This window comes from Pseudomonas anuradhapurensis (assembly GCF_014269225.2).
Lineage (GTDB): Bacteria > Pseudomonadota > Gammaproteobacteria > Pseudomonadales > Pseudomonadaceae > Aquipseudomonas > Aquipseudomonas anuradhapurensis.
Map to the genome: position 1 here is coordinate 4,613,553 of NZ_CP077097.1, position 56,205 is coordinate 4,669,757.

Annotated in this window: 51 protein-coding genes and 1 other RNA gene (1 of these 52 cut by a window edge); 24 read left to right on the plus strand and 28 right to left on the minus strand. The window is 63.7% G+C overall.

Features of this window, described 5'->3' with window-relative positions; genetic code table 11:
- Positions 1-89 precede the first annotated feature (89 nt).
- The 4 genes from dapB to grpE all read right to left on the minus strand — a co-directional run bounded on the left by dapB (position 90) and on the right by grpE (position 4,816).
- A complete protein-coding gene (gene dapB, locus HU763_RS21140; protein ID WP_170032760.1) occupies positions 90-896 on the minus strand; it encodes a 4-hydroxy-tetrahydrodipicolinate reductase in 807 nt (268 codons plus the stop codon).
- Between the two features lie 13 nt (positions 897-909).
- Complete coding sequence (gene dnaJ, locus HU763_RS21145; protein ID WP_170032762.1) at positions 910-2,034, minus strand: molecular chaperone DnaJ; 1,125 nt, start codon at positions 2,032-2,034, stop codon at positions 910-912.
- Positions 2,035-2,231: 197 nt separating this feature from the next.
- The gene (gene dnaK, locus HU763_RS21150) at positions 2,232-4,157 is read right to left on the minus strand and encodes a molecular chaperone DnaK (protein ID WP_170032764.1); all 1,926 of its coding nucleotides are present in this window, start codon (positions 4,155-4,157) and stop codon (positions 2,232-2,234) included.
- A gap of 101 nt (positions 4,158-4,258) precedes the next feature.
- Complete coding sequence (grpE, locus tag HU763_RS21155; RefSeq protein ID WP_170032766.1) at positions 4,259-4,816, minus strand: nucleotide exchange factor GrpE; 558 nt, start codon at positions 4,814-4,816, stop codon at positions 4,259-4,261.
- A 193-nt stretch (positions 4,817-5,009) separates the two neighbouring features.
- Here grpE and recN point away from each other — a divergent pair, with 193 nt between their 5' ends.
- Positions 5,010-6,683 (plus strand): DNA repair protein RecN, encoded by a 1,674-nt coding sequence (gene recN / locus HU763_RS21160; RefSeq protein ID WP_186686694.1) that lies wholly within the window; start codon positions 5,010-5,012, stop codon positions 6,681-6,683.
- A gap of 208 nt (positions 6,684-6,891) precedes the next feature.
- On the opposite strand, the gene fur is transcribed toward recN, so the two are convergent.
- Positions 6,892-7,296, minus strand: a complete 405-nt coding sequence (gene fur / locus HU763_RS21165) for a ferric iron uptake transcriptional regulator (RefSeq protein ID WP_012274258.1) — start codon at positions 7,294-7,296, stop codon at positions 6,892-6,894.
- 97 nt (positions 7,297-7,393) lie between these two features.
- On the opposite strand from fur, the gene HU763_RS21170 reads away from it, so the two are divergent.
- Entirely contained in the window at positions 7,394-7,927 is a 534-nt protein-coding gene (locus tag HU763_RS21170; protein ID WP_186686691.1) for an outer membrane protein assembly factor BamE, read from the plus strand.
- Positions 7,928-7,989: 62 nt separating this feature from the next.
- On the opposite strand, the gene HU763_RS21175 is transcribed toward HU763_RS21170, so the two are convergent.
- Complete coding sequence (locus HU763_RS21175; protein ID WP_170032772.1) at positions 7,990-8,424, minus strand: type II toxin-antitoxin system RatA family toxin; 435 nt, start codon at positions 8,422-8,424, stop codon at positions 7,990-7,992.
- Positions 8,425-8,587: 163 nt separating this feature from the next.
- On the opposite strand from HU763_RS21175, the gene smpB reads away from it, so the two are divergent.
- Complete coding sequence (smpB, locus tag HU763_RS21180; RefSeq protein ID WP_186686688.1) at positions 8,588-9,070, plus strand: SsrA-binding protein SmpB; 483 nt, start codon at positions 8,588-8,590, stop codon at positions 9,068-9,070.
- A gap of 159 nt (positions 9,071-9,229) precedes the next feature.
- Here smpB and HU763_RS21185 read toward each other — a convergent pair whose 3' ends face one another.
- Positions 9,230-9,997 carry an FCD domain-containing protein gene (locus tag HU763_RS21185; protein WP_170032774.1) on the minus strand — a complete coding sequence of 256 codons (768 nt, stop codon included), beginning with the start codon at positions 9,995-9,997 and terminating at the stop codon, positions 9,230-9,232.
- Between the two features lie 256 nt (positions 9,998-10,253).
- Between HU763_RS21185 and HU763_RS21190 the strand changes: the two genes are divergently transcribed.
- The 7 genes from HU763_RS21190 to HU763_RS21220 all read left to right on the plus strand — a co-directional run bounded on the left by HU763_RS21190 (position 10,254) and on the right by HU763_RS21220 (position 17,927).
- Positions 10,254-11,924, plus strand: coding sequence for a lactate permease LctP family transporter (locus HU763_RS21190; RefSeq protein WP_186686679.1), 1,671 nt, complete (start codon positions 10,254-10,256; stop codon positions 11,922-11,924).
- Positions 11,925-11,987: 63 nt separating this feature from the next.
- Positions 11,988-13,133: an FMN-dependent L-lactate dehydrogenase LldD gene (lldD, locus tag HU763_RS21195; RefSeq protein ID WP_186686674.1), complete on the plus strand. Its 1,146-nt coding sequence runs from the start codon at positions 11,988-11,990 to the stop codon at positions 13,131-13,133.
- Between the two features lie 74 nt (positions 13,134-13,207).
- Entirely contained in the window at positions 13,208-16,018 is a 2,811-nt protein-coding gene (locus tag HU763_RS21200; protein ID WP_186686669.1) for an FAD-binding and (Fe-S)-binding domain-containing protein, read from the plus strand.
- Between the two features lie 251 nt (positions 16,019-16,269).
- On the plus strand, positions 16,270-16,557 hold the full coding sequence (locus tag HU763_RS21205; protein WP_186686668.1) for a hypothetical protein: 288 nt from the start codon (positions 16,270-16,272) through the stop codon (positions 16,555-16,557).
- A 99-nt stretch (positions 16,558-16,656) separates the two neighbouring features.
- Positions 16,657-17,048: a transfer-messenger RNA gene (gene ssrA / locus HU763_RS21210) on the plus strand.
- A gap of 350 nt (positions 17,049-17,398) precedes the next feature.
- Positions 17,399-17,641 carry a hypothetical protein gene (locus HU763_RS21215; protein WP_186686666.1) on the plus strand — a complete coding sequence of 81 codons (243 nt, stop codon included), beginning with the start codon at positions 17,399-17,401 and terminating at the stop codon, positions 17,639-17,641.
- A gap of 22 nt (positions 17,642-17,663) precedes the next feature.
- Complete coding sequence (locus HU763_RS21220) at positions 17,664-17,927, plus strand: DUF3077 domain-containing protein (RefSeq protein WP_186686664.1); 264 nt, start codon at positions 17,664-17,666, stop codon at positions 17,925-17,927.
- 66 nt (positions 17,928-17,993) lie between these two features.
- Here HU763_RS21220 and HU763_RS21225 read toward each other — a convergent pair whose 3' ends face one another.
- The 5 genes from HU763_RS21225 to HU763_RS21245 form a co-directional block, all read right to left on the minus strand.
- Positions 17,994-18,554: a hypothetical protein gene (locus tag HU763_RS21225; RefSeq protein ID WP_186686662.1), complete on the minus strand. Its 561-nt coding sequence runs from the start codon at positions 18,552-18,554 to the stop codon at positions 17,994-17,996.
- A 186-nt stretch (positions 18,555-18,740) separates the two neighbouring features.
- Complete coding sequence (locus tag HU763_RS21230; RefSeq protein WP_186686659.1) at positions 18,741-21,134, minus strand: TonB-dependent siderophore receptor; 2,394 nt, start codon at positions 21,132-21,134, stop codon at positions 18,741-18,743.
- 196 nt (positions 21,135-21,330) lie between these two features.
- Entirely contained in the window at positions 21,331-22,722 is a 1,392-nt protein-coding gene (gene gabP / locus HU763_RS21235; protein ID WP_186686656.1) for a GABA permease, read from the minus strand.
- A 486-nt stretch (positions 22,723-23,208) separates the two neighbouring features.
- Positions 23,209-24,564 carry a glucarate dehydratase gene (gene gudD / locus HU763_RS21240; RefSeq protein WP_186686653.1) on the minus strand — a complete coding sequence of 452 codons (1,356 nt, stop codon included), beginning with the start codon at positions 24,562-24,564 and terminating at the stop codon, positions 23,209-23,211.
- A gap of 19 nt (positions 24,565-24,583) precedes the next feature.
- Entirely contained in the window at positions 24,584-25,936 is a 1,353-nt protein-coding gene (locus tag HU763_RS21245) for an MFS transporter (protein WP_186686650.1), read from the minus strand.
- A gap of 261 nt (positions 25,937-26,197) precedes the next feature.
- Between HU763_RS21245 and HU763_RS21250 the strand changes: the two genes are divergently transcribed.
- Positions 26,198-26,905 (plus strand): FadR/GntR family transcriptional regulator, encoded by a 708-nt coding sequence (locus HU763_RS21250; protein WP_186686647.1) that lies wholly within the window; start codon positions 26,198-26,200, stop codon positions 26,903-26,905.
- Between the two features lie 145 nt (positions 26,906-27,050).
- Here HU763_RS21250 and HU763_RS21255 read toward each other — a convergent pair whose 3' ends face one another.
- From HU763_RS21255 to HU763_RS21270, 4 genes are all read right to left on the minus strand, one after another.
- Entirely contained in the window at positions 27,051-28,061 is a 1,011-nt protein-coding gene (locus HU763_RS21255) for a zinc-dependent alcohol dehydrogenase family protein (RefSeq protein WP_186686645.1), read from the minus strand.
- Positions 28,062-28,226: 165 nt separating this feature from the next.
- The gene (locus HU763_RS21260) at positions 28,227-28,817 is read right to left on the minus strand and encodes an HAD family hydrolase (protein ID WP_186686643.1); all 591 of its coding nucleotides are present in this window, start codon (positions 28,815-28,817) and stop codon (positions 28,227-28,229) included.
- Positions 28,814-29,683 carry an acyl-CoA thioesterase II gene (gene tesB / locus HU763_RS21265; RefSeq protein ID WP_170032802.1) on the minus strand — a complete coding sequence of 290 codons (870 nt, stop codon included), beginning with the start codon at positions 29,681-29,683 and terminating at the stop codon, positions 28,814-28,816. The genes HU763_RS21260 and tesB overlap by 4 nt, the downstream gene beginning before the upstream one ends.
- Positions 29,684-29,778: 95 nt before the next feature.
- On the minus strand, positions 29,779-30,348 hold the full coding sequence (locus HU763_RS21270; protein WP_186686641.1) for a GNAT family N-acetyltransferase: 570 nt from the start codon (positions 30,346-30,348) through the stop codon (positions 29,779-29,781).
- 180 nt (positions 30,349-30,528) lie between these two features.
- Here HU763_RS21270 and pmrG point away from each other — a divergent pair, with 180 nt between their 5' ends.
- The 3 genes from pmrG (at position 30,529) to HU763_RS21285 (ending at position 33,804) form a co-directional block, all read left to right on the plus strand.
- Positions 30,529-31,215, plus strand: a complete 687-nt coding sequence (gene pmrG, locus HU763_RS21275) for a lipopolysaccharide core heptose(II)-phosphate phosphatase PmrG (RefSeq protein ID WP_186686639.1) — start codon at positions 30,529-30,531, stop codon at positions 31,213-31,215.
- A gap of 284 nt (positions 31,216-31,499) precedes the next feature.
- The gene (locus tag HU763_RS21280; protein ID WP_186686637.1) at positions 31,500-32,414 is read left to right on the plus strand and encodes a histone deacetylase family protein; all 915 of its coding nucleotides are present in this window, start codon (positions 31,500-31,502) and stop codon (positions 32,412-32,414) included.
- A gap of 148 nt (positions 32,415-32,562) precedes the next feature.
- Complete coding sequence (locus HU763_RS21285) at positions 32,563-33,804, plus strand: TIGR03862 family flavoprotein (RefSeq protein ID WP_186686635.1); 1,242 nt, start codon at positions 32,563-32,565, stop codon at positions 33,802-33,804.
- 136 nt (positions 33,805-33,940) lie between these two features.
- Here the strand turns inward: HU763_RS21285 and HU763_RS21290 are convergent, their stop codons facing one another.
- Positions 33,941-35,272, minus strand: a complete 1,332-nt coding sequence (locus tag HU763_RS21290; RefSeq protein ID WP_186686632.1) for an RNA helicase RhlE1 — start codon at positions 35,270-35,272, stop codon at positions 33,941-33,943.
- Positions 35,273-35,327: 55 nt separating this feature from the next.
- On the minus strand, positions 35,328-36,248 hold the full coding sequence (yedA, locus tag HU763_RS21295) for a drug/metabolite exporter YedA (protein ID WP_186686629.1): 921 nt from the start codon (positions 36,246-36,248) through the stop codon (positions 35,328-35,330).
- Positions 36,249-36,402: 154 nt separating this feature from the next.
- Between yedA and HU763_RS21300 the strand changes: the two genes are divergently transcribed.
- The gene (locus HU763_RS21300) at positions 36,403-36,852 is read left to right on the plus strand and encodes an Lrp/AsnC family transcriptional regulator (protein WP_015271918.1); all 450 of its coding nucleotides are present in this window, start codon (positions 36,403-36,405) and stop codon (positions 36,850-36,852) included.
- Here HU763_RS21300 and HU763_RS21305 read toward each other — a convergent pair.
- The 3 genes from HU763_RS21305 to HU763_RS21315 all read right to left on the minus strand — a co-directional run bounded on the left by HU763_RS21305 (position 36,849) and on the right by HU763_RS21315 (position 38,858).
- The gene (locus HU763_RS21305; RefSeq protein ID WP_186686626.1) at positions 36,849-37,454 is read right to left on the minus strand and encodes a 3'-5' exonuclease; all 606 of its coding nucleotides are present in this window, start codon (positions 37,452-37,454) and stop codon (positions 36,849-36,851) included. The two genes, HU763_RS21300 and HU763_RS21305, sit on opposite strands and share 4 nt — an antisense overlap.
- A gap of 9 nt (positions 37,455-37,463) precedes the next feature.
- Positions 37,464-37,943, minus strand: a complete 480-nt coding sequence (locus tag HU763_RS21310) for a LabA-like NYN domain-containing protein (RefSeq protein WP_186686623.1) — start codon at positions 37,941-37,943, stop codon at positions 37,464-37,466.
- Between the two features lie 159 nt (positions 37,944-38,102).
- On the minus strand, positions 38,103-38,858 hold the full coding sequence (locus tag HU763_RS21315; protein ID WP_186686621.1) for a DUF2076 domain-containing protein: 756 nt from the start codon (positions 38,856-38,858) through the stop codon (positions 38,103-38,105).
- Between the two features lie 167 nt (positions 38,859-39,025).
- Here HU763_RS21315 and HU763_RS21320 point away from each other — a divergent pair, with 167 nt between their 5' ends.
- On the plus strand, positions 39,026-39,682 hold the full coding sequence (locus tag HU763_RS21320) for a YciC family protein (RefSeq protein WP_186686619.1): 657 nt from the start codon (positions 39,026-39,028) through the stop codon (positions 39,680-39,682).
- Positions 39,683-39,694: 12 nt separating this feature from the next.
- Here HU763_RS21320 and HU763_RS21325 read toward each other — a convergent pair whose 3' ends face one another.
- Positions 39,695-40,240 (minus strand): hypothetical protein, encoded by a 546-nt coding sequence (locus HU763_RS21325; protein WP_186686617.1) that lies wholly within the window; start codon positions 40,238-40,240, stop codon positions 39,695-39,697.
- A 489-nt stretch (positions 40,241-40,729) separates the two neighbouring features.
- Here HU763_RS21325 and HU763_RS21330 point away from each other — a divergent pair, with 489 nt between their 5' ends.
- Positions 40,730-41,224 (plus strand): hypothetical protein, encoded by a 495-nt coding sequence (locus tag HU763_RS21330; protein WP_186686615.1) that lies wholly within the window; start codon positions 40,730-40,732, stop codon positions 41,222-41,224.
- A 14-nt stretch (positions 41,225-41,238) separates the two neighbouring features.
- Here HU763_RS21330 and hrpB read toward each other — a convergent pair whose 3' ends face one another.
- Complete coding sequence (hrpB, locus tag HU763_RS21335; protein WP_186686613.1) at positions 41,239-43,767, minus strand: ATP-dependent helicase HrpB; 2,529 nt, start codon at positions 43,765-43,767, stop codon at positions 41,239-41,241.
- 116 nt (positions 43,768-43,883) lie between these two features.
- On the opposite strand from hrpB, the gene HU763_RS21340 reads away from it, so the two are divergent.
- Both HU763_RS21340 and HU763_RS21345 read left to right on the plus strand, forming a co-directional pair.
- On the plus strand, positions 43,884-44,303 hold the full coding sequence (locus HU763_RS21340) for a polyribonucleotide nucleotidyltransferase (protein ID WP_170032831.1): 420 nt from the start codon (positions 43,884-43,886) through the stop codon (positions 44,301-44,303).
- A 22-nt stretch (positions 44,304-44,325) separates the two neighbouring features.
- Positions 44,326-45,198: a cation diffusion facilitator family transporter gene (locus tag HU763_RS21345; RefSeq protein ID WP_170032833.1), complete on the plus strand. Its 873-nt coding sequence runs from the start codon at positions 44,326-44,328 to the stop codon at positions 45,196-45,198.
- Positions 45,199-45,239: 41 nt separating this feature from the next.
- On the opposite strand, the gene HU763_RS21350 is transcribed toward HU763_RS21345, so the two are convergent.
- A complete protein-coding gene (locus HU763_RS21350; RefSeq protein WP_186686611.1) occupies positions 45,240-46,022 on the minus strand; it encodes a DUF6515 family protein in 783 nt (260 codons plus the stop codon).
- Positions 46,023-46,420: 398 nt separating this feature from the next.
- Here HU763_RS21350 and HU763_RS21355 point away from each other — a divergent pair, with 398 nt between their 5' ends.
- Both HU763_RS21355 and HU763_RS21360 read left to right on the plus strand, forming a co-directional pair.
- The gene (locus HU763_RS21355) at positions 46,421-46,897 is read left to right on the plus strand and encodes an Lrp/AsnC family transcriptional regulator (protein WP_003249795.1); all 477 of its coding nucleotides are present in this window, start codon (positions 46,421-46,423) and stop codon (positions 46,895-46,897) included.
- A 54-nt stretch (positions 46,898-46,951) separates the two neighbouring features.
- The gene (locus tag HU763_RS21360) at positions 46,952-47,155 is read left to right on the plus strand and encodes a DUF2788 domain-containing protein (RefSeq protein WP_003249787.1); all 204 of its coding nucleotides are present in this window, start codon (positions 46,952-46,954) and stop codon (positions 47,153-47,155) included.
- A 136-nt stretch (positions 47,156-47,291) separates the two neighbouring features.
- Here HU763_RS21360 and HU763_RS21365 read toward each other — a convergent pair whose 3' ends face one another.
- From HU763_RS21365 to HU763_RS21380, 4 genes are all read right to left on the minus strand, one after another.
- Entirely contained in the window at positions 47,292-47,930 is a 639-nt protein-coding gene (locus HU763_RS21365) for a pseudouridine synthase (protein WP_225931902.1), read from the minus strand.
- 6 nt (positions 47,931-47,936) lie between these two features.
- Positions 47,937-49,400 carry an AMP nucleosidase gene (gene amn, locus HU763_RS21370; RefSeq protein WP_170032837.1) on the minus strand — a complete coding sequence of 488 codons (1,464 nt, stop codon included), beginning with the start codon at positions 49,398-49,400 and terminating at the stop codon, positions 47,937-47,939.
- A gap of 273 nt (positions 49,401-49,673) precedes the next feature.
- A complete protein-coding gene (locus HU763_RS21375; protein WP_186686608.1) occupies positions 49,674-51,326 on the minus strand; it encodes an acyl-CoA dehydrogenase family protein in 1,653 nt (550 codons plus the stop codon).
- A gap of 202 nt (positions 51,327-51,528) precedes the next feature.
- Positions 51,529-53,517 carry a sensor histidine kinase gene (locus HU763_RS21380; protein ID WP_186686605.1) on the minus strand — a complete coding sequence of 663 codons (1,989 nt, stop codon included), beginning with the start codon at positions 53,515-53,517 and terminating at the stop codon, positions 51,529-51,531.
- Positions 53,518-53,782: 265 nt separating this feature from the next.
- Between HU763_RS21380 and HU763_RS21385 the strand changes: the two genes are divergently transcribed.
- The 3 genes in view from HU763_RS21385 to hemL are tightly spaced (at most 16 nt apart) and all read left to right on the plus strand, a layout consistent with a single transcriptional unit that may run on beyond the window.
- On the plus strand, positions 53,783-54,580 hold the full coding sequence (locus HU763_RS21385) for a hydroxymethylpyrimidine/phosphomethylpyrimidine kinase (protein WP_186686602.1): 798 nt from the start codon (positions 53,783-53,785) through the stop codon (positions 54,578-54,580).
- 13 nt (positions 54,581-54,593) lie between these two features.
- On the plus strand, positions 54,594-55,217 hold the full coding sequence (thiE, locus tag HU763_RS21390; RefSeq protein ID WP_170032850.1) for a thiamine phosphate synthase: 624 nt from the start codon (positions 54,594-54,596) through the stop codon (positions 55,215-55,217).
- A gap of 16 nt (positions 55,218-55,233) precedes the next feature.
- Positions 55,234-56,205: the 5' portion of a glutamate-1-semialdehyde 2,1-aminomutase gene (gene hemL, locus HU763_RS21395; RefSeq protein ID WP_170032852.1), read on the plus strand. The gene runs 312 nt beyond the window's last position; the window shows 972 of its 1,284 coding nt (coding positions 1-972); the start codon lies at positions 55,234-55,236; the stop codon falls past the right edge of the window.

A 56,205-nucleotide genomic window follows, 5' to 3' on the forward strand; every position in this document is an offset into this window, starting at 1 on the left:
TCTTCGCGGGCTTGCCCGCTCCCACAGGAGCTTCACAATCCGTGTGGGAGCGGGCAAGCCCGCGAAGAAGCCAGCACCGCTCGAACTGCTTAACGCAGCTCGAGCACATCCTGCATGTCGTACAGGCCAGGCTCGCGCCCGTCCAGCCACAGCGCCGCACGCACGGCACCCTTGGCGAAGGTCATGCGGCTGGAGGCCTTGTGGGTGATCTCCACCCGCTCACCTTCGGCGGCGAACAGCACGGTGTGGTCACCCACCACGTCACCGGCACGCACGGTAGCGAAGCCGATGGTCTGGCGCTCACGCGCACCGGTCTGCCCTTCACGACCGTACACGGCCACTTCCTGGAGGTTACGGCCCAGCGCCTGGGCAACCACTTCACCCATGCGCAGCGCAGTACCCGACGGTGCATCGACCTTGTGCCGGTGATGCGCCTCGAGGATTTCGATATCCACATCGTCACCCAGCACGCGCGCCGCGGTATCCAGCAGCTTCAGGCACAGGTTGACGCCAACGCTGAAGTTGGCCGCGAAGACGATCGGGATTTCCTTGCCGGCGTCGACCAGTTGCTGCTTCTCTTCCGGCGTGAAGCCCGTGGTACCGATGACCATGGCCTTGCCCGCCTTGCGGCAGAACGCCAGGTTTTTCAGGGTGACCGAGGGGTGGGTGAAGTCGATCAGCACGTCGAACTCGTCGACCACCTTGGCCAGGTCGTCGGAAATTGGCACGCCGATACGACCCAGGGCCGCCAGCTCACCGGCATCAGCCCCCACCAGCGTACTGTCCGGGCGATCGATCGCCGCGGTCAGGCCAGCCTGTGGCGCCTGTTGCTGCACGGCCTCGACGAGGGTCTTGCCCATTCGCCCTGCCGCGCCCATCACTGCAATACGTCGCATAGCCATTTCCTTGTCAGAGGTCGCCGAAGAAGCGCTTCACGCCATCGAACCAGCCACTGGCCTTGGGCGAGTGGGAGCTGTCGCCTTCCAGTGAATCACGCAGCTCTTCCAGCAGCTCGCGCTGGCGGCGGCTGAGGTTGACCGGGGTTTCCACCGCCACCCGGCACAGCAGGTCACCGGCACCACCACCGCGCACCGGGGCAACGCCCTTGCCGCGCAGGCGGAACTGTTTGCCGGTCTGGGTGCCTTCGGGGATCTTCAGCTTCACCCGGCCATCGAGGGTGGGCACTTCCAGCTCGCCACCCAGGGCGGCATCAGTGAAGCTGATCGGCACTTCGCAGTACAGGTGCTTGCCATCACGCTGGAAGATCTCGTGCTCACGCACGTTGATCACCACGTACAGGTCGCCGGTCGGGCCACCATGGGTACCCGCTTCGCCCTCGCCCGACAGGCGGATACGGTCGCCGGTATCGACACCGGCCGGCACCTTGACCGACAGTGTCTTGTATTCCTCGACACGCCCTTCGCCGTGGCACGAGGTGCACGGGTCGGTGATGATCTTGCCTTGGCCATGGCAGCGCGGGCAGGTCTGCTGCACCGAGAAGAAGCCCTGCTGCATGCGTACCTGGCCGATACCGCCACAGGTCGGGCAGGTCGACGGCGTGGAGCCCTTCTTGGCACCGGAGCCATCGCAAGGCTGGCAGTTGACCAGGGTGGGCACACGGATACTGACCGTGGTGCCACGCACCGCTTCTTCCAGGTTCAGTTCCAGGGTGTAGCGCAGGTCACTGCCACGCTGGGCACCGCCACGTCCACCACCGCGGCCACCGCCGAAGAAGTCGCTGAACACATCGCCAAAGATGTCGGAGAAATTGGCACCGCCGAAACCGGCACCACCGCCACCCATGCTCGGGTCCACGCCAGCATGACCATACTGGTCGAACGCCGCGCGCTTGCTCGCGTCAGACAGTACTTCGTAGGCCTCGTTGGCCTCCTTGAACTTGTCTTCCGACTCTTTGTCGCCGGGGTTGCGGTCAGGGTGGTACTTCATCGCCAGACGGCGATAAGCCTTCTTGAGGTCAGCTTCGCTGGCGCCGCGCTCGACACCCAGGACCTCATAATAATCACGCTTGGACATAGGTCATTTGCACCTTGTTGGGCGTCTGGCATCTGCGCCACGCCATCAGCACCTGCCGTTTGCCCACGGGGGCCGCTGACAGATGCTGTAAAGATTCTCGAATTCCAGATACGCCAACGCGGGAGCAAGCCCCCGCGCGGCGACATCCTACCAGCTCACCGGCAAACGACGGTGAACTGGCCGACAACATGCAGGGATTACTGCTTGTTGTTGTCTTTCACTTCTTCGAACTCGGCGTCAACCACGTCATCGTGCTTGGCTTCCGGCTCGGCGTGCTGCGCGCCACCCTGAGGCTGTTCGGCCGACTGCTCGGCGTACATCTTCTGGGCAACCGGTGCCGAAACCTTGGACAGCTCTTCGACCTTGGCGTCGATGGCAGCCTTGTCGTCGCCTTTGACAGCGGCTTCCAGGGCAACCACGGCAGCCTCGATGGCGGTTTTTTCTTCGGCGGTAACCTTGTCACCAGCGTCAGCGACCATCTTGCGGGTCGAGTGAACCAGCGCGTCACCCTGGTTACGGGCAGCGGCCAGCTCTTCGAACTTGCGGTCTTCCTCGGCGTTGGCCTCGGCGTCACGCACCATGCGCTCGATTTCTTCGTCCGACAGGCCGGAGTTGGCCTTGATCACGATCGACTGCGACTTGCCGGTGGCCTTGTCTTTCGCGCTGACGTGCAGGATGCCGTTGGCGTCGATGTCGAAGGTCACTTCGATCTGTGGTACGCCACGCGGAGCCGGCGGGATGTCAGCCAGGTCGAACTTGCCCAGCGACTTGTTCTGCGCAGCCTGCTTGCGCTCACCTTGCAGCACGTGAATGGTCACGGCAGCCTGGTTGTCGTCGGCAGTCGAGAACACCTGCGACTTCTTGGTCGGAATGGTGGTGTTCTTCTCGATCAGCGAAGTCATCACCCCACCCATGGTTTCGATACCCAGGGTCAGCGGGCTGACGTCCAGCAGCAGTACGTCCTTGACGTCACCGGCCAGTACGGCGCCCTGGATGGCAGCACCCATGGCCACGGCTTCGTCCGGGTTGACGTCCTTGCGAGCTTCCTTGCCGAAGAAGTCGGCAACGGCCTTCTGCACCATCGGCATACGGGTCTGGCCGCCGACCAGGATCACGTCGTCGATCTTGGCGACGTCGATACCAGCGTCTTTCAGGGCGATGCGGCACGGCTCGATGGTGCGCTGAACCAGGTCTTCGACCAGCGATTCCAGCTTGGCGCGGGAGATCTTCACGTTCAGGTGCTTCGGACCGGTAGCATCAGCAGTGATGTACGGCAGGTTGACGTCGGTCGACTGCGAGGACGACAGCTCGATCTTGGCCTTCTCGGCAGCTTCCTTCAGGCGCTGCAGAGCCAGCGGATCGTTCTTCAGGTCCATGCCGGACTCTTTCTTGAACTCGTCGACGAGGTAGTCGATCAGGCGCATGTCGAAGTCTTCACCACCGAGGAAGGTGTCACCGTTGGTGGCCAGTACTTCGAACTGGTGCTCACCGTCGACTTCGGCGATTTCGATGACCGATACGTCGAAGGTACCACCACCCAGGTCATAGACGATGACGGTGTGGTCGCCCTTGGCCTTGTCCATGCCATAGGCCAGCGCAGCGGCGGTCGGTTCGTTGATGATGCGCTTCACGTCCAGGCCGGCGATGCGACCGGCGTCCTTGGTGGCCTGGCGCTGGCTGTCGTTGAAGTAGGCCGGAACGGTGATGACCGCTTCGGTGACGGGCTCGCCGAGGTAGTCTTCGGCGGTTTTCTTCATCTTCTTCAGCACTTCGGCGCTGATCTGCGGCGGTGCCATGTCCTTGCCACTGGCCTGTACCCAGGCGTCGCCGTTGCTAGCCTTGACGATCTTGTACGGCACCAGCTTGATATCTTTCTGCACGACGTCTTCTTCGAAGCGGCGGCCGATCAGGCGCTTCACTGCGAACAGGGTGTTGTGCGGGTTGGTCACAGCCTGGCGCTTGGCCGACTGACCTACCAGGATTTCGCCGTCGTTGGCGTAGGCCACGATCGAAGGGGTGGTACGCGCGCCTTCGGCGTTTTCGATGACCTTGACGTTACCGTTTTCCAGAACGGAGACGCACGAGTTGGTGGTCCCCAGGTCGATACCGATGATTTTGCCCATGTTAACTCTCCCGAAACTTGAATTTGGTAGCAGCGACTACTTTGGCCAACTGCGGTAATACTTGAAGGCTTGACACCTAGATGGGGATGCCCGGAAGGATTTCAAGCCTTTTCATCGATAGAGGGTTGCGGCGCGCTCGGCGCCTTGCTGACCACCACCATGGCGGGGCGCAGCAGACGGCCATTGAGCAGGTAACCCTTCTGGAACACGTTGAGCACGCTGTTCGGCTCGACCTCGGCGTTTTCCTGCATGGCCATGGCCTGGTGATGCTCAGGGTTGAACGGCTGGCCGTGCGGGTCGATGGCTTCGAGGTTGTAGCGCTTGAGGGTGTCCTGGAACATCTTCAGGGTCAGCTCCACACCTTCGCGGATCTGCTTGACGTTCTCGTCATCGGCACTGGAGTGGGCCAGGGCCAGTTCCAGGCTGTCGATCACCGGCAGCAGGTCGCCGGAGAACTTCTCCAGGGCGAACTTGTGGGCCTTCTCGACATCCTGCTCGGCACGGCGACGCGCATTCTGCACGTCGGCAACGGCGCGCAGCGCCTGATCCTTGGCTGCGGCCAGCTGTTCCTCGAGTTCCAGAACACGGGCGTCAGCAGCATTGCCTGCACCGGCTTCTTCCACGTTAAGGTCTTTCTCGTTCAGCTGCTCATCAGCCATGGGGTCTCTCCTGCGCAAATTTGTGGACTGCGAGCCACGCTCGCCTTGGATGACGGCTATATGGGGCCGGAAAAACCAGCTTCAAGGGGGCAAGGTGGTTTTCCGCCCGGCAACACAATCCGGCAAAGGGCATTGGCAGGCCTGAAAAAAGTACTGTATAAATAACCAGATCTGACTTTCGGGAGCTGCCCTCATGCTGGTGCACCTGTCCATTCACAACTACGCCATCGTCGAACACCTCGACCTCGAAATCGCCCGCGGCATGTCCGTCATCACCGGCGAAACCGGCGCCGGCAAATCGATCATGCTCGATGCCCTCGGCCTGGCCCTGGGCGACCGGGCCGACAGCGGCGTGGTGCGCCCCGGCACGGACAAGGCAGACATCCTCGCCACCTTCGACCTGGTGGACATCCCCGAGGCCCATGCCTGGCTGGTCGAGCGCGACCTGGACAACGACGGCCTGTGCATCCTGCGCCGGGTGATCACCGCCGAAGGCCGCAGCCGCGGCTACATCAACGGCACGCCCTGCCCGCTCGGCGACCTCAAGGCGCTGGGCGAGCTGCTGATCGACATCCACAGCCAGCATGAGCACCAGTCGCTGCTGAAGACCGACACCCACCGTCGCCTGCTCGACGAGTACGCCGGCGCCGTCGACCTGGCCCGCCAGGTGCAGCTGGCCGCCAAGCGCTGGAACCAGACCCGCCTGGAGCTGGAGCGCCTGTCCAATTCCGGCGATGAGCAACGCGCCCGCCACCAGTTGCTCAGCTACCAGCGGGAAGAGCTGGACAACCTCGGCCTGGGCGAGCACGAACTGGAGCAACTGGAGCAGGAACACAAGCAACTGACCAGCGCCGAAGCACTGTTCGGCATCTGCCGCCAGGTCATCGACCAATGCAGCGAAAGCGATTCGGGCAACGTGCTCAGCGCCCTCACCGCCAGCCTCAACCGGCTGGGTGCCGCCACCCACGCGCCCAAGGCACTGAGCGAGGCGGCCAACCTGATCGCCAGCGCACAGATCCAGGTCGAGGAAGCCGTCGGCGAGCTCAACCGCTTCCTCGACAACTTCGACGCCGACCCCATGCGCCTGCAGGCCCTGGAAGAACGCCTCGACACCATCTATACGCTGGCGCGCAAGCACCGCGTGCACCCCACCGAACTGCCCCACCTGCAGCAGCAGCTGATGGAAGAGCTGGAAAGCCTGAACGCCAGTGACGAATCGATCGAGCGGCTGGGTGAGGAGCTGGCTGCCTTCGCCCAGCACTATAAAGAAAAGGCCCGCGAGCTCAGCGCCCTGCGCCAGCAGGCCGCGCAGCAGCTGGCGGTAGCTGTAGAGCAGGAGATCCAGCGCCTGGGCATGCCCGGCGGGCGCTTCTGCATCGCCCTGACGCCAAACGAGGGCAGCGACCTGTCACCGCATGGCCTGGAGCAGATCGAACTGCTGGTCAGCGCCAACCCCGGGCAGCCGCTGAAGGGCCTGGCCAAGGTCGCGTCAGGTGGTGAGCTGTCGCGCATCAGCCTGGCGATCCAGGTCATCACCGCGCAGACCTCGCGCATTCCCACGCTGGTGTTCGACGAAGTCGACGTCGGGATCGGTGGGCCGACTGCGGAAATCGTCGGCCAGCTGTTGCGCCGCCTGGGCGAACGCGGCCAGGTGCTGACCGTGACTCACCTGCCGCAGGTTGCCGCACAAGGGCATCATCACCTGTTCGTGCACAAGGTGCGTAACAGCGACACTACCCACACTGCCGTGACCAGCCTGGGCAAGCGCGAGCGAGTCGAGGAAGTGGCACGGATGCTCGGTGGCATCGACCTGACCAAGGAATCGCTGGCGCATGCGCGCAAGATGGTGGTAAGCGGCAAGGCCTGATAGCGCGCTTCGTGTAGGAGCGGCCTTGCGTCGCGATAGAGCCGCAACGCGGCCCCAGGATTTCGGTATCGATGCATCGATTGCCGGGGCTGCTCTGCAGCCCTTCGCGACACAAGGCCGCTCCTACAGAAGCCCGCAACACTTCAAGAACGCAGAAAGCACAAAGGCGACCCGAAGGTCGCCTTTGCTATCCATAACGATTAAATCGTTACTTCTTCTTACGCACGTAAAGGACCAGGTTGTGGTCCACCAGCTCATAGCCATGCTCGGCCACGATTTCGCGCTGACGCTTCTCGATCTCGGCATCCATGAACTCGATGACTTCGCTGGTATCCACGTTGACCATATGGTCGTGGTGGCCACCGTCAGCCAGTTCAAATACTGCGTGACCGCCGTCGAAGTTGTGGCGAACCACCAGACCCGCCGCTTCGAACTGGGTCAGTACGCGATAGACGGTGGCCAGGCCCACGTCTTCGCCAGCCTCCATCAGCGCCTTGTAGACATCCTCGGCGCTCATGTGACGCTGCTCGGTCGAGTCGAGCATCTGTAGGATCTTGACTCGAGGCAGGGTCACCTTGAGACCGGCTTTGCGCAATTCGCTATTTTCAACCATGGTCAGCTTTCTCGCCGATGCTGCTTCGCAGCTTCTCTTAATACGGGTATGATCGGGGTTTACGTTGTCCAGCCAAGATAGTGGAAGTCGCCCACCGATGCAAAACACCAAGCTCTTGCTAACCAGCCTCACCCTAGTGGGACTGCTCGCACTCGCCGGTTGCTCGTTTCCCGGGGTTTACAAAATCGACATCCAGCAGGGCAATGTCGTTACGCAAGACATGATAGACCAATTGCGCCCCGGAATGACCCGTCGGCAAGTAAGGTTTATCATGGGTAACCCGCTGATCCAGGACACCTTCCACACCAATCGCTGGGATTACCTGTACAGCATCCAGCCAGGCGGCGGCAAACGTCAGCAGGAACGCATGAGCGTGTTCTTCAACGAAAGCGACCAGCTGGTGAGCCTGTCCGGCGACTTCATGCCAGGCGTCAGCCGCGACCAGGAAATCCTCGGTGGCAGCGGCGACACCACGGTCAGCCCGGCCACTCAACCAGGGCAGCCTAACGCGCAGCCAGAAGAGAAACCGGCCAAGCCAGGTTCGGTGGAAGAGTCCATCCAGCGCGAGATCGACACCATCGAGACCACCCCGGTGCCAACCCCCGCACCGCTGGAAACCTCGCCTCAGTAGGCGGCGAGCAGGTACAAAAAAGCCCGGACCAGTTCCGGGCTTTTTTATTGCCGCTTTTGCAGTCAGCTGTTCAGTTGCTTGGCACGCTGGCAGAACGCATCGACCAGTGTGTTGGCCGCCTGGTTGAACAGCGGGCCCAGCGTGGCGCGCACGATCGGCCCGGCGTAATCAAAGGACAGGTCGAGGCTGATCTTGCAGGCCTTTTCCCCCAGCGGCTTGAACACCCACAGGCCATGCAGCTGGGTGAATGGCCCTTCCTCGAGATTCATCTCGATGGACTGCCCCGGCACCAGCACGTTACGCGTAACGAACTGCTGGCTCATGCCACCCTTGGCCACTTCAAGCTTGGCGCGCATTTGCGTGTCGCTGGCTTCGAGCACCGTGGAGTCAGAGCACCAAGGCAAGAATTCCGGGTAGCTGGCGACATCGTTGACCAGGTCGTAGAGCGCCTTGGCGGGGTATGGCAGCAGGGCGGAGCGTTGAATATGGGTAGTCATCCAGGCGTCACTTCCAGGGCTGGGTGGCGGTGCTTCGCAGCGTGCCGAAAACAGTTTGTGTAGCTATGACAGCGTCCGTATTGTCCGGTATTCATTCCGGTGGCTCAAGCACACCGAAATCCCATAGCGGACGACGCTCCGACTTGCCTATAATGCCGCCCCTATGGCTAAGCAAAAAAAACATCCGACCGGGACCATCGCGCAAAACAAGAAGGCGCGACACGATTACTTCATCGAACACAAGTTCGAGGCCGGGCTGGTCCTGTCCGGCTGGGAAGTAAAAAGCCTGCGAGCCGGCAAGGCCCACCTGACTGACAGCTACGTACTGCTGAAGGATGGTGAAGCCTGGCTGTTCGGCAGCCACATCACCCCGCTGACCACGGCCAGCACCCACGTCATCGCCGACCCCATCCGTACGCGCAAGCTGCTGCTGAACAAGCGTGAGCTCGAACGCCTGGAAGCGGCCGTGGCGCAAAAAGGCTACACCTGCGTGGCCTTGGCGCTGTACTGGAGCAAGCACCTGATCAAGTGCGAAATCGCACTGGGCAAGGGCAAGAAGGAATTCGACAAGCGCGACACCATGCGCGAGCGCGATTCCAACCGCGAGCTGCAGCGGGCCGTGCGCAACAAGGGCAAGGGAGACTGACCTCTCCACCCGGCGACACGGTCAGTGTAGGAGCGGCCTTGCGTCGCGATGGGGTGCGAAGCAGCCCCAAGGCATCGGTCATCGGCCGAAATAGCTGGGGCTGCTTTGCAGCCCATCGCGACGCAAGGCCGCTCCTACACCAAGCCTGAAGAAACTGCATCAGCGCCCGCTCCGCCGCTCCGCCCGCGCAACCCGTTGCGCTTCCTCCTGCGCTTCTTCCAGCACCTCCTGCACATACAGAATGTGCCGGCTGGACACCTCCCGCGCGTCGTCCGCCCTGCCCTCGACAATGGCCAGGTACAGCTCCCGATGCTGGCTGATCAGCATGTCGCGGGTCTCGGCACGCTGCTGGTACATGCCACCGATGTTGGTCACCACGTTACGCTTGAGCAGGTCGAACAAACCCCGGATGGTATGCAGCAGCACGGCGTTATGGCTGGCCTCGGCAATCGCCAGGTGAAAGCGCGCATCGGCTGCGCCCTCTTCCACGCGGGTCACCTCATCGGCCCGGGCATAACAGTCCTGCAATGCATCGAAGGCCGCCTTCAGCCGCGCCCGGTCTGGCTCGGTGGCACGCTGGGCGGCGTAATAGGCGCAGGAAGCTTCCAGGGTATGGCGAAACTCAAGCAGGTCACGTTGCGCCTCGGCGCTGTGTTCGAGCAACTGCAACAATGGGTCGCTGAAGGTCGAGCCCAGCGACTCGGCAACGAAATTGCCCCCGCCCTGACGGCTGACCAATAGTCCCTTGGCCACCAGCTTCTGGATCGCCTCACGCAGTGACGGGCGGGACACGCCGAACTGTTCGGCCAGGACGCGCTCGGCCGGCAGCCGCTGCCCGGAGGTCAGCGTGCCTTCCAGAATCATCCCTTCCAACCGATCGACGATGTCATCGGACAGGCGCCGTTGGCGGACCTGATCAAAAACCATCACATGCTCTCCACAAACCCCCGGCAGATTTCCGGGGGTGCCTATTCTCGCCGATCCAGGGCTGTGCAAACACCATCAGGTGACGTTTTTCCCTGCCCATCAGGCGCCCACTCATCGGCACACGACCAAAGTTTTGCACGGGACAAATTGACACACCCACGACAGCGCTTTTAACCTAGCGACCAGTCATTGTAAATTGGTCTTACCAATTATCCAATGCCAGTGCCTGACCAACAACAATTAGGGGCCACCCCATATGCAAACCTGGCAACAATTCTATAGCCCGCTTGGTAGTCTCGGCCTGTCCGCACTGGCGGCGGTCATCCCCATCGTGTTCTTCTTCCTTGCCCTGGCCGTGTTCCGCCTCAAAGGCCACGTGGCCGGCAGCATCACCCTGGCGTTGTCGATCCTGGTGGCAATCTTTGCCTTCCAGATGCCTGTCGACATGGCGTTCGCCGCCGCAGGGTACGGCTTCCTCTATGGCCTCTGGCCAATCGCCTGGATCATCGTTGCCGCGGTGTTCCTGTACAAACTCACGGTCAAGAGCGGCCAGTTCGAAGTGATCCGCAGCTCGGTGCTGTCGATTACCGACGACCAGCGCCTGCAAGTGCTGCTGATCGGCTTCTGCTTCGGTGCCTTCCTGGAAGGTGCGGCGGGCTTTGGCGCACCGGTGGCAATCACTGCCGCGCTGCTGGTGGGCCTGGGCTTCAACCCGCTGTATGCCGCCGGCCTGTGCCTGATCGCCAACACCGCGCCAGTGGCCTTCGGCGCGCTGGGCATCCCGATCATCGTGGCCGGCCAGGTCACTGGCATCGACGCCTTCCACATCGGCGCCATGACCGGTCGCCAGTTGCCGCTGCTGTCGCTGTTCGTGCCGTTCTGGCTGGTATTCATGATGGACGGCCTGCGCGGCGTGAAGGAAACCTGGCCTGCCGCCCTGGTTGCCGGCCTGAGCTTCGCCGTTACCCAGTACTTCACCTCGAACTTCATCGGCCCGGAGCTGCCGGACATCACCTCGGCCCTGGCCAGCCTGATCGCCCTGACCCTGTTCCTGAAAGTCTGGCAGCCCAAGCGCTCGTTCGCCGAAGCCAAAGGCAGCGTGGGCGCCGCCGTGGTGCAGCCAAGTGGCAGCCAGCCAAGCCCCTACAGCCTTGGCCAGATCTTCAAGGCCTGGTCGCCGTTCCTGATCCTCACCGTACTGGTCACCATCTGGACCCTGAAGCCGTTCAAGGCGGCCTTCGCGGCAGGCGGCTCGATGTACAACTTCGTGTTCAACTTCGCCATCCCGCACCTCGACCAGCTGGTGATCAAGGCCGCACCGATCGTGGCTGCGCCAACCGCCATGCCTGCGGTGTTCAAGCTTGACCCGATCTCTGCCACCGGCACCGCGATCTTCCTCTCGGCGCTGATTTCCATGGCGGTGCTGAAGATCAACTTCCAAACTGGTCTGACCACTTTCAAGGAAACCTTCTGGGAACTGCGCTGGCCGATCCTGTCGATCGGCATGGTGCTGGCGTTCGCCTTCGTCACCAACTACTCGGGCATGTCCTCGACCATGGCCCTGGTGCTGGCCGGTACCGGCGCGGCGTTCCCGTTCTTCTCGCCGTTCCTCGGCTGGCTGGGGGTGTTCCTGACCGGCTCGGACACCTCGTCCAACGCCTTGTTCAGCTCGCTGCAGGCCACCACCGCGCACCAGATCGGGGTCAACGACACCTTGCTGGTTGCAGCCAACACCAGCGGCGGGGTAACCGGCAAGATGATCTCGCCGCAATCGATCGCCGTGGCCTGCGCCGCCACCGGCCTGGTCGGCAAGGAATCCGACCTGTTCCGCTTCACCGTCAAGCACAGCCTGTTCTTCGCCACCATCGTCGGCCTGATCACCCTGATCCAGGCCTACTGGCTGACCGGCATGCTGGTCCATCACTAAAGTGAAAGGGGCCGGGCGCCCTGGTGCGCCCGGCAATCCCCACAAGCAACGCTGCGAGAATCCATGATCATTTCCGCCTCTACCGACTATCGCGCCGCGGCCCAACGCAAGCTGCCTCCTTTCCTGTTCCACTATGCCGACGGCGGTGCCTACGCCGAGCACACCCTGCGCCACAATGTCTCCGACCTGGCCGGCATCGCCCTGCGCCAGCGCGTGCTGAAGAACATGTCCGAGCTCAGCCTCGAGACCCGCCTGTTCGACGAAACCCTGAGCATGCCGGTGGCCCTGGCCCCGGTCGGCCTCACCGGCATGTACGCCCGCCGTGGCGAAGTGCAGGCGGCGCGCGCGGCGGCGGCGCATGGCATTCCGTTCACCATGTCCACGGTGTCGGTGTGCCCGATCGAAGAAGTAGCGCCGGCCATCGACCGGCCGATGTGGTTCCAGCTGTACGTGCTCAAGGACCGCGGCTTCATGCGCAACGCCCTGGAGCGGGCCAAGGCTGCCGGGGTCAAGACCCTGGTGTTCACCGTCGACATGCCCACCCCCGGCGCCCGCTACCGCGACGCGCATTCCGGCATGAGCGGCAAGCACGGCCCACTGCGCCGCGTGCTGCAGGCCATGATCCACCCCGAGTGGGCGTGGGATGTCGGCGTGATGGGCCGCCCGCACGACCTGGGCAATATTTCCGCCTACCGTGGCAACCCTACCGGCCTGGCCGACTACATCGGCTGGCTGGCCAACAACTTCGACCCGTCGATTTCGTGGAAAGACCTGGAATGGATCCGCGACTTCTGGGACGGCCCGATGATCATCAAGGGCATCCTCGATGCCGATGATGCCCGCGATGCGGTCAGGTTCGGTGCCGACGGTATTGTCGTGTCCAACCATGGCGGCCGTCAGCTCGACGGCGTGCTGTCCAGCGCCCGTGCCCTGCCGGCGATAGCCGACGCCGTCAAAGGTGAGCTGAAGATTCTCGCCGACTCCGGCATCCGCAGCGGCCTCGACGTGGTGCGCATGATCGCCCTGGGTGCCGACACCGTGCTGATCGGCCGCGCCTTCCTCTACGCCTTGGCCGTACACGGCCAGGCCGGGGTGAAGAACCTGCTGGAGCTGTTCGAGAAGGAAATGCGCGTGGCCATGGTGCTGACCGGTGCCAAGTCGATCAGCGAAATCACCCGCGACTCGCTGGTACGCGAACTGGGCGCCTGACGCCTGCAAGAACGACCGCCTGATTGACCCGGGGCATGTGGCGCACAGACGCCACAGCCCCGCGAGGAGACTGCATGAGCCTGCCTGCCGCGTTCCTGCGTGATGCCGAGCGCCTGATCCCCGCCGAACGCCGTTTCGACGACCCCACCGCCACTCTGGCCTTCGGCACTGACGCCAGCTTCTACCGGCTGATCCCCAAGCTGGTGGTACGCGTCGAGACCGAGGACGAAGTGGTCGGCCTGATCAAACTGGCCCAGCGCGAGCGGGTACCGGTCACCTTCCGCGCCGCCGGCACCAGCCTGTCCGGCCAAGCCATCAGCGACTCGGTGCTGATCGTGCTCGGTGACAACTGGAACGGCCGCGAAATCCGCGGCCAGGGCGAGCAGATCCGCCTGCAGCCAGGGGTCATCGGCGCCCAGGCCAACGCCTGGCTGGCCCCGTTCGGGCGCAAGATCGGCCCCGACCCGGCCTCGATCAACGCCTGCAAGATCGGCGGCATCGTCGCCAACAATGCCAGTGGCATGTGCTGCGGCACCGCGCAGAACAGCTACCACACCCTGGCCGGCCTGCGCCTGGTGCTGGCAGACGGCACGCGCCTGGACAGCGAAGACCCGGCCAGTGTCGCCGCCTTCGAAGCCAGCCACGCCGAGCTGCTGGAAGCGCTGGCCCGCCTGGGCCGCGAAACCCGTGCCAACACCGCATTGGCCGAGCGCATCCGGCACAAGTACCGGCTGAAAAACACCACCGGCCTGTCGCTGAATGCGCTGGTCGACTACGACCAGCCGCTGGACATCCTGCAGCACCTGCTGGTCGGCTCCGAAGGCACCCTCGGTTTCATCAGTGCAGTCACCTACAACACCGTGCCCGACCACCCGCACAAGGCCAGCGCCCTGCTGGTGTTCCCCAGCGTCGAAAGCTGCTGCCGCGCGGTGACCGTGCTCAAGCAGCAACCGGTTTCGGCGGTAGAGCTGCTCGACCGCCGCAGCCTGCGCTCGGTGCAGAACATGCCCGGCATGCCGCTGTGGGTAAAAGGCCTGTCGGGCAACGCCTGCGCCCTGCTGATCGAATCCCGCGCCGCCAGCCAGAGCCTGCTGCACGAACAGCTGCAACAGGTAATGGCCGCGATCGCCGATTTCCCGCTGGAACAGCAGGTCGACTTCAGCGAAGACCCGGCCGTGTACAACCAGTTGTGGAAAATCCGCAAGGACACCTTCCCCGCTGTCGGCGCCGTGCGCCAGACCGGCACCACGGTGATCATCGAAGACGTCACCTTCCCGGTCGAGCAACTGGCCGAAGGCGTCAACCGCCTGATCCAGCTGTTCGACAAGCACCGCTATGACGAAGCGATCATTTTCGGCCACGCGCTGGAAGGCAACCTGCACTTCGTTTTCACCCAAGGCTTCAACAGCGCCGAGGAAGTCGCCCGTTACCAGGCGTTCATGGACGACGTGGCACAGCTGGTGGCGGTGGAGTTCGGTGGTTCGCTCAAGGCCGAGCATGGCACCGGGCGCAACATGGCGCCGTTCGTCGAGCTGGAATGGGGCAGCGACGCCTACCAGCTGATGTGGAAACTCAAGCGCCTGCTCGACCCCAACGGCATCCTCAACCCCGACGTGGTGCTGAGCGAAGACCCGGACATCCACCTGAAGAACCTCAAGCCGCTGCCCGCCGCCGACGAGATCGTCGACAAGTGCATCGAGTGCGGTTTCTGCGAGCCGGTGTGCCCCTCCAAGGGCCTGACGCTCAGCCCGCGCCAACGCATCGTCATGTGGCGTGACATCCAGGCCAAGCAACGCGCCGGCATCGACACCCGGGAGCTGCGCCAGGCCTACCAGTACCAGGGCATCGACACCTGCGCCGCCACCGGCCTGTGCGCCCAGCGCTGCCCGGTGGGCATCAACACCGGCGAACTGGTGAAGAAACTGCGCAGCCAGGCCGCTGACCACACCAAGACCGCCGACTGGCTGGCCGACAACTTCCACACCGCCCTTGGCGGCGCACGCCTGACCCTGAGCGCTGCCAACACCGCGCGCAAACTGCTGGGGGCCCCGCGCCTGGGCCGCCTGAGCGCCACGTTGAGCAAGGCCAGCAAGGGCCGCCTGCCACAGTGGACCCCGGCCATGCCGCAACCTCTGCGCCCGCTGCCCGTCGGCCCGGCCAGTCACGACGCCCGCCCGCGCGTGGTGTACCTGGCGGCGTGCGTTTCACGGGTGATGGGCCCGGCCTATGCCGACCGCGAGCAAAGTTCGCTGCTGGACAAGACCCGCGCGCTGCTGGAAAAGGCCGGCTACCAGGTGGTGTTTCCCGACAACGCCGACAGTCTGTGCTGCGGCCAGCCGTTCGCCTCCAAGGGCTACCCCGAGCAGGCCGAACACAAGCGCCAGGAGCTGATCAATGCCCTGTTGCACGCCAGCCGCGGAGGCCTCGACCCAATCTACTGCGATACCAGCCCGTGCACCCTGCGCCTGGTCCAGGACCTGGGTGAAAGCCGGCTGGACCTGTACGACCCGGTGCGTTTCATCCGCACCCACCTGCTCGACCGCCTGGAGTTTACCCCTCAGGACGAGCCCGTGGCCGTGCACGTGACCTGCAGTACCCAGCACCTGGGGGAAAGCCAGGCGTTGATCGACCTGGCGCGACGTTGCAGCAAGCAGGTGGTGATCCCCGAAGGCATTCATTGCTGCGGCTTTGCCGGCGACAAAGGCTTCACCACCCCCGAGCTAAACGCCCACTCGCTGCGCAGCCTCAAGGACGCGGTGCAGTATTGCAGCGAAGGCATCTCCACCAGCCGCACCTGCGAGATCGGGCTGTCCAGCCATAGCGGCATCGACTACCACGGCCTGGTCTACCTGGTAGACCGCGTCACCCGCCCCCGCAGTATCTGACGGCTGACACGATCCCCTGTAGGAGCGGCCTTGCGTCGCGAAAGGGCCGCAAAGCGGCCCCAGGCTTGGTGCGGCGGAGCTGAAATCCCGGGGCCGCTGCGCGGCCCTTTCGCGACGCAAGGCCGCTCCTACAGGACGGCGTAGACCCGCGCCTGGCGCCAGATCCTCCACCGTCATCCGATTGAACCCCCGCCAATCCCCCGCAGTCCACCTTACAGGCCCACCTTCCAGAGGCCCCAGAGGAGACTCCCATGAAAGGTACCGCGCTTTCGGCCCTGTTCGCGGCCGCCACCCTGCTGGCTTCACCGGTGTTCGCCGCCGAAGACCTCTGCGCCACCAACCTGCAGAAGATCGACGACAACATGGCCACCCTCGGCGCCACCTCCGAAGGCCTGGACAAGGCCATCACCGAGCACGTCGACAAGGCCAAGGCCGCCCAGGCCGCAGGCGAAACCAAGGAATGCATCGCCATCACCAGCAAGGTGCTGGAGCGCCTGGACAAGACCGAAAAAGGCAGCGACAGCAACAGCGGCTCGTGACCCCAGGCGCGGGCGACGGGCCCTGCTGTCGACGTCGCCCGCACAATGGCGTATACTCCGCCTCACGTACCGTAAGGTGCGTTAGCTTAGAGCTAGTGTGGGGCCGATTAGGATTCGACGCCGGTAGCGAAACTCTAGGTGCATGCCGAGTTGGTAACAGAACTCGTAAATCCACTGTTGCAACTTTCTATAGTTGCCAATGACGAAAACTACGAGGGTTACGCTCTCGCTGCGTAAGCAGCTGAGCCCGCTCTCCTGGTAGCTTCGGCTCCAGCAATCATTAGGGGATGCCTGTAAACCCGAAATGATTGTCATACAGAACAGGATCGTCGTGTAGCACGTTGGGGGCAAAGCGACTAAAACTTACCCAACTCGTCCAAAGCACCCTGCCCGTCGGGCGGCTGCGGATTAACTCAGTAGACACGGCTAAGCATGTAGTACCGACAGCGGAGTACTGGCGGACGGGGGTTCAAATCCCCCCGGCTCCACCAAATTCCAGAAGAAAGACGCCCTCGGGCGTCTTTTTTTGTGCCTGGGTTTCAGATGTGCCCGCCGAAAATTCGGATTTATCCCCTTCCTTGTAAGCCGTTTCCCAAAGATACTCCCAGCGCCTGTTTTCCGTTGCGGTCGTTATTTCAGGGTTTTAGGCTCGGTGGGTCGTTGCACATCAACGACCAGCTTTGACAGGCTGATAACGACCAAACACACGGTTTTGCCTATGGCAGCTGTGTGTGGGGCACCTCGTGTGCGCCGGTTTGGTCTTCACCGGTCTGTCAACCCATACACGGCTGCCACCACTTGTTTGACAGCAAGCGCTGGTCGCTCCACTGAGGACCAAATAATGCTGAAGATCGTCCCCGATCCGCCCCACCACCTCCACTCGCTGGAGGACACCCTCATGCTCGACTCGGACTACGCGCTCTGTGCAGAAGCCGTAGCCCAGCAAGCGATGCTGATGCAGCCACGATCACCCGTTTCGCTATTGATGATGGCATCGATGCACGAGCTTGAAGCCCTGCGCAAACTGCTTGAATCAGCACTCGCGCCAATACACAGGCCAGCGGATCCGCAAGCACTGCACTGACGCTTACCGGGGAGATTGAACAATGGCTACCGAAGACGACAAATGCACTGTCGGTAAAACCATCTTCTACCAAGGTGAAAACCAGACCCACCCACTGTTCCGCATCGAGCCCGGCATCCCTTGCCAGAACGCCCGCGAGCAAGCCTCGGAACTGATGGGCTATGCGCGGGACCTGACAATCGAGGGTTTGATGGAAGACAAACCGAAGCTGATCTGGGCCGCACATTACCTGTGCGCCTTGGGCAAGGCGCTGCTGGATGATGCCGAACTGGGCATGATGCGCTGAACACCGCACGGCCCTGCTCGGTGCAGGGCCGGTCTCGCACACGGACTCGACTGAGTCGGTCCGCCACTATGAAGCGCTAGTCTCCAGCGTACCGGCGCTGCTGGCGACCAGCAGCGCGACGATACAAGCCAGCAAAGCGAAGGCCGTGAACACCGCCATCACATGCATGCAGGGCATGACATGGTTCCACGCTCGAGCTACCCCCAGGAAAGCGGCAAACAGCCAACCACTCATGGAGAATGCGCCCAGGAGTGCCAGGCGGCCGCGGTCAGAACGCGGCAACAGGACGAAAGGTGCTTTTTGCAACAACGGGAAGCCGATGCGATGCAACAGGCCACCGTTCAGCGTCAGCAGCGTGACGACGGCAACCTTGGCCCAGAGTTTCTGGTTGAGCAAGTAGGCCGAGCCCTCAAGAAGATACCCCTGGAGTATCAGCAACAGACCACTGCCCCAAAGAGCGAGTAACGCGAGGGTGGCAATTTTCCTGGTTTCTTCCAGGTACTCATGCTTTGCCTGGTCCAGCGCTTCTTTGCGCCAGCCCCAAAGCTTGTGATCGGCAAGCAATACCCTGCCCAGGGCGATACAGGTGGCGATCAGGTGGACGTACACGAGGAGCATCTTCAGCATTCTTTTTCGACCTTATTCTTATAGGGACAATGTGCTCCTTGCGCTATGAATGTTAATGATAGTTATTAACGGTTGCAACATTATGTTGCAAAGTCATCCCCTCGCTCACCCTCGCTGCAATATTCCGAATTTCATTGGCGGACGCCCGGTATCCCGGCGTTGGGCCGGGATACGGCGCCCTCAGTCTTACCAGCTATAACTCAGCTTCGCCGTTACCTCCCGCCCCGGGTTGTAGTAGTTCGCTGTCCCTGAGCCCACCACATGCTGCTCGTCAAACAGGTTGCTGACGTTAAGCGCCAGGTCGGTCCCCTTGGCGATCTGGTAATTCAGCGCAGCGTCGAACAACGTAGTGCCATCGCTCTTCTTGGTATTGGCCGCATCCATGTAATAAGCCCCCACATAGCGCGCTCCGAGGCCAACGCTCACGTCGGTGCCCGGAATGCTGTAGTAGCCCCACAGGGAACCCGAGTGCTTCGGCGCCGTGGCGAATTCATTGCCCTTGAGCGAAGAGCCGTCGTACAACGCCCCGCGCAGCACCTCGGACTGCATGTACGAATAGGCGCCAATCACGCTGAAGTCCTGGGTAATCTGCGCCTTGGCTTCCAGGTCCAGGCCGCGCACGCGCAACTCGCCCACCGTCTGTTGCTCGATGATGCCGCTGGGCAGTACCACGGCGATGGTGACGTTCTCCTGGGTGAGGTCATACACCGCCGCCGAGAACAACGCGTCCATCCCCATCGGCGAATACTTCACGCCCACTTCGTACTGCTTGCCCGTTTGAGGTGTAACGCCAACCTGGGGCGGCGATACGGATTCCACCATGCTCACATAGGTGGAAACCTCGTCGTTGACGATGTAGGTCAACGCAGCCCGGTAGGAGGTTTCCGAGAAGTTGTCCTTCTCTTCCTGGACACCGCCGACGTATTCCTTGCTCGACAGGTCCATCGAGTCATTGCGCACGCCGGCAGTGGCGATCACGCGGTCGTAGAACGACAGGTTCTGCTGCAGGAAAACCGCCTTGGTAGTGGCGTCGTTCTTCTGCCGGGTATAGGGCGTGAGGCCGCCCGGTACGCCGGTGAATACCGGGTTGGCAATGTCGATGGAAGGCGCCAGGCCGTAGATCGAGCTTTGTCTGGTTGTCGAATCGAGGTACTCCACACCGACCAGGGTGCTGCTGTCGACATGCTCGAACTGCGCATCGTATTGCAGCATCAGGTTACCGTTGAGCTGGTCGGCATCGCTGTCGGTGCCGAACACGTAACGCGGGATGACGGTGCCGACCCGCGCCGGGCTGTCGCTCAGGTAGGCGTAGCCGAAGTCATCGCTCAACTCGCTGTAGCGCAGGTTGCTGCGCAGCACAAAGCCATTGTCGAAGTCGTGGGTGATGTTGCCGCTGAGGCTGGTGCGCTCCACGTCATGGAAGTTGTAGCCTGGCTCACCATAGAAATCGCTACGGTCGTATTCCTTGTCCAGCGGATAGCCACCGCTGTTCGGCGAACTGTTGGTTTTCAGGTAGTCCACGATCATCGTGGCAGAGGTGTAGTCGGTAGGCGCCCAGGTCAGCCCGCCCATCACGAAGCGGTTGTCGTCCTGGGAGTGGTCGTACTCACGGTCACTGTTCTGCATCTTGGCGGTGAAGCGGCCAGCCAAGGTCTTTTCCTCGTTCAGCGCATCGCCGACATCGATGCCGGTTTCGGCATGGTCGAACGAGCCGTACGTCACGTAGCCCTGGCCAAACTGCTCGAAGCGCGGCTGCTTGCTGACGAAGTTGACCGAGCCGCCCGGGTCTGCCGGGCCAAACAGGGTGGAGTTGGCGCCGCGCAATACCTCGATGCGCTCGTAGGCGTATGGGTCTTCCCGCACACCCCGCATCGAGCTCAAGGTCAGGCCGTCACGGTAGGTGGTGGCCTGGAAGCCACGGATCAGAAAGTAGTCGTTGCGGTCGTCCGAACCGTAGTAGTCGCTGACCACCCCCGGCGTATATTGCAGCGCTTCTTCCGTGGTGCTGACGCTGCGCTGTTGCATTTCCTTGCTGGTCACCACAGACACGGAAGCGGGCGTATTGAGGAGGCTGGTGGCCACCTTGCCGCCCACCCACAGCTCCTTGGCGACCACCGAGTTGCTGTCATCGTCGGCGCTGGCCTTGACCTTGGCGTTGATGATGACCGGTGCCAGGCGGTAGTCCTCGCTGGCGCCAAGCTCCAGCGGGCCGGCAGGCGCGGGTTGTGACACCACCAAATAGGCGCCCGGTCCTTGTTGCTCCGCCTGAAGCTGGGTGCCCTGTAGGAGTGACGAGAGTGCAGCCGAGGTGCCCAGCGTCCCCTGCACCCCTGCAGTGCTGCGGTTGGCCACGGCCTGTGCATCGAAGGACAGGCTGACACCTGCCTGGCGGGCAAAGCGGTCAAGCGCTGGCGCCAGCGGGCCGGCAGGAATATTCCACTGCTGTAGCTGGCTGTCAGGCTCAGACATTGCAGATTGCGCCAGCACAGGTAGCGCACAACTGCTGACAACCAGGCCCAGGAAAACACCATGCAAAGCACGGCTCAAAGGATGGCGCTGTGGAACCGGGGTCGAACTCATTTTCTCGCTCCGTAGAGGGATCGGCAGACTGGCCTGTAATCCGGCCTTCCCTAGATGCCGAACGAGAATGAGAAATCACCTCATTTATTTTCGAGACAGCCTCACGCGGTGAGACTTTTTCCTGGTTGCGGTAAACCGGAAAAAACAAAGGGCACCCTCCACTGGTGCCCTTTGCCTTACCACCAGGTGAACCCAATCACCCCATCGAACGCACCCCTACGGGTTGCGCGTGGCCTCGCGAAGTCACGATTCCCAGGAAGGAAATAATGATCGCCAGGCCCAACGTCGAGCTGACCTCCGCCCGGTGTTCAGGCGTGTACATCATCACCGCCAGTGCTCCTGCAATGAACAGGATCACCGCCCAGGTCAGGTACGGGAACAGCCACATGCGAAACTTCAGCTCGGTGTTCTCGCGTTCCAGGCGGCGGCGCATGCGCAGCTGGGAGATGGCGATGACCATGTACACCAGCAAGGCGATGGCACCGGAGCTGGCCAGCAGGAACTCGAACACGCCCTTCGGCGCGAAGTAGTTGAGGACGGCGATGGCCGCGCCGATCAGGGTGCTGCCGAACACTGCGGCACGCGGCACGCCGACCTTGGAGGTCTTGTTGAGCATGGCCGGCGCGTCACCACGCTTGGCCAGCGAGTACATCATCCGCGAGGCGATGTAGATCGATGAGTTCATGCAACTGGTCACGGCCACCAGCACCACCAGGTCGACCATGAACGCCGCGTTGGGGATGTTCATGATCTCCAGTGCGCGCTGGTACGAGCCCACCACTGCCAGTTGCGGGTCGTTCCACGGCACCACCGAAATGATCACGAAGATCGACAGGATGTAGAAGGTGCTGATACGCCAGATCACCGAGCGGGTGGCCTTGGCGATGTTGCGCGACGGGTCGCTGGACTCGGAGGCGGCGATGGTCACCGCCTCGGTACCGATGAAGCTGAACATCACGGTGATGAACGCGCCGACCACCGCCGACCAGCCCTTCGGTGCGAAGCCGCCATGCTCGGCCATCAGGCTGCTCAGGCCGCTGACTTCGCGGTTGGGCAACCAGCCCATCAGGGCAGCGAAGCCCAGGCCGATGAAACCGAGAATGGCGGTGACCTTGAGGATCGCGAACCAGAACTCGAACTCGCCGTACTTGGCCACGCTGAACAGGTTGGTGCCGGCCAGCAGCAGCACCGAGGCCAGGGCGAAGATCCAGCTGTCTACCTGCGGGAACCAGACGTTCAGTACATGGCCGGCGGCCAGCGCTTCGATGGGGATCACCAGTACCCAGAACCACCAGTACAGCCAGCCGATGGTGTAGCCGGCCCAACGGCCGATGGCCTGGTCGGCATAGGTCGAAAACGAACCAGTGTCAGGGTGTGCAACGGCCATTTCGCCGAGCATGCGCATGACCAGCACCACCAGGGCCCCGGCCACGAAATAGGAAAGTATGGTAGCTGGCCCGGCTGCCGCGATGGCATGGCCAGAGCCGACGAAAAGTCCGGCGCCGATGATGCCGGCGATGGACAGCATCGTTACATGACGAGGCTTGAAACCTTGGGCAAGGTTGCCATCAGATCCCACGGTGTTCATTGATGTTGTTCTCTTTTTGCTGACACAAGGAAGGACGGGCAGGCGTAGGCGAAAATATCTCCTTTGAAATCAATAAGTCGACACATTACTTGCGCGCTGTTGTTGATATTTGGCGCGCGTCACAGAGCAGGTGTCCGCATAGGTCGGGGTTCATTTAAGCCGCGCAGGGCTGTGGGAAATTACACGAGAACGCCCCGGAACTGTTCGATCACGACAGGCCGTTTTCACCAGCGCCAGATTTTGCCGATGGCGTGCCCGCTGGCGACAACGGTCCATCTGAGGCTTCTGTTTTTCATTTGGATGTGCGACCTGTGCCAGCCCTGCGCGGGCAAGCCCGCTCCCACTGCTGCTGCGTACACTTCAGGCCTTCGCAATAAGCTGTAGGTTGCCCACGAAGAGGGCGGCACAGGCACCGCCACATTCAGCCTCAACAAAAAAGCCCCGGTTTCCCGAGGCCCCATTCGCAACACCTGGCCTGTACCTGGGTCAGCGCACCAGGCACGGCCGCTTGTTATCAAAGCGCCAGCCAGGAATCAGGAACTGCATCGCCACGCTGTCATCGCGCGCGCCCAGGCCCATATTACGGTAGCACTCATGGGCCTTGGCCAATTGCGCCTCATCCAGCTCCACCCCCAGCCCTGGCCGGGCCGGCACACGCACATGGCCATCGACGATGCGCAGCGGCTCGCGGGTCAGGCGCTGGCCGTCCTGCCAGATCCAGTGGGTGTCGATTGCGGTGATCTCGCCCGGCGCCGCCGCCGCCACCTGAGTGAACATCGCCAGCGAAATATCGAAGTGGTTATTGGAGTGCGAACCCCAGGTCAGCCCCCAGTCGTTGCACATCTGCGCCACCCGCACCGAGCCCTGCAAGGTCCAGAAATGTGGGTCGGCCAGCGGAATGTCCACTGCCTGCGACTGGATCGCGTGGCCCATCTGCCGCCAGTCGGTCGCGATCATGTTGGTGGCCGTGGGCAAGCCGGTAGCGCGGCGAAACTCGGCCATCACCTCACGGCCCGAATAACCGTCCTCGGCACCACACGGGTCCTCGGCGTAAGCCAGCACAGCGTGCTTGTCACGGCACAGGGCAATGGCCTGCTGCAACGACCAGGCGCCGTTCGGGTCGAGGGTGATGCGCGCTTGCGGGAAGCGGTCGGCCAGGGCCGTCACCGCTTCCATTTCCTCCTCGCCTCGCAGCACCCCGCCCTTGAGCTTGAAGTCGCTGAAGCCGTAGCGTGCCTCGGCGGCCTCGGCCAGGCGTACCACTGCGTCGGGGGTCAGTGCTGTTTCGTGGCGCAGGCGAAACCAGTCATCGTCGCTGTCGGCTTCGTTGCGGTAGGCCAGGTTGGTCTGCCGGCGGTCACCGATGTAGAACAGATAACCGAGCATCTTCACCGCGTCGCGTTGCTGCCCTTCGCCCAGCAGTGCAGCCATCGGCACGTTCAGGTGCTGGCCGAGCAGGTCGAGCAGCGCCGACTCCATGGCAGTTACCGCATGCACGGTAATGCGCAGGTCGAAGGTCTGCAGGCCACGCCCGCCCGAATCGCGGCCAGCGAAGGTCTGGCGCATGGCATTGAGCACGCGCTGGTAATGGCCGATCGGCTGGCCGAGCACCAGGCTGCGGGCGTCTTCCAGGGTCTGGCGAATCTTCTCGCCACCGGGCACTTCGCCCAGGCCGGTATTGCCAGCGCTGTCGCGCAACACCACCACATTACGGGTGAAGAACGGGCCATGCGCACCACTGAGGTTGAGCAGCATGCTGTCATGGCCGGCGACGGGGACGACGCGCAGGTCGGTGACTACCGGGGTGCCGGTGTGGATAGCGGGGGTTGTCTGCAGGTTCATGGTTGTTGTCTCGCAGTCATCAGTGGCTCTGGCCCAGGGCCGAAGGGGCCTTGAGGTCGTCGGAAGGGGCGCCCTTCGGGCGCGTGCGTACGAAGAACACGGCAATCGCGGCCAGTACCGAGGTCACCGCCAGGCCGTACAAGCCGCCCTGGATCGACCCGGTCTGCTGTTCCAGCAGGCCGAAGGTGGTGGGTGCGACGAAGCCACCGAGGTTGCCGACCGAGTTGATCAGGGCGATCACCGCTGCGGCAATGCGTGCATCCAGGTAACCCTGCGGGATCGGCCAGAACAGCGAAGACGCCGACTTGAAACCGATCGCCGCGAAGCACACTGCAACAAAGGCGAACACCGGCCCGCCGGTGGTGGACATGAACATGCCGATGGCCGCGACCACCAGTGCCCCGGCCACCCAGGCCTGCTGGAACTTCCAGCGCGCGGAGCCGGCGGCGAAGGCATACATGGCCAGGATCGAGATCAGCCAGGGGATCGAGTTGAAGAAGCCGACCTGCAGGTCGCTGAGGTCGCCCATGCGCTTGATGATGCTGGGCAGCCAGAAGGTGGCGGCGTAGATGGTCAGCTGGATGCAGAAGTAGATCAGGCAGAACAGCAGGATCTGGCGGTCCTTGAGCAGGCTCCAGGCCGATGGCTTGTCCGCTGCAACGGCTTCACGCTCACGCTGCTCGCGATCGATGGTGGCCACCAGCGCGTCCTGCTCGGCCTGGCTCAGCCACTTGGCATCCTGCGGCCTGGAATCGAGCCAGAAGAACACGAAGAAGCACAGCACCACCGAGGCCATGCCTTCGATGAACAGCATCCATTGCCAGCCATGCATGCCCAGGCCCTGAAGCTGCATCAGCGCCCCGGCCAGCGGCCCGGAAATCAGCGAGGCCAGCGCCGAACCGCTGAGGAAGATGGCAATTGCCTTGCCGCGCTCGGCGGCAGGCAGCCAGCGGGTGAAGTAATAGATCACCCCGGGGAAGAAGCCTGCTTCGGCCACGCCGAGCAGAAAGCGCAGCACGTAGAACTGGGTTTCGTTCTGCACGAAGGCCATGGCCGTGGCCACCAGCCCCCAGGTGAACATGATGCGGGTCAGCCACAGGCGCGCGCCAACCTTTTGCAGCAGCATGTTCGAAGGCACCTCGAACAACGCATAACCGATGAAGAACAACCCGGCGCCAAAGCCATAGGCCGCGGCACTGATGCCCAGGTCGCTTTCCAGATGCGGGCGGACAAAGCCGATGTTGACGCGATCGAGGTAGTTGACGATGAACATGATGACGAACAGCGGCAGGACGTGGCGCTTGACCTTGGCCACGGCACAGGCCAGGGCGTCGCCTTCATTCCGGGTCGACGGAGCGAGGGTATCGTTCACTTGCGGATCTCCCACTAATTGTTTTTGTGCGGGGCGGAGTTGTCTGACATGACAGTGGGAGGGAGCATATGCGCGGCGCAGTTGTACGACAAGCTCAACAATGTCGTCAAAATTGCAAAATACAAGCTGTCAAAATACAAAATTTTCGAAAACGTGCCGGAATCGCGACGCTATGGAACGCCTGGAGCGTGGCAAAAATCAGCAAAAAATATTTCTATCGATTAACTTGTCATACAAGCACTGACAGCAACGGATCACATCATGGAACCCGAACGCCTGCGCAAACATGGCCACAGCCGTGCTCACGACCTGGTCTCCAGCCTGACCCAGCAGATCTTGCTGGGCACCTTCAAGCCCGGCGACAAACTGCCCTCGGAGAACACCCTGGTACGCGAGCACGGGGTAAGCCGCACCGTGGTCCGCGAAGCCTTGTCGAAACTGCAGGCATCGGGGCTGGTGGAACCACGCCACGGCATCGGTACCTTCGTGATGGAGCGCCAGGTCCAGGCTGGCCTGCGCATTGCTGCGGAAAGCGCGGCGAATGTGCGCGACCTGCTGGAGCTGCGCATTGGCCTGGAAGGCCAGGCGGCCGCCCTGGCCGCGCTGCGCCGTGATGATGGGCACCTGGCACGCATGCGCCAGGCGCTGGATGACTACCAGGACCTGGCCGCGGCGGGCGACAGCTGCATCGAGGCCGACCGGCGCTTTCACCTGTTGATTGCCGAGGCCACCGGCAACCTGTATTTCACCGAGATGCTGCTGCAACTGGGCAATGGCCTGATCCCGCGCAACCGCATGGCGTTGGCTGAGCGCAGCGGGGCGAAGCTGGCGCGGCAGGCGTACCTGGCCAACCTCGAGCATGAGGCGATCCTCAATGCCATTCGCCGGCGAGACCCGGACGCCGCGCGGGCGGCTATCTGCCTGCACCTGTCCAATAGCCGCGATCGCCTGCTGCCTGAACAGGCCTGACCCACTCTCCGGTAGACGCGGCCTTGCGTCGCGACAGGGCCGCAAAGCGGCCGCCGATTTTCAGCTTCTGTGCGCAAGCCGAGGGGCTGCTACGCAGCCCATCGCGACGCAAGGCCGCTCCTACACGAAGCCCTTGCAGGCGTAGTTACCAGGTCAGGCAGATCTTGCCGAAATGCCGGTTGCTCTCCTGGTAGCGGAACGCCTCGACGATCTGCTCCAGCTCGAAATGTTTGTCCACTACCGGCCGCAAGCCATTGGCATCGATTGCCCGCACCATGGCCTGCTGCTGGGCGCGGCTGCCCACCAGCACGCCCTGCAGGCGAATCTGCCGCACCAGCGCCTGCACCAGCGGCAACTGCCCGGCCACGCCGGTGAGGATACCGATCAACGACACATGCCCACCGATGCGCGCGGCAATCATCGACTGCTCCAACGTCGCCGGGCCGCCCACTTCGATCACATGATCGACGCCGCGGTTGCCGGTCAGCTCGCGCGCTTTCTCACCCCAGGCCGGGGTGCTCTTGTAGTTGATCAGGTGATCGGCCCCCAGGGCCTTCAAACGTTCGAGCTTGGCGTCGCTGGACGAGGTGGCGATCACCGTGACGCCGGCGAGCTTGGCGAACTGCAGGGCGAAGATCGACACGCCGCCGGTACCTTGCACCAGCACCGTATCGCCGGGCTTGAGGTGGTCATCGCTCATCAGCGCGCGCCAGGCAGTGAGGCCGGCGGTGGTCAGGGTGGCGGCTTCGGCGTGGCTGAAGCCCTTGGGCGCCAGGGTGAAGGCGCTGGCACGGGCGGTGACCTGTTCGCGGGCATAACCATCGATACCATCGCCAGGCACCTTGGCGAAACCCTCGACATTGGCCTGGCCATCCAGCCAGTCGGGGAAGAAGGTGCTGACCACACTGTCGCCGACCTGGAACTCGCTGACACCGCTCCCCACCGCGACCACTTCGCCTGCGCCATCGGCCATGGGAATGCGCCGCTCGCTCGGCCCCCACATGCCGCTGACCACAGCGAAGTCGTGGTAGTTGAGGGAGCTGGCGTGCAGGCGAACGGTGATCTCGCCGGCCTGGGGTGCGGGGGCCTCGCTGGTGCCGACTTCGACCTTGTCGTAGCCGCCGCCGGGTTGTACGTAGATGGCCTTGCTGGTCATGGGTAGGGTCTCCGTGCAGGGAAAAGAATGAGCTTCAGCATAGACAGGTCCGGCCCTGTCGCCGGCAAGCCAGCGCCCACAAGGGCGCCATCGGACCTGGGAGTTGTGCATTACCAGTGGCAGCGGGCTTGGCCGCGATAGGGCCAGCACTGCCAACAAAAAAACTCAGCCCAGCATCACCTTCAATGCCCGGCAATCGGCCGCATGCCAGTCCACCAGTTCCGGCCATGGGTTGTCCGGCAAGTTCACCAGCACCGTGCGCGCCCCTGCTGCACGCCCACAGTCCAGGTCGAACCGATAATCCCCCACCATCACCAGCTCGTGGGGTGCCACACCCCAGGCACTGGCGATCTTCAGCAACCCGTCCGGGCTCGGCTTGGGCGCTGCTTCGTCGCGCCCGAGAATGTGCTCGACCGGGAAGCAGTCGGCCAGGCCGATGGCCTCCAGCGTCACACGCGCAAGCTCACGGGCATTGCGGGTCAGAATGCCCAATCGGCAACCCCGCTCGGCCAGCTCGCGCACCAGCTCCACCGCCCCGGTCGCCGCCCTGGAGGCAACCGCCAGGTCGCGCTCGTGCTCCAGCAGCCAGGCATGCTTGGCCGCCGCCTCGTCGGCTGGCAGGGCCGCCAGGTGGGTGAGGATGTCGTGCTCGGCCGGGATGTCCAGCGCCACGCGGATGGCGGCAAAGTCGTGCACGGCCACGGTCAGGGTGCCGTCCATGTCGAACACCCAGTTGCGGACCTCGCCCAGGCTCATGCCCAATCCTTGCGATGGCGGATCAGGCCTTCCTGGCACGACGACGCCACCAGTTGCCCGGCCTGGTTGAAGATGTTGCCACGGCAGAAGCCACGGGCGTTGCCCGCCCAGGGGCTGTCGGTGGCGTACAGCAGCCATTCATCGGCACGCAGGTTGCCGTGGAACCACAGCGAATGGTCGAGGCTGGCGATCTGCATGTCGCGTTGCCACACCGATTTGCCATGCGGCAGCAACGCAGTGGTCAACAGGCCGAAGTCCGAAGCATAGGCCAGCAGGTATTTGTGCAGCGCCGGAATGTCAGGCAGGTTGCCGTCGGCGCGGAACCAGGCGTACTTCACCGGGTCGCCGGGCTTGGGGTTGAACGGGTCGCGCTCGGTGACCGGGCGGATCTCGATCGGTTTGGCACACAGCACCTTGTCGCGGATGCGCTCGGGCAGTTGCTCGGCCATGGCCCGGGCCAGTTCGACTTCACTGGGCAGGTTCTCCGGGCCGACCACCTCGGGCATTGGTGCCTGGTGCTGGAAACCGTCCTCGTCGTACTGGAACGAGGCACTGCAGGTGAAGATGGTCTGGCCCTTCTGGATCGCCGTCACCCGCCGGGTGCTGAAGCTGCCGCCATCGCGCACGCGGTCTACCGAATACACCACCGGCAGGCTGGCATCGCCAGGGCGCAGGAAATACCCGTGCAACGAATGGACATGGCGTGCGTCTTCGACCGTCTGGCTGGCTGCCGACAACGACTGGCCCAGCACTTGCCCGCCATACAACTGGCGGAAGCCCAGGTCCTGGCTGCGTCCACGGAACAGGTTCTCCTCGATGGACTCGAGGCTCAACAGGTCGACCAGGTCGTCCAACACATGACTCATCGGGGGTTCTCCTAGCAAGGCAACACGTCTCTACAGCGCTGTTATGAGGGCAAATGATACAGGGTTTGTCATTCGCGCCGGGCATGGGCCTGTATTCAGGCGCGCAGGGTACGCTCCCAGTGTGCACGGTCGATGCGGTACAGCACATGCGGGCGCAGCGGGTCGCCCACAGGCAGGCGGGGGTGCTGGAAACTGCCGTGCAGGTCCTGCTGCATGCCGATGGCCTGCATGACTTTCTGTGACGGCAGGTTGCTCTCGCTAGTGAACGACACCACCTCTTCCAGGCGCAATTGGGCGAAAGCACAACGCAGGCAGGTCCACGCCGCTTCGCTGGCGAAACCCAGGCCCCAGTGGCGGCGTGCCAGGCGCCAGCCGATTTCCACCGCAGGTGTGAAATGGGCATCGAAGCCCACGTGCAACAGCCCGGTCATGCCAATGAACGCACCGCTGTCCTTGCGCTCCAGCGCCCACAGGCCGAAGCCGTATTCGTTGAAATGCCCGCGCACGCGGCCGATCAGCGCAGCCGCCTCCAGGCGTGTCAGCGGCGCCGGGAAGTAGCGCATCACCTGCGGGTCGGCGCACATCGCGGCGAACTCGCGCAGGTCTTCGTCGCGCCATTGGCGCAGCACCAGGCGTGCGCTTTCCAGTTGCAGGATGGGGGTCATGAGGCGTGCTCCGGTTTTACTGTCTTGCAGTTTACAGCGTAGGCGCGGGCGTGGCTTTCACCTAGCCGGTGCACACCCGAATGCAATTTTCACATGGCCTTCACCGCCCCCCGACAGGCGGCCTGAGAGGATGCCGCCATCACCGCCGCGCCAGGCGCGGCCATGCCAACGGAGCCATGCATGCTATCGAGCAACACCCTGGGGCACCCTGCCATCCACGCCCGGCGCAAGCGACGCCTGACCCGCAAAACCCTCGGCGCCGCACTTGGCTTGTGCATGGTCGTGGCGGCATTGACCACCTGGCTGGCGACGAGGACGCATATCGTGGACCTTGGCAACGGGCAACAACTAAGCGATAGCGGCCTGCTGAAGGACTGGGCTGACGGTGCGGTGATCGTGATGATTCGCCACGCCGAGCGCTGCGACAGCGCCCCCGGGCCATGCCTGGACGACCCCAGCGGTATCACCGTGGCCGGCAGCCAGGCCGCCAGCCGGGTTGGCCAGGGGCTGCAGCAGTTGGGCCTGGCCAACGCCGATATGCTCAGCAGCCCGAAATTGCGCACGCGGCAGACTGCGCATTTCATTCTTGGCCAGGCGGTGGCCAGTGAGGACTGGCTGGAAGGGTGTGACAGCCAGTTCGCTCGGGAAGCGATGGCACGCAAGCGGCCCGGGCATAACCTGGTGCTGGTGACCCACAATGGTTGCATCGACCATTTTGCCCGCCAGCAAAAGGTGGTGGGCGGCGAGCGTGAAAGCGGGTATGCCAGCGCGCTGTTCGTCTCGGTGGATGGCAATGGCAAGGCGCGTATCCTCGGGCGCCTGAACGAGCCCGACTGGCAGCGGGTACTGTCCAGCATCGCGAAATAGCACTGCGCACTTTGCTGTGCCGGCCTGGTACCGCGAAACAACACTGCGCCCTTTGTTGTGCCCGGCCTGGTACCGCGAAATAACACTACGCCCTTGTAGGAGCGGCCTTCTGCCGAAAAAGGGCTGCGCAGCAGCCCCAAGGTGCTGGCGCACATGCACAACGTGACGGGGCTGCTGTGCAGCCCTTTTGCGGCAGAAGGCCGCTCCTGCAGGGCTCGCATTGCGATAGCAACCACACCCCCGGAACTGGCAAGATCAGCGCTGGCCCCGATTACGAAACCGCCATGCCGCTGCCGCTGATCTACCACGAAGACTACAGCCCGGAGTTCCCTGCCGAACACCGCTTTCCGATGGACAAGTTCCGCCTGCTGCACGACCACCTGATCGACAGCGGGCTGACCACCGACCAGGCCCTGCTGCGCCCGCAGATCTGCCCCAACGACATCCTGGCCCTGGCTCACGACCGCAGCTACATCGAGCGCTACCTGAACGGTGACCTGTCCCGTGAGGACCAGCGGCGCCTCGGCCTGCCCTGGAGCGAGGCCCTGGCCCGGCGTACCGTCCGCGCCGTAGGTGGCTCGTTGCTGAGCGCCGAGATGGCACTGCAGCACGGCATCGCCTGCCACCTTGCCGGTGGCACCCACCATGCCCATTACGATCACCCTGCCGGCTTCTGCATCTTCAACGACCTGGCGGTGATCAGCCGTTACCTGCTGGAGGCCGGGCGGGTTCATCGGGTGCTGATCTTCGACTGCGATGTGCACCAGGGCGACGGTACCGCGCGCATCCTGCACGACACGCCAGACGCCATCACCGTATCGCTGCACTGCGAACAGAACTTCCCGGCCCGCAAGGCGCAGAGCGACTGGGACATCCCCTTGCCACGCGGCATGGGTGACGCGGCCTACCTGAAGGTGGTCGACGATGCCCTGAACTACCTGCTGCCGCTGTATCGTCCCGACCTGGTGCTGTATGACGCCGGTGTCGATGTGCACAAGGACGACGCCCTGGGCTACCTGCAACTGACCGACGCAGGCGTTGCCGCGCGTGACGAAGCGGTGCTGCGCCACTGCCTGGGCCGCGACATCCCGGTGGTGGGGGTGATCGGCGGCGGTTACAGCAAGGACCGGGTAGCGCTGGCCAAGCGTCATGGCATCCTCCACCACAGTGCGGCGCGTGTCATCGGTTGTTCACAATGACTGTGGAGCCGCTTGTGGATAACCTGCGGGAAAGGCGCTGCAGCCCTTGATGGCCGAGGCCTGCAAGCGCCTGATCATTTTTTGACCAGTGCTTCCATGGGCCACGCTGCGCTAGAATGCGCCTCTTTTCCACAGCCTGCTGCCCACCATGCCCGATCTGAAACCCGCCGCCCCCTCCCTTGCTGCCGTCATCGGCGCTGGCCCCGCCGGCCTGATGGCTGCAGAAGCACTGGCCCAGGCGGGCCTGACGGTGGAAGTGTTCGATGCCATGCCCTCGGTCGGCCGCAAGTTCCTGCTGGCGGGTGTCGGCGGTATGAACATCACCCATTCCGAGCCTTACCCGGCCTTCGTCGGCCGTTATGCCGAGCGCCAGGACAACATCGACGCCCTGCTGCGCGACTTCGACGCCGAGGCCTTGCGCCAGTGGATTCATGACCTGGGCATCGAGACCTTTGTCGGCACCTCGGGCCGGGTGTTCCCCACCGACATGAAAGCCGCGCCATTGCTGCGCGCCTGGCTCAAGCGCCTGCGCGACAGCGGGGTGGTTATCCACACCCGTCACCGCTGGTTGGGCTGGAATGCCGAAGGGGCGTTGCGGATGGCTTATCCACAGGGAGAACGGTTGCTTACCCCTGCCGTGGTGGTATTGGCACTGGGCGGCGGCAGTTGGGCGCGACTGGGTTCCGACGGCAGCTGGCAAGCGCTGCTGGCCGAACGGGGTGTGGATATCTCACCCCTGCAGCCGAGCAACTGTGGTTTCGAAGTGGCCGGCTGGAGCGCGTTGCTCAAGGAAAAGTTTGCCGGTGCGCCGCTAAAGAACATTGCCTTGAGCGTCCCTGGCAGCGCGCCGCGCAAAGGTGAGTTCATTCTTACGGCCCAGGGTGTGGAAGGCAGCCTGGTGTATGCCTGGTCAGCGCCGGTGCGCGAAGCCATCAACCGTACCGGCCAAGGGCAGTTGCTGCTTGACCTGTTGCCGGACAAGCCGGTGGAAAAAGTCGCCCAGGCGTTGGCCAGGCCACGGGGCTCGCGCTCCATGGCCAAGCACCTGCACAGCCAGCTGGGTATCGATGGGGTCAAGGCGGCGCTGTTGCGCGAACTGACCGATCAGGCGACCTTTGCCGACCCTGAAGCGCTGGCGAGGGCGATCAAGGCATTGCCGATCACGCTGGTACGCACCCGGCCACTGGATGAAGCAATCAGCAGTGCGGGAGGGGTGCGTTTCGAGGCCCTGGATGAAGGCCTGATGCTGCAGAGCATGTCGGGAGTGTTCTGCGCTGGCGAGATGCTGGACTGGGAAGCACCGACCGGGGGCTATCTGCTGACCGCGTGCTTTGCCAGCGGCTTGCGCGCCGGGCGGGCGGCGGCGGATTGGCTGACGCGGCTTTCCTGACAGATTGCCGGGCTGCTTCGCAGCCCTTTCGCGACACCCGGCCGCGCCCGAAAAACGGCACATTGCCGAGGGTTTGCGCTGTCCTTGTAGGAGCGGCCTTGTGTCGCGATGGGCCGCAAAGCGGCCCCAAAAAACCTCAAGGCTTACGCTTGCGCGGCCCACCATTGAAGCTCGGCACCTTGCGTACCGCCTTCACCGCTGGCGCTGCACTACCCGCCTCGGCACTGTCCATCCAACGCCCCAAGCCACGCTTGGCGCTGTTTTCCTTCGGCTTCTTGGGCTTCTTCGGCTTCTTGATCACCTGGCCGCTGGCATCGGTCATCGGAACCCGGTGGTCGGGGATGAAATCCGGCTCTTCATGGCGCGGCAGGGTCTGCCGGGTCAGCACTTCGATTGCCGCCAGCAACTGCACTTCATCGGCACACACCAGCGAAATCGCTTCGCCCTTGTTGCCGGCACGCCCGGTACGCCCGATGCGGTGCACGTAGTCCTCGGCAACGATCGGCAGGTCGAGGTTGACCACCAGTGGCAAGTCATCGATATCCAGGCCGCGGGCCGCCACGTCAGTGGCCACCAGCACCTGGATTTCGCGGGCCTTGAAGCTGTCCAGGGCGCGCTGGCGGGTGGCTTGCGGGCGGTCACCGTGGATGCCGTCGGCATTCACACCCTCGGCCAGCAAGCGCTCCACCAGCTGGTCGACACCATTGCGGGTCTTGGCGAACACCAGCACCTGCTTCCAGCGCTGCTTGCGCAGCAGGTGACAGAACAGGTCGACCTTGCGTTTTTTATCCACAGGCACCAGCCACTGCTTGACGCTGCTGGCCGTGGCATTGCGCGGGCTGACTTCGATGCTCAGCGGGTTATTCAGGGCCAGGCCCGCCAGCATGCGGATCTGCTCGGAGAAGGTGGCGGAGAACAGCAGCGTCTGGCGCTTGCGTGGCAGTGCGGCGTACACCGACTGCAGCTCTTCGGCAAAGCCCAGGTCGAGCATGCGGTCGGCTTCGTCGAGTACCAGGGTCTGCACCTGGTTGAACTTCACCGCGTTCTGGCGGAACAGGTCGAGCAGACGCCCGGGGGTAGCCACCAGCAGGTCGACACCGCGACGCAGGCGCATCATCTGCGGGTTGATGCTGACCCCGCCATACACCGCGTAGGTGCTCAGCGGCAGGTTCTCGGCGTATTCGCGCACGTTGTTGTGCACCTGCTCGGCCAGTTCACGGGTAGGCACCAGCACCAGCGCGCGGATCGAGTTGCTGGCCACCTTCTCGCCTTCCAGTGCCAGGCGCTGCAGCACGGGCAAGGCAAAGCCGGCAGTCTTGCCGGTGCCGGTCTGGGCTGCGGCCATCAGGTCACGGCCAGCCAGCACGGCGGGGATGGCTTTGGCCTGCACCGGGGTCGGGGTGGTGTAGTCCAGCTGCTGCAGGGTGCGCAGCAGCGGTTCGATCAGGCCGAGTTTGGCGAAATTCATGGCAATACCGTCAGGGGGTTCAGCGAAGGCGGCAAGTTTACCGCATCGCCCCTGTCTACTTGCAGATTTCACCTTTCAGCGGCTGCGCCGGTTCGGGCGCCCTGCGCCACTGCGGCAGGCCGATCAACACCACCGCGCCAATGATCACCGCCATCGCCACGCACTCTTCGGCACCGATCTGCTCACCGGCGAAGACAATGCCCAGCAGCACCGCCACCGCCGGGTTGACGTAGGCATAGCTGGTGGCGGCCGCCGGGCGCACATGCTTGAGCAGGTACATGTAGGCACTGAAGGCCAGGATCGAGCCGAACAGCACCAGGTAGGCCAACGCCCCCCAGCCGGCGGCGCTAGGCATCTGCGTCATGCGTTCGCCAGACAGCACGCTGCCCAGCAACAGCACGGCACCACCGACCAGCATTTCCGCAGCACTGGCCATCGGCCCCTGGGGTAACGGCAGGGTCTTGCTCCACACCGAGCCGAATGCCCAGGACGCTGCGGCAAAAATGATCAGCGCCGCGCCAATCGGGCTGGCCTGCAGGTTGGAGCCCAGGTTCAGCAGGCCAATTCCCACCAGCCCAAGGGCGATGCCCGCCCACTCCAGCCTGGAGTTGCGGTGCCCGAACAGCAGGCCGAACAGCAAGGTAAACAGCGGCACCGTCGCGACTGCCAGCGCCGCCACACCCGAGGCCACCCCGGCATGCTCGGCCACGGTCACGCCGCCGTTGCCGCAACTGAGCAGCAGGAAACCGATCGCCCCCGCCGCCCGCCACTGCGGCCAGGTCGGCGCCGGCACACCGCGCCAGCGCAGGAAGCCATACAGCAAGCCGCCGGCAATCAGGAAGCGTACCCCGGCCATGAGCATCGGCGGCCAGCTTTCGACGCCGATACGGATGAACAGGTAGGTAGACCCCCAGACCAGGTACAAGGCCAGGAAAGCGCCGATGAGCAACAACGGGAAGCGACGGGAGGCAGGCATGGGGCACACTCGAAATCCGTTTACGGGTGGCTTAGTTTAGAAAGGCTGCGGTGTAAACTTAAGTTACAAAACCGCTTTAAATCGCCAGAACACTTTTTATTACATGGTAATTCGGGCACTTTTCCAGCGAATCGAAACCAGGCAGGAACAACCCATGGACAAATACGACCGCATGCTGCTCGCCGCCCTGCTCGACAATGGCCGTGCCACCTTCGCGCAACTGGCGCGCCAGGTGAACCTGTCGGCGCCAGCGGTGGCCGAACGGGTGGCCAAGCTGGAGGCCAGCGGGGTCATCACCGGCTACCAAGCCAAGGTCGACATGAGCAAGATCGGCCTGCCGATCCAGTGCGTGATCGAGCTACGCCTGGCCAGCCACGGTAACCAGCAGGCCTATGAAGCATTGACGCAGATCCCCCAGCTGACCGAATGCCACCGGGTCACCGGTGACCCCTGCGTGATCATGCAGGCCGCGGTGGGCTCGATGCCCGAGCTGGAAGAGCTGATCAACCGGGTCGCGCAGTTCGGCTTCAGCAAAACTTCGATCATTCTTTCCAGCGCCGTGGAGCGACGAGTGCCACTGGCGCAGCTGGAAAAGAAGCCCTAATTGTACCTGGCCAGGGTTTCGCGAACCTTCGCCGCAGGGGTTTTCTGCAGGCGACAGAGCAGCTCGTGGGACAGTTGCTGCACACCATGGCTCTGGCGCAGCACGCCGGCCAGGTGCTGCAACAGGTTGGCGGCCATTTCGGCATCGGCCATGGCCCGGTGCGCGGTCCCCGTATTCGGCAGCCCGGCCCAGCGGGTCAAGGTACCCAGCTTGTGGTTCGGTGCCGCCGGCAGCAAACGCCGGGACAACAACAGGGAACAGGCAAAGGCCTGGCTACGGCTACGGCCGATGCGGCTCAGCTCATAGTCCCAGAACTTCTGGTCGAACGCAGCGTTGTGCGCCAGCAACGGCGTACTGCCCACGAACTCGGCGACTTCGTTCATCACCTGGTCTACCGGCGGCGCACTGCGCAGCATGGCGGTGGTGATGCCGGTCAGCCCGGCAACGAAAGCGGGCACTGGAACACCTGCGTTCATCAGGCTCTGGTAGCGCTCGACGATGCGTCCGCGCTCCAGCATCACCACCGCCACCTCGGTGGCGCGGCAGCCGGCGCCGGGGCTGATGCCGGTGGTTTCAAAGTCGATGACAGCGATACGTTCCATGCAAGGGCCTCAGTGTTTGAGCAACAGCGCACCCTCGATGGGCACATAACGGGTGGCGGCACGGATCAGCGACAGTGCCGTGAGCCCGGGCACACCATACACCACCGCCTCGGTGCCATGGCGCTGGATCACCCGCTCCAGCAGGAGGTCGAAATCACCGTCGCCGGAGGCCAGCACCACCTGGTCGACACGGCTGGCGGCATCCATCACGTCCAGGGTAATGCCGACATCCCAGTCACCTTTGGCCGAGCCGTCGCTGCGCTGGATGAAGGGCTTGAGCCGCACGTCGAAACCGAGGTTACGCAAGATCTGCTGGAACTGTTGCTGCTTGCTGTCGCCACGGTCGATGGCATAAGCCACGGCTTCGATGATCTGGCCTTCGCGGCTGACAGCGTTCCACAACGCGGTGTAGTTGAAATGGCAACCGTAGGCCTGGCGCACGGTGTAGTAGAGGTTCTGCACATCGGCGAACAACGCGATCTTTTTCACCTGGGCATCTCTTGTCAGGCCGGGATTGCTGGGGGCTGCCTTGCAGCCCTTCGCGGGCACGCCCGCTCCCACAGTTATTCACGCGATACTTGTGGGAGCGGGCGTGCCCGCGAAGGGGCGCACAGCGCCCTCAAAATTGCCAGCAGTATGCCAGACCTGTCAGACGTACGAATCGTCGTCCGAGAAGAACCCGCCATCATCGCTGCCATAATCGCTGTCGGCATAACCACCCTGGTCACTGCCCCAACCACCATTGTCGGCAACGTGCTGCTGTGCGCCCGTATCGTTCCAGCCACCGCTGTCACTGGCGGGCGCCGGCTCTTCCTTGATCACTTCGACAACCTCCTGCGGCTGCGCATCATGGTGGAACAGGCTGCTGATGCCCTGCGCCAGCAAGACACCGCCGGCCACGCCGGCCGCAGTCTGCATCGCCCCACCCAGGAAACTGCTGGCACCACTGCGCGCCGGCGCGGTGGTAAAACCGGGCTGCTGCATTTGCGGCTGGGAATAGCCAGGCGCCGCCGGTTCGCGCCAGCCGCCAGTCGATGGCGCCGGGGCGGCAACAGCGGGTTGCGGTTGCATTGCCGAAGCCGCACTGCGGCCACCCGAACCGAAGATGCTGGAAAGGAAACCACCGCCGCCACTGCTTGGCGCACTGCTGGCACGTGCGGCCTCAGCCTGGGCACGCGCCTGCTTCAGTTCGGCTTCCAGTTGCTTGTTCTGCTCGTCGAGGCGCTTGATCGCAGCCTCCTGGACCAGGATCGCCTGGGCCATGTAGTAAGGTGCCGCCGGTTGCTGGCGCACATGCTCCTCGATCCGAGCCTGAGCCTGTGCATCACGTGGCTGGCTCGGGTCCTCGGCTTGCTTGATGCGGCTGAACAGGCCGTCGATCAGGGTTTGTTCTTCGGTATTCATGGGGCAACCTCATGGGGTAGCGGGACAACGGACAGCGTCAAAGATGGGGCGTACAGGCGTGGGATTCAATCACCGGCGCCGTGAAACTTTTTTCAGCAAATGACGGCCCCTGGGCTGCTTTGGGCTAAAGTTAGGCCCCTGTTTTTACTGCCATGCGATGTTGACTGATGAATCCGCTGAGCGTCCTGCGCGACTCCTTGTACTTCTTCCGCCGCCACCTGCCGAGCATTCTCCAGTTGTGCCTGCCCCTGGTGGTGCTGGAGGCCCTGTTCACCCAACTGCTGTACCGCCAGCTGGGCGAGCAGGCATCGCCAGCCTACGGCATGCTGGTCAGCCTGCTGTTCTACCCGCTGTACAGCGCCGCACTGATCCTGTACCTGGACACCCGCAGCAACGGCCAGGACATCGCCAAGCGCAACCTGTTCGCCCGCGCCGTGCAACTGTGGCCGCAACTGGCCCTGCTGATCCTGATCAGCTCGCTGCTGATCATGGCCGGCTTGGCGCTGTTCGTCTTCCCGGGCGTGTGGATCATGATCAACCTGGTGTTCGCCGAGTACCTGCTGGTGCTGCGCGGCCGGCCGGTGGTGCAGTCGATGCGTGACAGCGCAAGCATGACTACCGGACACTTCCTGCGCATCATGGTTTGCGTGCTGGGGGTACTGGCACCGATCTGGCTGATCGATGGGCTGCTGTTGATGGCGTTCCCCGAGCCATCGCCCGGCCTGGAACTGGCCATGGACAGCCTCAGCGGCTTCCTGCAACTGTTCAGCACGGTAGTGCTGTATCGGCTGTTCATGCTGCTGGAATCCCCACCTGAGCGCTGACAGGCAGCAGGCTTACCTGATCGGTGTTATCAGGAACTCGGTAGTCCCAGTAATATTGACGTTCAGGTGGTCGAGATAACCACCTCGTCGATCGAAACTTCTACCATCGCTCGGGTTGTCGCCTATTTCCACAGTCTGCCCAAGGTGGTCTCGCCACCGGCAACGAAGCTGTCGTCCATCCCACGCAAGGGGTTGGAGCTTGAAGAAATTGATCGCATCAGCAGCGACATACATACCGACATAGCCTTTATGGCTACAGGCCAGCCGGCGCCCTTTGCGGCTTGAAGTACCACCAATCAGGTAGTGCAACCGATCACTGGTTTTTGAGCGGAAATTGAATTTGAAGATGCGGCGACCGTCGTCATACGCTTGGCGGGGGTCGCCTTTGATCAGCCAGTCCCAACGCCCCGGGACGATGGATTCGGCGTAGTCTTCCTCTGTGCTGAGCACTATCGGATGGGCGGCTCCCTGGTGAAGCGCATGAATGGTGCAATCGAAGATTTTCAGTGTACCGAAGGACATCGGATCATCGGTGGAGATATCGCTGAGATTCATCATGTAGAGCCCCAATTTGTGAATGGGAAGAAAGGCAGCTGACGCCGCCTCACTCCATTCTTTTCATTGCTGCGGCCCAACAGCAGCACGAAAGGGTTCCCACTCGGTAGCCTCACATGCCGGATATCCCTCCGAACGCCACATAACCCGCGCCATGCAGCGCGCCCCGCCGCCTCGAGTGCCACAGTTCCCCCATGTTCCTCGGGGTTTGGCACGTGCCGTCGCCTCGGCCACCAATGGGTCATCCGGCCATGGACAGCCTCAGCGGCTTCTTACGACTGTTCAGCACTGTGGTGTTGTACCGCCGGTTCATGTTGCTGGAAGGCGAAGCTCGCGGTCAGGGCATGAAGGAAAGACTTCGTTCTGCGTAGTGGCCAGCCTTGGCAATAAGGTGATGAACCTTGAATGCCTGCACAGGAGCGCATCAACGAAGGTCAAATCTGACCTTCCTGCTGAAACCGTCAACCTGAACCTCACGGGTGGAGCACTCCGATGGAAAATACTTCCAGTGACACTTCCTGGCCGGAACACAGTTTTCATGGCCGTATCTACATGATTCATGGGGATCGCAAGATCCCGATCCATCTCAGCAAGGCAACCGATATCCCCGTAGCAAGCCTGATCGCCAACGATTGGTTGGAGTCAGGGGGCGATAAAGCGACAAGGTTCAACTTCAGGTTCCACTCCAGAACCAAAGACCGACTGCATCATCATATCTTCAGCACCCATTACGCCGTGAAACGACAGTTGATGATCAGCGACAACGGTTACTTGGGCCTTTACCTGCCAGTAACACAAGGCGACTACTTCAAGCTCGAGCCCTTGGAAATCACAGAACGGTTTATTCGATGCCGCTGGCGCGACCATTTGGGACACCAGGTGAAGGCCAAGGCCACGGAAACGTTTGCTTGCGACCATAGGGCCTACCTCACCGTAGGCGAAGGGCAGCTACACGAGTTTTTGATCGAACGTAGCCTGCCAAACTGAATTCTCCGCTCGCTTCAGGTGCCGCGCGGCTTCGCCCGTGCGGTAGCTTCGGCCACCAACGGGTCATCCGGCCAGTAATGCTTCGGGTAGCGTCCTTTCAGGTCTTTCTTCACTTCGGCATAGGTCGTACGCCAGAAGCTGGCCAGGTCCTGGGTCACCTGCACCGGCCTGCGTGCCGGTGACAACAGGTGCAGCTTGACCTGCAGGCGGCCATTGGCGATGCGTGGCGTGTCGGCCAGGCCGAACAGCTCCTGCAGGCGCACCGCGAGGATCGGCGGGTTTTCGCTGTAATCCAGGCGGATATTCGACCCGGACGGCACTGCCAGGTGCGCGGGGGCCTGTTCTTCCAGGCGCTGCGGCAACGGCCAGGGCAACAGGTTGCGCAGCATCGACGGCAGGTCCAGCGCGGTGAAATGGCTGAGGCGCGAGACTTTGCCCAGGTACGGCTGCAACCAGTCTTCCAGGCTGGCGAGCAGGGCCTCGTCGCTGAGGTCGGGCCATTCGCTGTGGCCCTCCTTGGCCAGGTCGAGCTGGCGCAACAACGCTACACGTGCCTGCCATTGGCGCAGCTCTGGGGTCCAGCTCAAGAGGTTCAGACCCTTGCGCCGGACCAGCCCCAGCAGCGCCCGGGCCCGCGCCTCGTCGTCCAGGCCGGGCAACGGTTGGCGGCTGAGGATCAGCTCGCCAACCTTGACTTGTCGCTCGGCACGCAACACCTGCTCGCGCTCATCCCAGTCGAGCAGATCAACCCGCTCCACCTGCTCGGCGAGTACGCCATCGAGCAGTGCCGGGTCGAATTCCGCCGCAAGGTAGATACGTTCTTCACGCTGGCCCTGGCGGCTGCCCAGGTCGGCGACCACCAACCAGGGGCACTTCATCAACGCATCGACCTCGGCAAACAGCGCCGCACGACCATTGGCCAGCCGGTACTCCGCGCCGCCCTCGCGACGTTGCTGAGCGACGCGGTCAGGGTAGGCCAGCGCCAGCAAGGCACCCAGCCACCGCGGATGGTCCGGGTCGGCAACCGGCGTTCGCGGCTTACCGCGCAGCAAACCACGGTACTGACGCGCCAGCTGGCGGGCCCGCTGCACGCCGCCCTGGCTGCCACGGGCGGCCTTGCTCTCGCCACTGACCAGCGCCAACCGACCATGCAGGTCGGCACCGCCGCCCCGCTGAATATCCCGCTCGCCCAGTAGCGCAGCGACGTCGCAGGCCATCTGTGCCAACCCCAGGTCCTGACCGCGCAGCAGCAAATGCGCGATACGGGGGTGTGCCGGCAGCTCGGCCATGGCCTGGCCATGTTCGCTGAGGCTGTCGCGGCTGCCGGGTTTGTAGGCGTTGAGCCGTGCCAGCAGGTCCTGGGCCTGGGCGAACGCGGCAGCCGGTGGCTGGTCGAGCCAACGCAACTGCTCGGGCGTCACGCCCCAGCGTGCCAGTTGCAAGGCCAGGCCGGCCAGGTCGGCCTGCAGGATTTCGGCAGTGCCATGGGCGGCCAGTTGCTCATGCTGAGCCTCGGACCACAATCGGTAGCACACGCCGGGCTCCAGGCGGCCAGCACGCCCGGCGCGCTGGGTGGCGCTGGCGCGCGAGATGCGCTGGGTGTCCAGGCGGGTCATGCCGCTGCCGGGATCGAAGCGCGGTACCCGTGCCAAGCCGGCATCGATCACCACCCGCACACCGTCGATGGTCAGGCTGGTCTCGGCGATATTGGTGGCCAGCACCACCTTGCGCCGGCCGTTGGGCGCCGGGTCGATGGCCGCGCGCTGGGCATCGAGGTCGAGTTCGCCATGCAGCGGGCACAGCAGGATTTCGGGCCGTTCACCCAGCGCTTCCAGCAGGCTCTGGTGCACCCGGCGTATCTCGGCCTGGCCTGGCAGGAACACCAGCACACTACCGGCTTGCTCGGCCAACGCCTGCAATACACTGTCCACTACCCGTGGCTCAATGAACTCGCCCGGCTGGAAGGGGCGCCCCCAGCGGATATCCACGGGGTGCATGCGGCCTTGGCTGCTGACCACCGGGGCATCGCCCAGCAGCCGGGACAGGCGCTCCCCCTCCAGGGTCGCAGACATCAGCAGGATCTTCAGTGGCGGGTCGTCTCGTAGCAACTCGCGGCCATTGAGGCTCAGCGCCAGGGCCAGGTCGGCGTCAAGGCTGCGCTCGTGGAACTCGTCGAAGATCAGCAGTCCCACCCCCTCCAGCGCCGGGTCGGCCTGCAGGCGGCGGGTGAGGATGCCTTCGGTCACCACTTCGATGCGCGTGTTCGGCCCAACCTTGCTGTCCAGCCGAATGCGGTAGCCCACCGTTTCGCCGACCTTTTCGCCCAGCTCGCTGGCCAGGCGCTCGGCTGCAGCCCGGGCCGCCAGGCGCCGTGGCTCGAGCATCAGAATGCTCTGCCCGGCCAGCCAGGGCTCGCTGAGCAGCGCCAGCGGTACGCGGGTGGTCTTGCCGGCGCCGGGCGGCGCCTCGAGCACCGCTTCGTCACGGTTTTGCAGGGCTTCGCGCAAGGCGGGCAAGACAACATCGATCGGTAATGAAATCATGGTGGTCCTCGAACAATCCCGCGAGTATAACGGCGAACCCAGCCTGCTCTATCATGGTCTTAGCTTCAGGTGCAGGCGCTTCGCTTGCCCTGCTGAACACCTTTTCGGAGATTCACATGCGCATCCCAACCCGCGTCATCGGTAGCGCCCTCATCGTCACCCTGCTGGCCCAACTGACTGCCTGCGGCACCATTCTCTACCCGGAACGTCGCGGCCAGATCGGCGGCAAGATCGACCCTGTGGTTGCTGCAATGGATGCCATCGGCATCCTGTTCTATGTGATTCCGGGGCTGATCGCCTTCGGCATCGACTTCGCCACGGGCGCCATCTACTACTCAGGCGGGCGCAGCGCCCAGGTCGATCCGGTCAAGCTGCGCGAGGCGGTCAGCCCCGATGGCAAGGTCGACAACCTGAAGCTACAAGCCATCCTCGAGAGCGAACTGGGCCAACGCCTGCCGTTGAACGACCCACGGCTGATCCAGCATCGCGGCAGCATCGAACAACTTGCCACCCTGGACCTGGTACCGTCGGCCTGAACCGTAAGGACACTGCCCAAGGATGACCACCACCCCGGCTGAACACCAGCGCCTGCTGCGCCTGGCCACGCGCGCTTCATTGGCAGTAGCCGGCATCCTGGTCCTGAGCAAGGCCGTGGCCTGGTGGCTGAGCGGCTCGGTCAGCCTGCTGGCCGGGCTGACCGACTCGGCACTGGATGCCGTTGCCTCGTTCCTCAACCTGCTCGCCGTGCACTATGCGCTGCGCCCGGCCGACGACGATCACCGTTACGGCCACGGCAAGGCCGAAGCCCTGGCCGGCATGGCACAGGCGTTGTTCATCGGGGTCAGTGCAGTGCTGATCGGGGTGCAGGCGGCCGAGCGCCTGCATAGCCCGAAGCCGTTGGGCGATACCGACATCGGCATCGCAGTGATGGTGCTGTCGCTGGTGTTGACGCTCGCCCTGCTGGCTTTGCAGTACAAGGTCATCCGCCTGACCGGCTCCACGGCGGTGCGCGCCGACTCCCTGCACTACCGCTCGGACCTGCTGCTCAATGGCAGCATCCTCCTGGCGTTGCTGCTGGCACGCTTTGGCTGGCCGCAGCTGGACGCACTGTTCGGCCTGGGCATCGCTGCCTACATCCTGTGGAGCGCGCTGCAGATTGCCAGGGAGAGCACGGCCATCCTGATGGACAAGGAACTGCCCGGCGATGTCGGCGAGGACATGGCCACGCTGGTACTGGCCATACCCGGCGTGAAAGGCGTGCACGACCTGCGTACGCGGGTATCAGGCAACCAGTGGTTCGTGCAGTTGCACCTGGAACTGCCGGGGATGTTGCCGCTGGATGAAGCGCATGGCCTGTGCGTCAAGGCCTCGGAAGTCATCCGTCAGCGCTATCCGCAGGCCGATGTAATGGTGCATGCCGACCCGGTGTGAACCTGCCAGGGCCCTGTCGCTGGCAAGCCCGCTGCCACGCGTCAGTTGATGCTGTAGCCTCGGCCACTGAAGCAGGCCCCCAGCGCTCGCCGATAGTTATCGGCCACATTGGCCGGCGGCGCATACGCCGCTGTCGCCGGGTCGAACCCTGACTGGCTGACCGCCCAGCGGTGGCACTGGTAACGGTCTAGGTCCTGCTGCTCCTGCCCCTGCCCATGCATCGGGTAAGCCACCACATCATAACCACCGCCCACAGGGGGCGACGCGGTTTCAGGCGGGTTGACCACCACGTACTCGCGGCTGTCGGCCAGGTACTGGTAATAGGTATCGGCCACCACGAAGAACAGCGCCCCACCCAACCAGACTTCCCGCGCATAGGGCGGCAGGTATTCGACACGCATGCCGTAGGGCGGGGTAACCACGACATACCTGCCCGCGTGCGGGCGGAACCAGTAGCCACCGGAGTAGAAATAGTCATCGCCACGGTAGGGCAGTTTCCAGTAACGGTCCGGGAACTGATCGAGGGTGTGCCCAGGGCGATACTGCGGCCCTGGGCCCCAGCCATCGCCATGCCCATCCGGGCGCCCCTGCCAGTCGCCGCCGGGCCGTTGCCCCGGGCCGCCGGCTTGCCAGTAGCGGTGTTCACCATGGCGACGCGGAATGTCCTGGTAGTAGCCTTGGCGTGGCGGCTGCGTCTGTTGCACTTCGTCGCGCGAGTTGAGTGCGCGAGCGGGCGCCTCGCCAGGCCCTTCGGCCATCACCGCGAAGCTGATGCCCACCCCCAACACACCAACACCTGCCAACTGCCAGATGCGCGACTTCATGGTATTCCTCTCGGTAGAAAAAACGGCGCTGGCAAGCAGTCTACCGCGCCTAACACACGGGCCAAGGAATTTTCACGGGCATGAAAAAAGGGAGGCCGCAGGGCCTCCCTTCAGAAATTTGTCGTCCGTGCTCGGCACTTGTGGCGCCGGCTCACCTCACACCGTCTTCTGGAAGGTGTGTAGCCCGGGGGCCTGGCACATCCTGTTGGATGGCTGGCCGCGACCGCCCGCCTGGGGCACGTCGCCGTGGACTGATGTCCGGGCAGTGATTCTGTGGATAAAGATACCGGACAGGGTGCGGCAGCGGATTGCGAAGATTGCTCGGATAAATAGCACTTGCGCAATTTTTCGCCCCGGATTGATAATTCGCCGCAATCGGAACAGAAAAGGCATAAACCATGAGCAAACTTGACCGCTACGACCTGAGCATCCTCGCCGAATTGCAGCGCGATGCGCGCATTTCCAACCAGGAACTGGCCGAACGCATTGGCCTGTCGCCTTCGCCATGCTCGCGTCGGGTCAAGCAACTGGAGGATGATGGCTACATCTCGCGCCAGGTGGCCCTGCTCGACCGCAAGAAGCTCGGCCTGAGCCTGACCGCCTACGTGCTGATTGGCATGGACCGCCACACCCCGGAGCGCTTCGAAACCTTCGAGGCGGCCATCCGCAACCTGCCCCAGGTACTCGAATGCAGCCTGGTGACCGGGATGGATGCCGACTACCAGCTGAAGGTGGTGGTGCCGGACATGGACCACTATCAGAAGCTGCTGCTGGGCAGCCTGACCCGTATCGAAGGCGTCACCAGCGTGCGCTCGAGCTTCGTGCTCAACCAGGTGCTGGCCAGCACCGAGCTGCCATTGACCCACCTGCGCTGAACGCTCTCGCCAGCCGGCGTATAATCGGCTGCTCAGCCTGCCTGGAGAACACTGATGGATCCCGCCGTATTTGAAGAGTGGATGATGATCATCCTGGTCACCGTGCTGATCGGTTTCATGGGCTTTATCGTCTGGGACCTGGCGAAAAAGTCCAAGGCAGGCAAGTTTGGTACGTTGATCCTGTTCTTCGTGCTGGGGCTGGGGGTGTTGGCCTTTATCATCAAGAGCGTGGTGGTGGGATTTCTCGAAGGGGTGTAGGGCTGGAGAAAGCCGGGAGCGCTATGCGCTCCTTTCGCGACACAAGGCCGCTCCTACAGGGATCGCACGATGCTGAGCTTGCGCTCTACCTGTAGGAGCGGCCTTGTGTCGCGATGGGCCGCAAAGCGGCCCCCTGCTAGCGCTGCAACTTCGCCGGCACCTCACGCCAGCAGCCCTGCTCCAGCCCATCCAGCGCCCAATCGCCGATCCGCACCCGCACCAGGCGCAAGGTTGGCAACCCCACCGCCGCCGTCATCCGCCGCACCTGACGGTTACGTCCTTCGCGAATCACCAGCTCCAGCCAGCTGGTCGGCACGCTCTTGCGAAAACGTACCGGCGGGTTGCGCGGCCACAGCTCGGGCTCTTCCAGGCGCCGCGCCTCGGCCGGCAAGGTCGGCCCGTCGTTCAGCGCCACGCCATCGCGCAAGCACTGCAACTGCTCCTCGCTCGGCTGCCCTTCCACCTGCACCCAATAGGTTTTCGCCAGCTTGTGCTTCGGATCGGCGATGCGCGCCTGCAAGCCACCGTCGTTGGTCAGCAGCAACAAGCCCTCGCTGTCGCGGTCCAGGCGCCCGGCCGGGTACACGCCGGGGATGTCGATATAGTCCTTGAGCGTCGCCCGCCCGTCGCCGTCGCTGAACTGGGTCAGTACGTCGAACGGCTTGTTGAACAGGATCAGGCGTGGCTCGGCGGGGGGCGCCTTGGGCTGGCGACGCGGGCCGGTGGCAGGCCGCGCCTGGGGGTGGCGCGGCTTGGAACGGGGGGGCAGTGACATGGGGCCTCAGCGGAACGGCGGCTCATCGAAACTGCGCAGTTTACGCGAGTGCAGCGAGTTGAGCTCGGTACGCAGCAGGTCGAGCGCGGCAATGCCGATCTTCAGGTGCTGGCTGACCGCCCGGTTGTAGAACGCGTTGGCCGAACCCGGCAGCTTGATTTCGCTGTGCAACGGCTTGTCGGAAACACACAGCAAGGTGCCGTATGGCACGCGCAAGCGGTAACCCTGGGCGGCAATGGTGCCGCTTTCCATGTCTACCGCCACGGCACGCGACAGGTTGATCAGCGGCCGCTCCTGAGCCCAGCGCAGCTCCCAGTTGCGGTCGTCGTAGGTCAGCACGGTGCCGGTGCGCAAGCGCTTCTTCAGCTGTTCGCCACGCTCGCCGGTGACCTGCGCGGCGGCTTCCTGCAAGGCCAGTTGCACTTCGGCCAACGCCGGGATCGGGATGTTCGGCGGCACCACCCGGTCGAGGATGCCGTCACGGCGCATGTAGGCGTGTGCCAGCACATAGTCGCCGATGGTCTGCGACTGCCGCAGGCCGCCACAGTGGCCGATCATCAACCAGCAGTGCGGGCGCAGCACGGCCAGGTGGTCGGTGATGTTCTTGGCATTGGACGGGCCGACGCCAATGTTGACCAGGGTGACGCCGTCGCCGTCGGCGGCGATCAGGTGGTAGGCCGGCATCTGGTAGCGGTGCCACACCACACTGGCCACCAGGGCCTGGGTTTCACCGTGGTCCATGCCCTTTTCGATCACCACGTTGCCCGGTAGGACCATACGCACGAAGCGCGGGTCATCACGCAGTTGGTCGAGCCCGTGGCTGATGAACTGGTCGACATAGCGGTGGTAGTTGGTCAGCAGGATCCACGGCTGCACGTGGCGCCAGTCGCTGCCGGTGTAGTGCACCAGGCGACGCAGCGAGAAGTCGACTCGCGCGGCATCGAACAACGCCAGCGGCAGGGTTTCGGCGCCGCCCCAGTCGTACAGGCCGTCGGCAATATTGTCGGTGGCCGCCGACAGGTCGGTGCTGGGGAACACCCGCGCCAACTGGGCGGCGGTAATGCCGCTGCCGGCCAGCTCGTCGCCCTGGTCGACCACGTAGGGGTAAGGGATGTTCTGCTCGCTGACGCCGACCTCTACCGTCACCGTGTAATCGTGCATCAGCGGGCGCAGCTGCTCGAGCAGATAGGCACGGAATGCGGCTGGCTGGGTGATGGTGACACTGTAGGTGCCGGCCACCTGCACCTTGGCATAGGCGCGCGTGGTGGCGGCGACTTCACCGTGGCTGTAGTAGGTCAGGCGCAGCGCGGGGTAGCGAAACAGGTCGCGCGCTTCGGCGTCCGGCTCGGTACGGTCCTTCAGGTAACGCTTGAGGGCCTGGCTGAGGGCCCCGGTGGCCTGGTCATGCAAGGCCGCCAGACGGTCGACGGCCTGTTCGGGAGTATCAACGACTACAAACGCTTGGCTCACACTGTGCTTCCTGTCTGGACATGCATGTGAACCATCTTGCCTGCCTTCGTGGGTAAATACACCCCCATTGATCGGTGTTAATCAGCAGGCCAGCGCTGTTCCTTGTAGGAGCGGCCTTGTGTCGCGATGGGCTGCAAAGCAGCCCCGGGGTTCAGCGCCGGTGCACAAATTGCCGGGGCTGCTTCGCAGCCCATCGCGACACAAGGCCGCTCCTACAAGTTCCGTGCATGGTTTGGAGGCAGCGCAAGACCTGTTGCAGCGGGCCACGCCAGCTCAGTCGCTCCAGACTGGCGTGGCCCGCATCACCAACGCCTGCGCATCTACACCCCGCGGCAAGGCCCCGTAAACCCGGCCACCACCCGTCAGCCGGCTGTCGATGAACGCATCACTCACCAGCGCATTCCCGGCCTCAAGCAGCAGCTTGGCCTGCAACGCCAGGGCAATATCCTCGGTCAGCTGCCGCGCGCGATACTGCATGTCGCCAGTGTCGGCAAACGCCCCCTTGAGGTTGCCGATATGCGCCGCCAGGCGCGGGTCGCCGTGCCCATCACCCAATTCGGCGAACAACGCGTCGAGCACACCCGGTTCCTTGGACAACGCACGCAGCACATCCAGGCACTGCACGTTGCCCGAGCCTTCCCAGGTCGAGTTGACCGGTGCCTCGCGGTACAGCCGTGGCAGGATGCTGTCCTCCACATAACCCGCACCGCCCAGGCACTCGGCGGCCTCGTTGATCATGGCTGGCGCACGTTTGCAGATCCAGTACTTGCCCACCGCCGTGACCAAGCGGGCGAAATGCGCCTGCTGCGGGTCGTCCGGCTGTTCCAGCGCCTGCCCCATGCGCAGGCTCAAGGCCAATGCCGCCTCGCTTTCCAGGGCCAGGTCAGCCAGCACGTTCTGCATCAATGGCTGCTCGTTCAGCAACCGCCCGCCAACCTTGCGGTGCGCGCAGTGGTGCGCCGCCTGGGTCAACGCCTGACGCATCAGGGCGCTGGAACCGACCATGCAGTCGAAGCGGGTCATGGCCACCATTTCGATGATGGTCGGCACCCCTCGCCCCTCCTCCCCGACCATCCATGCCAGGGCACCGCGGAACTCCACCTCGCTGGAGGCGTTGGAGTGGTTGCCCAGCTTGTTCTTCAAGCGCTGGATATAGAACTGGTTGCGGCTGTCATCCGGGCGATGGCGCGGTAGCAGGAAGCAGCTCAGGCCTTTTTCGGTTTGTGCCAGGGTAAGGAAGGCATCGCACATGGGCGCCGAACAGAACCACTTGTGCCCGACCAGCTCATAGGCCTGGCCCGGGCCCGCCGCGCCGACTGGATAGGCCCGGGTGGTGTTGGCCCGTACATCGGTGCCGCCTTGCTTCTCGGTCATGGCCATGCCCAGGGTGACCCCAGCCTTGTGGCGGTCGCCGACGTTGCGCGGGTCATATTCGCAGGCGAGGATTTTCGGCAGCCAGTACTCGGCCAGTTCTGGCTGCAGGCGCAGCGCCGGGACAGCGGCGAAGGTCATGGTCAGCGGGCACCCGCTGCCGGCCTCGGCCTGGCTGTGCAGGTAGGTCATCGACGCCCGAGCCACATGCGCGCCAGGGCGGGGCTCGGCCCACGGCAATGAAGGCAGGCCGTGCTCGACGGCGGTGCGCATCAGCTCGTGGTAGGCGGGATGGAACTCGACCAGGTCGATGCGATGGCCGTAACGGTCGTGGCTGCTGAATTCCGGCTTGTGCGCATTGGCCAGGAAACCCGCCTGCATCAGCGGACCGCCGGCCAGGGCACCGTAGGCATCGATCCGCGACTCGGCCCAACCGGCACCGAAACGCCGTGACCATTCCTGTAGCGGCAGGTCGAGGCGGTACAGGTTGGCACCGTCGAGGGGCGGTGGCTGGTTGGTGACCTCGTGGGTTTCAGCGTACTGGTGCAGGTTCATCGGGGGCTCCTGGATCCGGGTAGCTTGAAGCACCAGTGAAGCACTCCCTGTGGGCCAGTCAAAGTGACATTAATGACTAAACGTGTGGGGGGCATGTCTTGGGAATGCAGCAGGTTGACCGGCTCGCCATAACACACTCGATCCCACAGGCGCTCCCCCCGTCACGGCGAACACCTGTCAGACCCAACCTGATGCCATGCGCTCACAACGAATTCCCCGTCTGCAGCGTATGCGAGGGCAATTGCACCTGCGCCACAGCCATGTTCAAACTCAACTCGAACCGGCTCCCCAACCCCCGGGTCGACTCATGCGCCAACCTCGCCCCCAGCAACTCGCCCATTTGCCGACAGATCGACAAGCCAATCCCCAGCCCGCCATAACGCCGGGTCATCGAACCATCGACCTGGAAGAAGCGCTGATACAAGGTCGACTGGTCCAGGTCATCGAAGCCAATGCCGCTGTCGCTGACAATGAACGTCAACGCCAGGTCGTGCGGCCCTACCCGGCGGCCGCGCACCTGCACCAGCACGCCGCCCTGGTGGGTGAACTTCAGGCCGTTGTCCACCAGGCAACCCAGGCAACGGGCCAGTTTCTGGCCATCGCCCAGCAACCCGTCCGGCAGCTCGGCCGGGATGTCCAGGCTCAGGTAGAGGCCTTTGCCCAACGCCTGCCCGGCATAACCGGCGCGCAAGCCGTGCAGCAGCGAGCGCAGGCTGAACGGCGCCGGCTGCGCGCGCAGGCGGCCGGCCTGCAGTTCGGACAGGGTCAGCAGGGCATCGACCATGTCCATCATGCCCTGCGCCGAGCCCACTGCAGTGCGGTGGTACTGGGCCATTTCGGCCTCCATTGGCAGGGTGTCCATCAGCTCGAGCGAGCCGATCACACCGTTCATCGGCGTGCGCAGCTCATGCGTCACGCTGGCCAGGAACTCATCTTTCAGGCGGTTGCTCCTGGCCAGCTGCAGGTTCAACTGCTCCAGCGTCCGCCCGGCGTCACGCAAGGTCTGCGCCTGCTGCTCGCGCAAGTTGTTGATGCGGTCGGCCAGGGCCAGCGACAGCAAGGCCACCTCCAGCGCCGAACCCAGCTGGCTGGCATACATGGTGATGAACACATTCGGCAGGTAGCCCAACACCATCAGGGTGTTGGCCAGGCCGCCGAGCAGGAATGCCGTCCAGGCAATGATGAACCAGCGCGCCACGCGCAAGCCATGCCACCAGGCGTACAGCCCGGCGCTGAAGATGCTCACGGTGAACAACAGTGCCAGCGCCGTGGCCATGCGCAGGGCCACGCCATAAGGCATGGCGACGGCCAGTACCATGACCAGCGCGCCCCCCAGCATCAGCGCTTGCAGCAGCCGGTCGAAGCCACGGCTGATGCTGGCCAACTGCAGGAAGTGCCGGGCGAACTGGCAGCCGAACAGTCCAGCAGCACCGATGAACAGCGGCGTCGAGGCATTAGCCCACCAGGGGCTGTCAGGCCACAGGTAAGCCACGCCGGCGCCATTCACCGACACCTGGTAAAAGCCGAACGAAGCGATATAGAGGATGTAGTAGAGGTAGCTGACGTCGCGCACGCTGAGGTAGATGAACAGGTTGTACACCAGCATCACCAACAGCACGCCATAGATCATGCCCAGCACGTACAGGCGCGTAGGCTGCGCTTCCAGGTAGGCCTCGGCGGACCATAGCGCCAGCGGCGCCTGCAGCGAGCCCTGGCTGTGCAGGCGCAGGTAGACGGTGGTCACCTGGCCGGGCGGCAGCTGCAGCTCTAACAAGTAGTTGTTCTGCCGGATCTGCCGGCTGTCGTAGGGCAAGGCGTCGCCGGTGCGCCGGGCCAGGCGGTAGCCGCCGCTGCCGTCAGGCAGGTACAGCTCGAGGTGGTCCAACGGCGGATAGGCCAGCTCCAGCAGCCATTGCCGGGCGGCTGCACCAGGTGCAGCCAGGGGGCGCAGTTCGACCTTGAGCCAGAATACCGAGGTGGAATAACCGGCGTTCAGCACCTCTTCGTGGTGAGGGCGAAAGCGCTTGGCAAACTCTGGGGCGGTGACCTGAGCGATGCTGGCGCTGCCAGCGGGGTCTTCATAGACCTGCATCGCCTTGCCCAGCGGAAGATGACCGGTGGCGTCGTCGAAATCGACCGCTCCGGCCAGCAAGGGCAATACCCCCAGAAGCACAATCAGCAAATAGCGCATACAGCCCCAGCATGGCCTGTCCGGTCGAGTCGCGGTTGCCTCCTATCCGTTTGAGACGACCTGATCCGGCAGAACCCGTTTGTCGAGTTATCCGAGCACTCTAGCATAGCTTTGCAACCTGGCAATCGGCCACATCCCTGCACAAAGAAAAGGCTCTAAATCAATGCTTTCAGAACTAAGCAAAAGAAAAAACTGACTGCTTGATCAACAAAACCCATTGGCTGGACGATTCGCCCAAACAGGATTGGTGGTAAGCTCGCCGACCATGAATATCTACAGCTCCCGCCCCGTTGTCCTCTGTCTCTCCGGCCACGACCCCAGTGGCGGCGCCGGCCTGCAGGCAGATATCGAAGCCCTGCTCGCCCAAGGCTGTCACGCCGCACCCGCGGTGACCGCCCTGACCGTGCAGGATACCGTCAACGTTTCCGACTTCCGCGTGCTCGACCGCGAGTGGGTGCTGGCGCAGGCCAACGCCGTGCTGGCCGACTCCACGGTAGCCGCCGTCAAGCTGGGCATGCTCGGCTCGATCGAGATGGTCGACACCGTCGCCGAGCTGCTGGCCGCGCACCCGCACCTGCCGCTGGTGTGCGACCCGGTGCTGCGTGCCGGTGGTGGTGGCCGCCTGGGCAAGGACGAGGTGGGCTACGCCCTGCGCGAACGCCTGTTGCCCCTGGCCACCATCGCCACGCCGAACCTGCCCGAAGCACGCATCCTGGCCGAACTGCCCGAAGGCAGCGCCGATGAGTGTGCGGAAAAACTGCTGCCATTCTGTAGACACCTGCTGATTACCGGCGGTCACGGCGACGAGGACGAAATTCACAACCGTCTTTACAGCCGCGACGGCCAGCGCCACACCTGGACCTGCCAGCGCCTGCCGGGCAGCTACCATGGCTCGGGCTGCACCCTGGCCAGTGCCCTGGCCGGGCGCCTGGCCCTGGGCGAGCAACTGGACAGTGCCGTGCGCAGCGCCCTGGACTACACCTGGCGCACCCTGCGTGACGCCGAGCAACTGGGCAAGGGCCAGTTCGTACCACGCCGTCTGCCGCTGGATTTCTGCTCCTGATACGAGGCCTTCAATGAAGCTACGTGGTCTGTATGCCATCACCGATAGCCAGCTGCTCGCCGGCCGTTTCCTCTCGCATGTCGAAGCGGCACTGGACGGCGGCGTATGCCTGCTGCAGTACCGCGACAAGAGCGACGACGCGGCCCGGCGCCTGCGCGAGGCCGAAGGGCTGATGAAGCTCTGCGAGCGCTACGGCACCCAGCTGATCATCAACGACGACGCCGAACTGGCCGCGCGCCTGGGTGTCGGCGTGCACCTGGGCCAGACCGACGGCCCGTTGACCCCAGCCCGCGCCTTGCTCGGCCGCCAGGCGATCATCGGCTCCACCTGCCACGCCAACCTTGACCTGGCCGCCCAGGCCGCCAAGGAAGGTGCCAGCTACGTGGCCTTCGGCCGCTTCTTCAATTCGGTCACCAAGCCGGGCGCCCCCGCGGCCAGCATCGAACTGCTGGAGCAGGCCCGCGCCCAGGTGAAACTGCCGATCGCGGTGATCGGCGGCATCACCCTCGACAACGCCGCCCCGCTGGTCGCCCATGGTGCCGACCTGCTGGCGGTGATCCACGGCCTGTTCGGTGCCGACAGCGCGCAGGAAGTCACCCGCCGCGCCCGCGCCTTCAATGCCTTGTTCGCATCCTGATTCGAGAGAACCTTCCATGTCCCGTTCCGAAGCCCTGTTCGCCCAAGCCCAGAAGCACATTCCCGGTGGCGTCAACTCGCCGGTCCGCGCTTTCCGGAGCGTTGGCGGCACGCCGCTGTTCTTCAAGCATGCCGAAGGCGCCTACGTCGTTGACGAGGACGACAAGCGCTACGTCGACTACGTTGGCTCCTGGGGCCCGATGATTCTCGGCCACGGCCATCCAGAGGTGCTGGAGTCGGTACGCCAGCAGCTGCAGCACGGCCTGTCCTACGGCGCGCCGACCGCCATGGAAACCGAAATGGCCGACCTGGTCTGCTCGCTGGTGCCGTCCATGGAAATGGTGCGCATGGTCAGCTCGGGCACCGAAGCCACCATGAGCGCCATCCGCCTGGCCCGTGGCTACACCGGCCGTGACGCCATCATCAAGTTCGAGGGCTGCTATCACGGCCACTCCGACAGCCTGCTGGTAAAGGCCGGCTCCGGCCTGCTGACCCAGGGCGTGCCAAGCTCGGCTGGCGTGCCGGCGGACTTCGCCAAGCACACCCTGACCCTGCCGTTCAACGACATCGCCGCCGTCGAGAAGACCCTGGCCGAAGTTGGCCAGACCGTGGCCTGCATCATCGTCGAGCCGGTGGCCGGCAACATGAACTGCGTGCCACCGGCGCCCGGCTTCCTCGAAGGCCTGCGCGAGCAGTGCGACAAGCACGGCGTGGTACTGATCTTCGACGAAGTGATGACCGGCTTCCGTGTTGCCCTGGGCGGTGCCCAGGGCCACTACGGCATCACTCCGGACCTGTCGACCTTCGGCAAGATCGTCGGCGGCGGCATGCCGGTCGGCTGCTTTGGCGGCAAGCGCGAAATCATGGGTTGCATCGCCCCGCTCGGCCCGGTGTACCAGGCCGGTACCCTGTCGGGTAACCCATTGGCCATGGCCGCTGGCCTGACCACCCTCAAGCTGATCAGCCGCCCGGGCTTCCACGCCGAGCTC

Excerpts from the sequence above, each read along its gene's own strand:
- hrpB (WP_186686613.1), bottom strand. The coding sequence starts at position 43,767 with ATGATTTCATTACCGATCGATGTTGTCTTGCCCGCCTTGCGCGAAGCC.
- pmrG (WP_186686639.1), top strand. The coding sequence starts at position 30,529 with ATGCTATCGAGCAACACCCTGGGGCACCCTGCCATCCACGCCCGGCGC.
- HU763_RS21380 (WP_186686605.1), bottom strand. The coding sequence starts at position 53,517 with ATGCGCTATTTGCTGATTGTGCTTCTGGGGGTATTGCCCTTGCTGGCC.
- gabP (WP_186686656.1), bottom strand. The coding sequence starts at position 22,722 with ATGAACACCGTGGGATCTGATGGCAACCTTGCCCAAGGTTTCAAGCCT.
- HU763_RS21360 (WP_003249787.1), top strand. The coding sequence starts at position 46,952 with ATGGATCCCGCCGTATTTGAAGAGTGGATGATGATCATCCTGGTCACC.
- HU763_RS21385 (WP_186686602.1), top strand. The coding sequence starts at position 53,783 with ATGAATATCTACAGCTCCCGCCCCGTTGTCCTCTGTCTCTCCGGCCAC.
- tesB (WP_170032802.1), bottom strand. The coding sequence starts at position 29,683 with ATGAGTCATGTGTTGGACGACCTGGTCGACCTGTTGAGCCTCGAGTCC.
- fur (WP_012274258.1), bottom strand. The coding sequence starts at position 7,296 with ATGGTTGAAAATAGCGAATTGCGCAAAGCCGGTCTCAAGGTGACCCTG.
- HU763_RS21330 (WP_186686615.1), top strand. The coding sequence starts at position 40,730 with ATGGAAAATACTTCCAGTGACACTTCCTGGCCGGAACACAGTTTTCAT.
- dnaJ (WP_170032762.1), bottom strand. The coding sequence starts at position 2,034 with ATGTCCAAGCGTGATTATTATGAGGTCCTGGGTGTCGAGCGCGGCGCC.
- HU763_RS21270 (WP_186686641.1), bottom strand. The coding sequence starts at position 30,348 with ATGACCCCCATCCTGCAACTGGAAAGCGCACGCCTGGTGCTGCGCCAA.
- HU763_RS21355 (WP_003249795.1), top strand. The coding sequence starts at position 46,421 with ATGAGCAAACTTGACCGCTACGACCTGAGCATCCTCGCCGAATTGCAG.
- yedA (WP_186686629.1), bottom strand. The coding sequence starts at position 36,248 with ATGCCTGCCTCCCGTCGCTTCCCGTTGTTGCTCATCGGCGCTTTCCTG.
- HU763_RS21170 (WP_186686691.1), top strand. The coding sequence starts at position 7,394 with ATGCAAAACACCAAGCTCTTGCTAACCAGCCTCACCCTAGTGGGACTG.
- HU763_RS21315 (WP_186686621.1), bottom strand. The coding sequence starts at position 38,858 with ATGAATACCGAAGAACAAACCCTGATCGACGGCCTGTTCAGCCGCATC.
- HU763_RS21250 (WP_186686647.1), top strand. The coding sequence starts at position 26,198 with ATGGAACCCGAACGCCTGCGCAAACATGGCCACAGCCGTGCTCACGAC.
- lldD (WP_186686674.1), top strand. The coding sequence starts at position 11,988 with ATGATCATTTCCGCCTCTACCGACTATCGCGCCGCGGCCCAACGCAAG.
- recN (WP_186686694.1), top strand. The coding sequence starts at position 5,010 with ATGCTGGTGCACCTGTCCATTCACAACTACGCCATCGTCGAACACCTC.
- HU763_RS21255 (WP_186686645.1), bottom strand. The coding sequence starts at position 28,061 with ATGACCAGCAAGGCCATCTACGTACAACCCGGCGGCGGCTACGACAAG.
- HU763_RS21215 (WP_186686666.1), top strand. The coding sequence starts at position 17,399 with ATGCTGAAGATCGTCCCCGATCCGCCCCACCACCTCCACTCGCTGGAG.
- HU763_RS21340 (WP_170032831.1), top strand. The coding sequence starts at position 43,884 with ATGCGCATCCCAACCCGCGTCATCGGTAGCGCCCTCATCGTCACCCTG.
- HU763_RS21285 (WP_186686635.1), top strand. The coding sequence starts at position 32,563 with ATGCCCGATCTGAAACCCGCCGCCCCCTCCCTTGCTGCCGTCATCGGC.
- HU763_RS21200 (WP_186686669.1), top strand. The coding sequence starts at position 13,208 with ATGAGCCTGCCTGCCGCGTTCCTGCGTGATGCCGAGCGCCTGATCCCC.
- HU763_RS21280 (WP_186686637.1), top strand. The coding sequence starts at position 31,500 with ATGCCGCTGCCGCTGATCTACCACGAAGACTACAGCCCGGAGTTCCCT.
- HU763_RS21305 (WP_186686626.1), bottom strand. The coding sequence starts at position 37,454 with ATGGAACGTATCGCTGTCATCGACTTTGAAACCACCGGCATCAGCCCC.
- HU763_RS21190 (WP_186686679.1), top strand. The coding sequence starts at position 10,254 with ATGCAAACCTGGCAACAATTCTATAGCCCGCTTGGTAGTCTCGGCCTG.
- HU763_RS21375 (WP_186686608.1), bottom strand. The coding sequence starts at position 51,326 with ATGAACCTGCACCAGTACGCTGAAACCCACGAGGTCACCAACCAGCCA.
- HU763_RS21290 (WP_186686632.1), bottom strand. The coding sequence starts at position 35,272 with ATGAATTTCGCCAAACTCGGCCTGATCGAACCGCTGCTGCGCACCCTG.
- dapB (WP_170032760.1), bottom strand. The coding sequence starts at position 896 with ATGCGACGTATTGCAGTGATGGGCGCGGCAGGGCGAATGGGCAAGACC.
- HU763_RS21345 (WP_170032833.1), top strand. The coding sequence starts at position 44,326 with ATGACCACCACCCCGGCTGAACACCAGCGCCTGCTGCGCCTGGCCACG.
- gudD (WP_186686653.1), bottom strand. The coding sequence starts at position 24,564 with ATGAACCTGCAGACAACCCCCGCTATCCACACCGGCACCCCGGTAGTC.
- grpE (WP_170032766.1), bottom strand. The coding sequence starts at position 4,816 with ATGGCTGATGAGCAGCTGAACGAGAAAGACCTTAACGTGGAAGAAGCC.
- HU763_RS21325 (WP_186686617.1), bottom strand. The coding sequence starts at position 40,240 with ATGATGAATCTCAGCGATATCTCCACCGATGATCCGATGTCCTTCGGT.
- dnaK (WP_170032764.1), bottom strand. The coding sequence starts at position 4,157 with ATGGGCAAAATCATCGGTATCGACCTGGGGACCACCAACTCGTGCGTC.
- HU763_RS21185 (WP_170032774.1), bottom strand. The coding sequence starts at position 9,997 with ATGGTTTTTGATCAGGTCCGCCAACGGCGCCTGTCCGATGACATCGTC.
- HU763_RS21350 (WP_186686611.1), bottom strand. The coding sequence starts at position 46,022 with ATGAAGTCGCGCATCTGGCAGTTGGCAGGTGTTGGTGTGTTGGGGGTG.
- HU763_RS21300 (WP_015271918.1), top strand. The coding sequence starts at position 36,403 with ATGGACAAATACGACCGCATGCTGCTCGCCGCCCTGCTCGACAATGGC.
- thiE (WP_170032850.1), top strand. The coding sequence starts at position 54,594 with ATGAAGCTACGTGGTCTGTATGCCATCACCGATAGCCAGCTGCTCGCC.
- HU763_RS21225 (WP_186686662.1), bottom strand. The coding sequence starts at position 18,554 with ATGCTGAAGATGCTCCTCGTGTACGTCCACCTGATCGCCACCTGTATC.
- HU763_RS21260 (WP_186686643.1), bottom strand. The coding sequence starts at position 28,817 with ATGAGCCTGGGCGAGGTCCGCAACTGGGTGTTCGACATGGACGGCACC.
- HU763_RS21230 (WP_186686659.1), bottom strand. The coding sequence starts at position 21,134 with ATGAGTTCGACCCCGGTTCCACAGCGCCATCCTTTGAGCCGTGCTTTG.
- HU763_RS21175 (WP_170032772.1), bottom strand. The coding sequence starts at position 8,424 with ATGACTACCCATATTCAACGCTCCGCCCTGCTGCCATACCCCGCCAAG.
- HU763_RS21365 (WP_225931902.1), bottom strand. The coding sequence starts at position 47,930 with ATGTCACTGCCCCCCCGTTCCAAGCCGCGCCACCCCCAGGCGCGGCCT.
- HU763_RS21320 (WP_186686619.1), top strand. The coding sequence starts at position 39,026 with ATGAATCCGCTGAGCGTCCTGCGCGACTCCTTGTACTTCTTCCGCCGC.
- HU763_RS21220 (WP_186686664.1), top strand. The coding sequence starts at position 17,664 with ATGGCTACCGAAGACGACAAATGCACTGTCGGTAAAACCATCTTCTAC.
- HU763_RS21205 (WP_186686668.1), top strand. The coding sequence starts at position 16,270 with ATGAAAGGTACCGCGCTTTCGGCCCTGTTCGCGGCCGCCACCCTGCTG.
- smpB (WP_186686688.1), top strand. The coding sequence starts at position 8,588 with ATGGCTAAGCAAAAAAAACATCCGACCGGGACCATCGCGCAAAACAAG.